This window comes from Cupriavidus pauculus, from assembly GCF_008693385.1.
GTDB lineage: Bacteria > Pseudomonadota > Gammaproteobacteria > Burkholderiales > Burkholderiaceae > Cupriavidus > Cupriavidus pauculus_D.
This window is the reverse complement of record NZ_CP044067.1, coordinates 1,357,535-1,412,209: the sequence shown is the minus strand read 5'-3', so window position 1 is coordinate 1,412,209 and position 54,675 is coordinate 1,357,535. Positions and strand designations below refer to the sequence as shown.

Genomic DNA, 54,675 nt, shown 5'->3' with positions numbered 1-54,675 from the left:
AAGGTCGAGCATGAGGTGGCCAAGGCGCTGATCGCCAAGATCGAGTCGGGAGAACCGGAGATGCTCGACGCCAACTACAAGGTGCTGACCGAGTACGTCGGACACCATGTGGAGGAAGAAGAGGGCGAGATGTTCACGGCGGTGATCAAGGCCAAGATCGATCTGCGCGATGTCGCGAAGCAACTCGAGGCGCGCAAGATGGAACTGCTTGGGGAGCTTGCCTGACCGACTCGGGCGATGCGTGCGTCAAGTACTACCTCGCGCCATAGCGAGGTAGTGCGGAATGCGCGCAAGAGCCCATTCCGCCGCGGCGTCGCGAATCTCGTTGCGCTTACCCTGAAACCGCTTCGTCTCGCTGAATGCCGCGGGCTCCTGGCCGCGCCCGGGCACGCGCACGATCCACGCAAAACACTGCGTTCCCATGGGCGTGCCGTCATCGGCGCCCTCGTCGGCGACGCCGGTGTTGGCCACCGCGATGCTGGCGTCGGAGATGTTCAGCACACCGCGCGCCATCGCGAGCGAGACGGCCTCGCTCGTCAGGCCATGCCGCTCGATCAACGCGGGCGCTACCCCGAGCACGTCGATCTTTGCCTCAGGCGCATACGTGACGATGGCCAGCCGCAGGCAACTGCCGCAACCCGGCACTTCCGCCAACTTTGATGCAATGAGTCCGGCCGTGCATGACTCCGCCGTGGCCAGCGTCATCCCGCGCCGCATCAAAAAATGCGCGACCTCATGTGCGTCATGCATGCTCGCCCTCCGGATGCGGCGTCGAAGCGTGTGCTCGTAGTGTTGGTTGCGCGGCGTGTCGCCCGCAATCGGCGACTGTCCTACATCGGTGCGGCGAAGCCGCTCGCCTGCGGACCAAAACCAGGTGGCCACAGCGAGTTCGGGCCATCGGTCAGCTGATCGCGCAGGAAGTTGACGCAGACGTTGATCTTCGCGGACTCCGACAGCTTGCCCGTGGTCACGGCCCAGATGTCGATGGGCCACCGGTAGGCCGGCAGCACATGCACCAGTTGTCCGGCCTGCAGGCTGGCCGCGCAATCCCATTCCGCGAGCCGGATGATGCCGTGGCCGTCGAGCGCCCAGCGGCGGATGATGTCGTTGTTGTTGGACGAGAGCGCGCCCGTGACCTTGACCGCCTCCAGGCCCTTGGGTCCAACCAGGCGCCATGTGCCGAACGGCTGATCGCGCTCGCGGAATACGAGGCATGCGTGCTGCGATAACTCGGCCAGCTGGCCCGGCGCGCCATGGCGGGCGATGTACTCGGGCGCCGCGCAGAGTATCCGATTGCATTGCGTGATCCGGTGCGCGACCAGATGCGGCTCGGGAACGCCACCGATGCGGATATCGACGTCATAGCCTTCGCTCAGCAGATCCACGGGGCGGTCGAGCACATCGAACGAGACCTCCAGCTTTGGGAATCGCTTGGCCAGTTCGGAGATGGCCGGGGCAACGTACTTGCGTCCGAGCCGGAAACTGGAGCTCACGCGTAACCGGCCCTGCGGCTCGCTCTCTTCCTCGGCAAGCGCGTCCTGCAACTCCTGCACGTTGCCAAGAATGCCGCGCGCCGCCTCGAACACCCGCTCCCCCTGCGCCGTGGGGCTGACGCGGCGCGACGTCCGGTGCAGCAACCGCACGCCGAGGTCGCGCTCCAGCAGCGAGATGCGCTTGCTGACGTACGAGGGCGACATGCCCAGCTCGCTCGCGGTGCGCGCAAAGCTGCCCAGGCGCATCACTTCCACGAACAGTTTCAGGTCGGTAAGGTCGGGGACATTGAACACGATTCGTGCATCATAAAGTGACAATCAGGGGATTCTATTCTGATCCGTCATCGATGAACATCTCGATACCGCCTCACCGAAGGCGGACCCATTCAAGTTGGGACGGAGACAATGAACCCATTCAATGCATTCATATGGCCGGCGTGGCGCTCGGCGCTAGGTAGCCTTCTGCTGGCCACGGCGATGCAGCCGGCACTCGCCGAGGACCCTTATCCTTCGCGGCCCATCACGTGGGTCGTGCCCTTTGCGGCGGGCGGGCCCACCGACGCGATCGCGCGCAACGTGGCCCAGCGCGTGTCCACGGTGCTCGGCAACACCATCGTCATCGAGAACGTGCCGGGCGCCGGCGGCACCGTGGGCGCGGCCAAGGTCGCGCGGGCGCGGCCCGATGGCTACACGCTGTTCGTGGGCCATACGGGCACGATGGCCGCGGCCCCCTATCTGTTCAAGACGCTGAAATATGACCCCGCGAAGGACTTCGTGCCGGTGTTCCGCTTCCCCGACACCCCCATGGTGCTGCTGGTCAAGAACGGGTCGCGCTTCAAAACCGCGACGGAACTCCTCGACGAGGCGCGAAAGAACCCCGGCAAGCTGACCTTTGGCACGGCGGGCGTCGGCTCGTCCTCCCACCTTGCGGCCGAGCATCTGGCGTCCACGGCGAAGGTGAAGTTCACCTTTATCCCATACAAGGGCACCGGTCCCGCGATGAGCGACCTGATGGGCGGGCAGATCGACGCGATGCTCGACCAGACCAACGTGAGTCTGCCGCAGACGCAGGGCGGCAGGCTCACCGCGCTGGCGCTGACCTCGCGCGCCCGCATGGACATGTTCCCCAACGTGCCGAACCTCACGGAGCGCGAGTTGCCCGGATTCCTCGCATTCACGTGGTACGGCATCTATGCGCCCACGGGCACGCCGCAGAACGTGGTGGACACGTTGAGCAAGGCCTATACGAAGGCGCTGGCCGATGCGGAGTTCACGGGCGCGCTCAGGAAGCAGGGCATCGATGTGCTGCCCGCGGAGCGCGTGGGCCCGGAAGCGCTGAAGGCATTTACGGCCAGCGAGGCCGTGAAGTGGGAAAAGGTCATCAAGGACGCGGGCATCCCGCCGCAATAACAGGAATATCCAGACATGAAGATCCGCCACATCGAAGCCATTCCGCTCGACATGGAACTGAGCGAAGTATTCAAGGGAGGCACCTATCAGGTCGCCACGCGCCCGACCATCGTCACGCGCGTGCATCTGGAGAACGGCATCGTCGGCGAAACCTATGGTGGCGACGAGTTCCACACGCAGGGCCAGATCGTCGATGTCATGCGCAACCACCTCGGACCGCTGCTGGCCGGCGAGGACGTGCGTGACTTCCAGCGGCTGTGGGAGAAGATGTTCCATATCGACCTGGACCTCGGCAACCGCGGGCTGCATCAGCTCGACATGCACCCGCGCGGCATCCTGCTGCAGGCCATCAGTTGCCTCGACAATGCGATGTGGGACGCGCGCGGCAAGCTCTATGGCACGCCCGTGTACAAGCTGCTCGGTGGCGTGCGCGACAAGGTGCCGGTGATCTCGATCGGCGGCTACTACCCGAAGGACGGCCGCGATCCGCTCGAGGCCATCGCGGAAGAAGTCGATATGGTGCGTGCCGCCGGTTGCATGGGCATCAAGATGAAGGTGGGCCGCGCGACGCTCGAAGAAGATTTTGCGCGGGTCCGCGCGGCCCGCGAGGCCGGCGGCAAGGACTTCATTATCACCGTGGACGCGAATCAGGGATGGGATCCGCTCGATGCCGTGAAATTCTGCGTGGCCATGGAACGCGCGGAGCTCGGCGTGCGATGGATGGAGGAGCCCTGCAAATGGTATGACCAGACCGACGGGCTGATGCTGCTGGCGATGAAGACGTCGATTCCCATCAACGTGGGGCAGGGCGAAATCAGCGGCCGCGCATGCCGGGACCTGATCACCAAGGGCGGCGTGTCGATCCTCAACCTCGATTGCACGCTGTGCGGCGGCGTCACCGAATGGCAGCGCGTGGCGGACATGGCCAGGCTGATGAACGTCGAAATGGCGCACCACGAAGAGCCGCAGGTTGCGGTACATCTGATTGCCGCCAACCCCCATGCGCTGTACGTGGAGATCTTTGCGAACCGCAAGCGCGATCCGCTGCTGTGGGAGCTTCCCGATGGCTTCCCGAACATCCGGAACGGCTATATGGATGTCCCGCAGGAACCCGGCCTCGGCATCAGGCTCCGGCCGGAGGTCATCGAACGCTATCGGATCGACAAATGATCGCGCCGACGGCTCAGAATGCCGCGCGAATGGTGCCGCCATCGACGCGGACGGTGGCGCCGCTGATGTAATCCGCGAACGGGCTCGAGAGGTAGGCCACGGCTCCGGCGATTTCTTCGGGGCGGCCGAGGCGGCCCACGTCGTTGGGGACGAGATCGCGCACGCAGCCGCGCTCGATGTCGTCCCAGTCCGTGCCCCACCCGTACTTCGGCGCAATGGTCTCCAGCAGTTCTCTGACCGATGGCACGAGAATCGCACCCGGCGCGACCACGTTCGATGTCACGCCCGTGTCCTTGAGGTCCCGTGCCAGCGACACGGCGAGGTTGTGGCGCGCGGCGAGAGACGCGTTGTAATCCGGTTGCATCGGAATGGGCTGCCCGGCCAGGCCGCCGCCGATCTGGATCACGCGACCCCATCCGCGCGCGCGCATCGCGGGCACCAGCCGCTGGATCATGCGCACGCCGGAGAGGACATTGACCTGATAGGTCTCGACCCATGTATCGGGCAGCGCGGTCGTCCAGTTCAGGTGGTGATAGTAGCCGGCGTTGTTGACGAGAATGTCGATCGTGCCGCGCTCGCTGGCCATGGCGGCCACGGCGTCGGCCCCATCGTCCGTGGCCAGGTCTCCCAGCGCCACTTCCGCGATGCCGCCCTTTGCCGCGATCTCCGCCGCGACGGCTTCCGTGCGTCCGGCATGGCGGCCATGCACGACGACCGTGGCGCCTTCGGCGGCCAGCAGCTTCGCGATGGCCTCGCCCAGCCCGGCGCTCGACCCCGTGACGAGCGCGCGTTTTCCCTTCAGATTCAGATCCATGAACGACTTCCTGCTTCAAAATTTCTACTAGTGTAGAATTTCGTGAGCTAAAAGTATACGGGTGTGTGATTATGCAAGAGCTTGGCAGGAAGGGTGCCGCGACGCGGCAAGCGATTCTCGACGCGGCGCGCGGGGTCTTCACCGAATCGGGCTATGACGCCGGCGTCCGCGAGATTGCCGAGCGCGCGGGCGTCACCGCGATGCTCGTCAACCGCTATTTCGGCTCGAAGGAGCAGCTGTTCGAGGAGGTCGTGGATACGGTGCTGTCGGCGCCCGGCATTCTGACGCGCGAGACGATGAACGACGCGCCCGATCTTGCCACGCTGTGCCGCGAGGTCGCCGGGGCGCTGCTGGCGCGTACATCGCCCGCGTCGACGCCGATGGATGGATTCCTGATCCTCCTGCGATCGTCGAACAACCCGCAGGCCACGGCCATCCTGCGCAAGAAGATCGATACGCACTTCGCGCGGCCACTGGCGGCGCTGCTGCCGGGCACGGACGCCGCGCAACGGGCCGCGGTCTTCCTTGCCGTTATCGCCGGCGTGCAGCTGATGCGGCAGGTGATCGACGTACCTTCGCTACGGCGCGCAACGCCGGAGCGTCTCGGCAGGCAACTGGAGGCGTTGCTCGTCGTCGCCCTCGAGACACCGGATGGATCGCGGGTCTCCGGTCGCGCCGGCGCCGGCAAATAACCCAATCGATCTATCGACATGTGGAAATCATCTTTGCGGGGCCATGAGTGCCATTGGAGAATGGCATCGCGCAGAGGCCGACCGCCGATGCGCGACCTCGCCGGGTTCACGGCGGCCACCTACAAGACCGATCATGTCCGTACTCGAACTTCGTCGCAGTCTTCGCCATATCCTCGTCGCGGCCTCGCTGTCGGGCCTGTCGCTCGCCGCGCTCGCGGACACCACCATCCTGAACGCGGCCTATGACGTCACGCGCGAGCTCTACAAGGACATCAATCCGGGCTTCGTCGCGCAATGGAAGAAGGATACCGGCGAAACCGTGACGGTCAATCAGTCGCACGGCGGCTCCAGCAAGCAGGCGCGCTCCGTGGCGGACGGTCTGGAAGCCGATGTCGTGACGATGAACCAGGAGACCGACATCGACCTGCTGGTCCAGCGCGGCATCGTCGCCAGCGACTGGAAGACGCGGTTGCCCAACAATGCGTCGCCGTACTACTCGACGATCGTGTTTCTTGTCCGCAAGGGCAATCCGAAGCAGATCCACGACTGGGACGACCTTGGCCGCGCCGGCGTGCAGGTCATCGTGCCGAACCCCAAGACCTCGGGCAACGGCCGCTACACCTATCTGGCCGCGTGGGGCGCGGCGATTCGCAAGGGCGGTACCGAAGCGCAGGCGCGCGAGGCCGTGACGAAGCTGTTCCGCAACGTACCGGTCCTCGATACCGGCGGCCGTGGCGCGACCACCACCTTTACCCAGCGCCAGATCGGCGACGTGCTGGCCACGTTCGAAAGCGAGGTTCACCAGATCCGCAAGGAACTCGGCGACAACTTCGAGGTGGTCTACCCAAGCCAGTCGATCATCGCGGAGGCACCGGTTGCCGTCGTGGACAAGGTGGTGGACAAGCGCGGCACGCGCAAGGTCGCCACGGCCTATCTACAATACCTGTGGTCGGAGCCCGGCCAGGAACAGATCGCGAAGCAGTTCAACCGCCCGCGCTCGGCCGCCGCGCTGAAGGCGCATGCCGACGTGTTCAAGCCCATCAAGCTGTTCTCGATCAACGAAGTGTTCGGTAGTTGGGCCCAGGCCCAGGCGCGCCACTTCAACGATGGCGGCGAGTTCGACAAGCTCTACCAGGCGCGCAAGTAAGCGCGGTACCTCATCCCTGCGCAGTCCTGCGAGCAGGACGGGTCGTGGTCAACAAGGAACCTTGAAATGAAAACCAGCGCACGCAACCAGTTCTCCGGTATCGTCGGCCAGGTCACCGCAGGCGCCGTCAACGACGAAGTCACGATCGAGACAGACGGCGGCGCGCAGATCGTCGCGACCGTCACGCATGACAGCGCCAGCCGTCTGGGTCTGAAGGCCGGCGCCAGGGCCGTCGCGCTGGTCAAGGCGACGTCGGTGATCGTCATGGTGGATGCCGACGCCAACAAGGTATCGGCGCGCAATGTCGTGGACGGCAAGGTGACCGCGCTGACCAAGGGCGCGGTCAACGCCGACGTAACCATCACCGGTTCCAACGGCCTGGCGGTGTCGGCCATCATCACCAACAACAGCGTGGATCGCCTCGGCCTGGCCGTCGGCTCGGCCGCGGCTGCCATGTTCAAGGCATCGAGCGTGATCGTCGGTATCGACGGCTGATATCGGGGCCCATAAAGGCGGGTGTCGCCTGATCGGCGGCGCATCATCCCAAAAGCTGGAGATGCTCCACAACGATGATGACGCCGATGCCGATCAGGATGACACCGCCGATGGCTTCGCTCCAGCGCCCCAGCGCGGGGCCGACGAGTCGTCCGATCATGACGCCGAGCGTGACCATGAGCGTGGTGGCGAGGCCGATGGCACCGGCGGCGAGCATGATGTTGACGTTCACGAAGGCAAGGCCCACACCGACCGCCATCGCATCGATACTGGTGGCGAAACCCGTGACCGCGAGATTCCAGAACGAGTGCGATTGCGGCTTGTCCTCATGCGCTTGGTCGCTCGAGAACTTTAAGATCATGCGCAGGCCGAGCACGGTGAGGAGCCCGAACGCAATCCAGTGGTCCCACGCGGTGATATAGCTCGACGCCGCCCGGCCAAGTGCCCAGCCCACCGCGGGCGTGATCGCTTCGATAACGCCGAAGATAAGGCCCGTCTTGATGGCTTCCGTCAGTCTGGGCCGATAGAGCGCGGCCCCTTTCCCGATGGCCGCGGCAAACGCGTCCGTGGCCATGGCGAATGCCAGCAGGATGATCGATACCAGTGTCATGGATAACAAACGGGGGCCGGCAACAGATGGACCAATGACTTTGTCGTTCAGTGCCAGCCCCGGCTGGTGAACGAAAAGTCAAAGGTCTCGCAGAACGGGCTTCCCTTGCAGAAGCCTGCCGCCGACGCCATGGCCAGATGACCAAGTGTGTTGACGCCGGCGCCTCCAGCATGTGGAGGCAAGCTACTCCCCTAAGACACGCCGATGCTAACACGATGCCGGGAGGCCTGCCACCTTCAGGGTTTATCGCCTGATCTCATCGCAGGGACCGGAAGCTCGCGCGGACCTCGGCCGTGAACGTCTGCGGTTGCTCCCATGCCGCGAAGTGCCCGCCCTTCGGCAGCCGGTTGAAGTGGATCAGTTTCGGATACGCACGCTCCGCCCAGTTGCGCGGCGCCGCGTAGATTTCATCGGGGAACACGCTCACCGCGACCGGAATGGCCACATGCTTCGGCGCGAAGAAGTTGAGCTTGTTCTCCCAGTACAGGCGCGCCGACGAGACGGCGGTGTTCGTCAGCCAATACAGCGTCACGTTGTCGAGCACGTCATCGCGCGTGAGGCCCTCTTGCTGGCCATCGAACACACGCGCGATCAGCGCCTGGCTCGCTGCGTCGTGGTCGAGCATCCATGCCGCGAGGCCCACCGGCGAATCGGCCAGCGCGTAGAGCGTCTGCGGGCGGTTCGCCATCTCCAGCGCATAGCCGAGGCCGTGCTTGTAGAACGTGTCGAGCTGCGCGTACGCATGCCGCTCGTCGTCACCGAGGCCAGCGGGGGCATCGCCGCCGGCCTTCAGCGCGCTGGCGATATCGTCCGGAATCGTGGCGGGCATGTTCGTATGAATGCCAAGCAACGCCGGCGGCGCGATCAGCGCCATCTGCTCGGTGACGGCATTTCCCCAGTCGCCACCTTGCGCAACGTAACGCGCGTAGCCGAGCCGCTGCATCAGCGTGATCCACGCGCGTGCAATGCGCGCGGGGTCCCAGCCCGTGGCGGTGGGCTTGCCCGAGAAGCCGTGGCCGGGCAGGGAGGGGATGACGACGTCGAACGCGTCCGCTGGCGAGCCGCCATACGCGGTCGGGTCCGTCAGCGGACCGATGATCTTCAACTGTTCGATGATCGAGCCAGGCCAGCCATGCGTGATGACGATGGGCAACGCATTCGGATGCTTGGAGCGAACGTGGATGAAATGAATATCGAGCCCGTCGATCTCGGTCACGAACTGCGGTACGGCATTGAGGCGCGCCTCGACCTTGCGCCAGTCGTAGCCCGAGGCCCAGTATTGCGCGAGCTTGCGCATGGTCGCGAGCTGCACGCCCTGCGAGGCATCGGCAACGGTTTCGCGCTCGGGCCACTGCGTCGCGCGAATACGGTGGCGCAGATCGGTCAGGCGTGCCTCCGGCACGTGCACGCGCAGCGGGCGAATGGCAGTGCTGCCCGCCTGACTGGAGATCTGCGTGATCGATGCATCGCCGCCGGCAAAGGCGAGTCCACTGAAGGACGCCGTTGCGACAGCGGCCGCCGCCGCGCCGATAAAGTGGCGCCGCGATGCGTGCAGCGGGGAAGTTTGGGGAAAGCGATCGGTTGACATGCCAGCTCCTGTTTCTTGTCTCGATCGCGGCATGAATGCCGCGGGTTGAGACCAGTATGGAAAAGCGGCAGCCAAAGCGGAACGGTTCCGGGCGTACAACTCTTGTGAGGGCTGGGAACAATGTCGCTAGATCAGCGACGCCAGCATCGGCAGATCGATGTTGCCGCCCGACAGCACGATGAGTGTGTCGCGACCGCCGGTTCGCAGGTGGCCCGCGAGCAACGCGGCCAGCGCCACGGCGCCGCCGGGCTCGATCAGGAGGCGTAGCTCTTCGAGGCCGAAGCGGATGGCGGCGGCCACTTCGTCGTCCGAGACGGCAAGGGCGGCGTCGAGACGGTGGCGGTTGATCGCAAACGGCAGCTCCGCGGGGCAGACGGCCTGCAGGGCATCGCAGATCGACGTCGCATCGGGCGTGTTGCGCACGCGCTGGCCGCCACGCAGGGAGCGCACGGTATCGTCGAAGTCTCGCGGTTCCACGGCGACCAGTTGCGTGTCCATGCGCCGTTCGCCCAGCGCAAGCGCGCAGCCCGCGAGCAGGCCGCCGCCGCCACATGGCGCCGCGAACGTGCCGAGGTTGGCCAGCGCATCGGCGGGCAGGTCGTCCAGTGCCTCGCGCGCCACGGTGCCCTGCGCCGCAATCACATCGGGATTGTCGCCGGGCGGCACCAGCGTGCCGCCGGTCGCCGCGAGCAGGCGCATGCCGATGGCCTCGCGGCTTTCGGTCCGGCGATCGTAATGGACCACGCGCGCGCCCTGTGCCTCGGCACGCGCCACCTTGTTGCGCGGCGCGTCCGCGGGCATGACGATGGTCGCGGGCATGCCAAGCTGCCGCGCGGCCCAGGCGATCGCCTGCCCGTGGTTGCCCGTGGAGTAGGCCACGACCCCGCGCCGGCGTTGTGCGGCGTCCATGGCCAGCAGCGCGTGGAAGGCGCCGCGCGCCTTGAACGAACCGGTGACCTGCAGGCATTCGGGTTTGAGCCAGACTCGGGCGCCGGCAATGCGGTCCAGCGCGGGCGAGCGCAGCAATGGCGTGCGGACGATGTGCGGCGCGATGACCGCCGCGGCACGTTGCACATCCGCGTAGGTCGGTACGCGCAGCGTGCCGAGCGTTTCGTGCTCGATATGGGAGGCGATGATGTCGTTGCGCATGAGTTTCAGTGGGCCATCAGTCTGGAAAGGAAGTCCCGTGCGCGAGCGGTCGCGGGTGCGGTGAAGAACGCCTCCGTAGAGACGTCCTCGATGACTTCGCCGTGGTCCATGAAGATCATGTGGCTGGCCGCGCGCCGCGCGAAGCCCATCTCGTGGGTGACTACGGCCATGGTCATGCCGTCCTGGGCCAGCTCGAGCATCACGGCAAGCACTTCCCCAATCATCTCGGGATCGAGCGCGGAGGTCGGCTCGTCGAACAGCATGACCGCGGGATCCATCGCAAGCGCCCGCGCGATCGCGATGCGCTGCTGCTGACCGCCGGACAACTGGCCGGGGTACGCATCGATCTTCGTCGGCAGGCCAACGCGGTCGAGCAACGCGCGCGCCCGGGTCTCGGCCTCGGCGCGATCCCTGCCGAGCACACGCACGGGGGCGAGGCACAGGTTGTCGAGCACGCTGAGGTGCGGATAAAGCTCGAAGTGCTGGAACACCATGCCCACGCGCGCGCGCAGCTTGTGCAGATCGGTGCGGGGGTCGCCCAGCAACTTTCCATCCACTTCGATGCTGCCGCCCTGAAAAGGCTCCAGCCCGTTGAAGCATTTGATGAGCGTGCTCTTGACGGAACCGGAGGGGCCGCAGATGACGGCGACTTCGCCACGGCGGATGGTCAGGCAGCAGCCCTTGAGCACCGGGTTATCGCCGTACGACTTGTGCAGCTGCCGTACGGCGATCATGGCGTCGCTGGTGGACGGCGGCGATTCGACGGGCGAGCGGGCGAAGGACGGGGTATGTGTTGCGGCAGTCATGCATGGCTCCATCGGCGTTCGGCGACATGCGCGAGCGCGGAAAATGACACGCAAAGCGTGAAGTAGACGAGCGCGGCGAACACGTACATCTCGACGAGGCGGTTCTCGCGCGTGGCGACGATGCCGGCCGATGTCATGAAGTCGCGCAATGAAATGACGTACACGAGCGAGGTGTCCTGGAACAGGATGACCGCCTGCGTGATCAGCACGGGCAGCATGTTGCGCAGCGCCTGCGGCAGTACGACGAAGCGCAGCGCCTGCGCGGGACGCAGGCCGGAGGCCGCGGCGGCTTGCCATTGGCCCGTCCGCACGCTCTGCAGGCCCGCGCGCAGGATCTCCGAGTAGTACGCGGCCTCGAACAGCGAAAACGCGATCAGCGCGGAAGGCATGGCGCCCACCGGGCGGCCGACGATCAGCGGCACAAGGAAGTAGAACCAGAAGATCACGAGGATCAGCGGTACGGCGCGAAAACCGTTCACGTACAGCGCGGCGGGACGCGCGAGCCAGGGCCGGCCGGAGAGCCGCGCGAGCGCGAGCAGCAATCCGAGGAACAGGCCGGCAACCATGGCGACAAGTGTCACCAGCACGCTGGTGCCGAGCCCGTCCAGCAGAAAGGGCCACGACCGCGCGATGATGGAGATATCGAAACCGTTCGTCATGATCAGGCGCTCCGCATGCCGGGGACGATCAGCCGCTTCTCGAGCGCCCGCATGCCGCCGGTCACGATCAGCGCCATGGCCAGGTACACCACCGTGGCCGCGGTGAACGCCTCGAAGCCGTTGAAGGTGAAACTCTCGATCTGCCGGCTCTGCGCGGTGAGTTCGTAGACCCCGATGGTCAGCGCCAGCGCGGAGTTCTTGAACACCGTGAGAAATTCCGACGTGAGCGGCGGCAGCACCGTGCGAATGGCCTGCGGCAGTACCACGTGCCGGTACGCTTGCGCGAGTGTCATGCCCGACGCCATCGCGGCCATGCGTTGCCCGCGCGGCGTCGCTCGAATGCCCGCGCGCACCTGCACCGCGACGCGTGCCGCCGTAAAGAGCCCGAGGGCCGCGATGGCCGTCCACAGTTCGGGGGCGGGAAGGTCGCGCTTGAGCCAGTGACCCGCGGCGGCGGGCAACAGCTCGGGCAGCACGAAGAACCATAGAAACAGCTGCAGCAGCAGCGGCACATTGCGAAAGGCCGCCACATAGGCCGGCATGATCAGGCGCACGCGTCCGGGCAGGGATCCCACCACGCCGAGCAGCGTGCCGAGCGCCAGCGCGATCGCCCACGCGGCAAGCGAGATGACCAGCGTCATGCGCAGTCCCGTCAGCAGCCATTCGAAGTAGGGTTCCGCGACCAGCACGGACCAGTTCCACGCGTAATTCATGGTCGGGCTCCGGCCGGGGTCATTCGGGCAGCGCGGCCAGCTTGAACGCGGCAACGAGGTCGGGCGACATCGGTACCTGCAGCGGCGTGAACCACGTGTCGTACGACGCTTTCAGTTCCCCGTCGCGCGCGGCTCGCGCGATCGTCGCGTTCACGAGGCTCAGGAACACCGTGCTGTTCTTCTGGATCATGAGGCCGTTCGGATCGAACGACAGCGGGCGGCCCACCACCTCGAAGTCCGTCGGGTTTGGCGCGCTCTTGCGCAGGCCGAAGAGCAGGATGTCGTCCGTGGAGAACGCGTCCGCGCGGCCCGTGGACAGCGCGAGAAAGCCTTCGGCGTTGTCGCGCACGGGGACCACGCGCACCTGGAGCTTCTTCGCTTCGATCAGCGACTTCACGAGCCGCTCGGGCGTCGTGTTGATGGGCAACGCCACCGCCTTGCCGTTGAGGTCCTCCACTTCGCGAATGCCCGCGTTCCTGCGAACGAGCAGACGCGTGGTCGAGATGAAGTGCGGCGCGCTGAAGTCGACCTGCGCCTGCCTGCCCAGCGTGTTGACCGTGGAGCCGCATTCGATATCGACGGTGCCATTGGCGACGAGCGGAATGCGGTTCTGCGGGTTCACGGCCACGAAGTCCACCTTGAGCGCCGGATTCTTCAGCCGCTGCTTCACGTCCGCGACCACCTTCATGCAGAGGTCGATCGCATACCCGACAGGCTTCTTGTCGTCGTTCAGATACGAAAACGGTATGGAGGTTTCGCGATAGCCGAGGGTGATGGCGCCCTTCGACTTGATGCGGTCGAGCACCGCGTCGGAAGTCTGCGCGCGGGCGGCTGGAATATGGACCGCCGCGATCAGGGCCAGCAGGGCAAGCGCGCCACCGGGCAGAAGGCGCGAGAACGGTCGAAGTGTCTTCATGGCAGGAACTCTCTGGGTCGGAACGCGTGAAGGGGAAATGGCAGGCGCGCTGGCGTGGGCTAGTCCGTCAGCGCGGAGACGAGCTCGGCGAGGCTGGACACCGTGAGGTCGGGGCGCGCTTCCGCGGCGCCTTCACCGGACAGGCCGAGCAGACGCTCCGGCCGGTTGATCCAGGCGCAGCGCAGGCCGAGCTTGTTGGCCGGTGTGATATCGGCGCGCAGGCTCTGGCCGACGTGCAGGATTCGCTCGCGCGGCACGCCAAGGCGGGCAAGTTCGCCAATGCCGGTATCGAAGTGCGGCCAGTCCGGCTTGTAGGCGCCGACGCGCTGGGCGGTCACGACCACATCGAACTGGAAATCGAGGACGCGGCACGAGGTATTGAGCGAGGCCACGTCGATATTGCTGAGCGCGCCGATGCGGGCCGACTGCTGGAGCCGCACGAGCCCTTCGTGGCTATCGGCGAAGGCGGGCCACGTATGGGGGCTCGCCGAGAACTGGCGGCGGCGGTCTTCGTTCACGGGCACGCCGAAGTCGGCGCAGATCTGGTCGAAGCATCGATTGAGCACCTCGGGATAGAGGTGCGCGGGGCGTTCCTTCTGGATGCGCGCGCGGGCGCCGTCGAATGCCATCACCAGCGTACCGGCATCGGCGGAGATGCCGTTCTCCGCGGCCCATTGGAGCAGGAACGCCGCGATGGAAGGCTCCCAGTCGATCAGGGTGCCGTAGACGTCGAAGGTGATGGCGTCGAAGTCGGAAAGACGAAGCGTGGTCATGCGTGTGGTCTCTGGGTTGGGAAGGTGTGAGTTAACGATAAGCGATTATCGATAATCGGTAAAGTGGTTCTTCTGGTGTAGAATTCGGTCCATCAGGAGATTTCGCATGCACCCTTCGTCACAACTGCTCGCGACGGCGTCCGAGATGCCGGACCGCTCGACGGCCGGCATCCTCGTGGATACGCTCCGCAACGAGATCATTCAGGGGAAGCTGCAGCCCGGGGATCGGCTCAAGCAGGACGCCATCGCGACCCGCTTCGGCGTGAGCCAGACGGTCGCGCGGGAGGCATTCAAGGATCTGATCGGCGAGTGTTTCCTCGTCGCCGAACCGCGCCGTGGCGTCAGCGTGGCGCTGATGTCCGCCGAGGAAGCGGAAGAGACCACGGCGCTGCGCATTCTCGTGGAGGGGCAGGCGCTGGCCTGGGCCATTCCGCTGATGACGGACAGCCACCTCGATACCGCACAGCAGTTGTCGAAGGAACTCGACCGCGCGAAGGATGTGGGACAGCTGATCCAGCTGAACGCGCAGTTCCACCGCACGCTATATGCGGCATGCGGCCGCGCCCGGACCATCGCGCTCGTGGAGACGCTGCGTCTCGGGTTCGAGCGCTACCTGCGATATACGTGGGAAGCGACGTCCCATGTCGAGCGATCGCAGCAGGAGCACCGCGAATTGCTGGCACTCTGCCGCGCGCGAGACGTGGAAGCCGCGTGCAATCTGCTTCGGGCCCATATCGCCGGCACCGGCAAGCTGCTCGTCGAGCGGCTGCAGGCCGGCAACTAGCGTTTCGGGCCGGCCGCTTATCGCCCGTTCACATACGGCGACAGCGCGTTGGCAATCAGCGTGTTGACGGGCGCGTCCACGCCGGCTTCCTTCGCCAGCGACACCACGCCGCCGCCCAGCCACGGCAGCTCGATGCGATTGCCCTTCTCGAGGTCGTGGAACATCGACGACGTCATCGTGTAGGGCAGGTTATCGACGAGCTTCATGCACTGGTCCGCATAGTCCTCGGGCAGCCGGACGCCGAGGGCACGGCCCACCTGCACACCCTCCGCAATCACCGACCGCAACACGCCGCGGCTGCCTTCGCTCTCGCGGATCGGTCCGATGGTCAGATGCGTAAGGCAGGTCATCGACGAGAGGCCGACCAGGAACACATACTTTTCCCAGAGCACGCGCTGGATATCGTGGGCGAGCAGGGCATCGACGCCCATCTCCGCGAAGCTCTTGACCAGTTGCGCGGAACGCTCGCGGTGCACGCCGTCGTACTCGCCCAACGTGACACGCTGGAGCGCGCCGGTCTGCCGGATCACGCCGGGGCGGCCGATGGTCGTGGCCACGTACCCCACGCCACCGATCACGGCGGCTTCGCCGAACACGCGACGCAGCACGTGGTCCTTGATCACGCCGTTCTGCAGCGAGAGCACCGCGGTATCGGGGCCGGCAATGGTCTGGAGCTCCTGCGCGATGGATTCGAGATCCCACAGCTTGACCGCGATGAGGATGATGTCCGGCCGATCGAGCGACCGGATGTCGTCGGTCACCTTGACCTTCTTCAGGGACTGCAGCTCGCCGTTGTCGCCCTCGATATGCAGGCCGCCTTCCTGCATGGCCCGCAAATGCGCGCCGCGCGCGACGAAGGTCACGTCATGGCCCGCCTGCTGGAGCTTGAAGCCATAAAACCCGCCGACGCCGCCCGAACCGATGACTGCAATCTTCATTTGTCGCCTCCAATTGGTTAACCAATAACATTTATTGGTCCAATTTTGGTACGACAAACGTCCCGTGTCAAATGGCGGCGAATATCGCTACGGACGGAGCAGGGCGGAGGTGATGTGTTCGAGGTGCTCGCGCGAGGCCGCGTAGGCGGCGGCCGCATCGCGGCTGCGAATGGCCGCGACGATCTTGTCATGCTCGCGGCGCGAGTCCACGCGGCGCTCCGCAGTCAGCAGGCGCTGGCGGATGCTCCCCCACTCGACGCCTTCGTCGGCCGCGATGAATGCTTCGTAGGCACGGATCAGCAGCGGATTGTGCGTGGCCATGGCGATCGCGCGATGGAAACCATGGTCGGCCAGTTCGTACGCCTCGAAGTCGTCGGCCACGTGGTAACGCTCGGCGCATGCCGTCAGATGGGCCAGATCCTGCGTGGTGCAGTTCATCGCGGCCACCGCGGCGAGGTTCGGTTCGACGGCCAGGCGGGCCTCGACGATCTGCTTCGGGCTGAGGTCGAGCACCTCGCCGTCCGTGCCCGGCAGCGCGCCGCCCGGCCGCCGTGGCTGATGCGCGAGGTAGGTGCCGCTGCCGACCTTGCGGACCACGCGGCCTTCCATCTCCATCGCGGCCAGCGCCTTGCGCACGACATTGCGCGAGACCCCGAGCGATTCGGCGAGGGCGCGTTCGGTCGGCAGCTTCGCGCCGTCTTCGGCATTGCCGCGCAGCAGATGGCTGCGGACTTTCTCGACTGCGGCGTCGGTTCTCATTTGGTTAACCAATTTGGCGAATCGAACGACATTGGACTAGGATTGGTTAGATTTTCGGATCGATTGGTTGACACTCTATCACTGCCCCCCGCCTGGAGAAACACCGTGAAGCCCGCCCTGCATATTTCCGCCATCCGGACCCGGTTCGTCAAAGTGCCGATGAAATTTCCGCTCGGCACGAGCGCGGCCCGGGTTACCGCCGCGCCCCTGCTGCTCGTCGATCTCGAGACGAAAGAGGGTGTCATCGGCCGGAGCTATCTGTTCTGCTATCGGGATAGTGGCGCGCGTGCCATCGCCGAGATCCTCGCGGAGGCCAACGGGCTGATTGCGGGCATGGAGGCCGCGCCCGCGAAGATCGCGGACTTTCTGGGGCGCCGCTATGCGTTGCTCGGCGTGACCGGCGTCGCGCGCATGGCGCTCGCGGCCATCGATATCGCGCTGTGGGACGCGCAGGCCGTGGCGGCGGAGATGCCGCTGGCCACGTTTCTCGGTGGCACCCTCGATCCGATCCCGGCCTACAACAGCGACGGCCTGGGCCTGATGCCCGCGAAGGACGCGGCCGAGGAAGCCGTGCGGCTGCTCGAACCCGGTTTCCACGCGGTGAAGCTGCGGCTGGGACACGCGGATGCGCGCGTGGACCGGGAGGTTGCGGCCGCCGTGCGCGGCGCGATGGGCAGCGATGCCGCGCTGATGGTCGATTACAACCAGGCGCTGACGGTGCCCGAGGCGATCCAGCGTGGCCGCGCCCTCGATGGCCTGAATGTCTACTGGCTCGAGGAGCAGATTCGTCATGGCGATCTGCAGGGCTACGCCGCCATTGCCGCGGCGCTCGATACGCCGGTCCAGCTTGGCGAGAACCTCGACGGTCCGGAGGCGGTATTCGACGTCGTGGCCACGCGCGCGGCCGATTACCTGATGCTCGACCCCGCGCGCATCGGCGGTGTCACGGGATGGATGCGAGGCGCTGCGATCGCCGCCGCGCGGGGCGTACCCGTGTCCTCGCATCTGTTTCCCGAGATCAGCATTCATCTGCTGGCGGCCACGCCGACCGCGCACTGGCTCGAATACACGAGCTGGGCGGACGCGATTCTCGAGGCGCCGCTGGAGATCGTCGATGGCAGGATCGCGCCGCCGAATCGGCCCGGGTTAGGCCTGCAATGGTCGGAATCGGGCATTGCGCGCTGCGGACTGGGCTAAAATCCATGCCCCGCACGCATTTCCGCATTCCCGGCCTCACGCATGGACCCGCATACCGAAGCACCCGACTCGGCTGAACCCGAGCAGATTCACGAGCCGCGCCTCTGGAAAGACAAGGGCTGGACCGCGCGCGTCATCAAGAATGAAGACGGCGAAGGCTGGGCTGTCGAGATGATTCGCGATGGCAGTGCCGAACCCGCACTGGTCGGTCCCTGGACCATGGGGCGCAACAAGGTCGATCCGAAGCCGCTCGATGCCACCGCGCATCAGACGCTGGTGAAGACGGCTTCCGAGGTCATTCGCCGCCACGAGCAGCAGCTGCACGCGCAACTGAACAAGCAGGTGTCGATCGAGCTCGGCGACGACGTGATCTCCGTCAGGCTCGCGATCACGCCCGACGAGTTCGAGCCGTTCGGCACGCTGACGGCGGTGAACCCGCTCGGCGACGTGCTCGCGACCGTCAATGTGCGGCCCGATTTCCGCCTCACGCGCGAAAGCGCGGGCCGCTGGGCCGCCGACGGCTTCGGCAAGATTCGCTAGACCGCAGCCATCATGCCGGCCGCCGTGCCAGCACCGCATCGCGCGGGCCGGCATCGACCACGCGGCCCGCTTCCACCACCACGATCGTATCGAAGCGCGCGAGCAGGCTGGGCCGATGCACCGACGCCACGATGCAGGCCGTCGGGAACGCAGCGAACATACGGTCGAACACACGGCCTTCGGCCTGTGGGTCGAGCGCGCTGGTCGGCTCGTCGAGCAGCAGCAGCGAACTGCCCTGCGCGGCGAGCGCCCCGCGCGACAGGGCGAGCCGCTGGCGCTGACCGCCCGACAGGTTGCTGCCGCGCTCGTTGAGCGTGCTGGCCAGCCCATCGGGCATGCGCTGCAAGACTTCATCGAACACGCCCGCATGCACGGCCGACTGCAGCGCCGCCGCGTCGGCCGGTACCCCGAACGTGAGGTTCTCCTCGACGCTGGCTTCGAAGACCTCCGCCTCCTGCGGGATCAGCGTGGCGAGCGTCCGCAATTCGCTCCAGTCGCGTGATTCGCCGTCGCGCAGCAGTTCGCCCTGCTGCGGCCGATAGAGTCCGGCGAGCGCCCGCAGCAACGTACTCTTGCCGCCGCCGCTCGGTCCGATCAGCGCCACGCGCGCGCCACGGGCGAGCTCCAGATCCACGCCATGGAGGCCGCCGCGTGCATCGTTCGCGTAGCGCCAGGTCGCGCCGCGCAGGGCCAGCGTCCGCCATGGCGCATCGGGGACCACCGCCGGCACGATGGCCTCGGGGTCGCCCGGCGCGTCCCAGATCGGTGCCGCGCTGCCGTAGTCGGTATGCATGCGCGCGAAGCTCTGGAAGTTGGTCGCCATCGCACCCACGACGGTGGCGGCCTGCTGGGCGTACTGGTAGATCATGAAGATCGTGCCGAGCAGCACGGCCTGCCCGGGCTGGCGCGATTGCAGCACGTACACCACGACCAGAATCCATGTGAGGCCCATGCCGAGCAGATCGACGGCAAACCACTTGCCTTCGTTGACCATGACCGCGCGGCGCAGCGGCGCCATGACGGCGGCCATGCGGTGATCGAGCAGCTTGCGCGAGGCCGCCTGCAGCCGCAGGCCGATGACCGTCCCCGCATTGCCGACGAAGTCGAGCAGCGCGGCCGCGTAGCGGCGCTCGGCATCGTTCTCCGCGCGGGCCAGATGCATGAGCGTGCGGTCGAAGCGCAGGATGATCAGTGCAACGATCACATAACCGGTCACCGCGATGATGCCGCTGGTCCGCGAGAGCAGGGCCAGCGCGACGATGGGGCCGACGAAGTTGAATGCGCTCTGCAGATACCCGAACTGGTTCTGCGCGAAGTCCGAGAGCGCGCGGCTCGACTGCACCACGCGATGCTGGAGCTCGCCCGAGTGATGGCCGTCGCGCCACGCGAGCGGCGCGGAAGCGATGCGCGCGTAAAGCTGGTCGGCCAGACGCTCGCGCACGCGCACGCCGACGTTGCGCTCGAGCACACGGCCCGGACCATGCAGCAGCCACGAGAGCAGATAGATACCGATGAGGTAGACGATCCACCGGCCGGCGGTTTCCATCTGGCCCTGCTGGAGCGCGTTGATCGCCTGCGCGGCGAGCCACGGCATGGTCAGCCGCAGCAATTGCGCGGCGGAGAGCAGCGCCGCCGCGCCGAGCATATGCGCGCGCACGCCCTCCGCATGCAGCCAGAGCGCGCGATAGAGATCGCGCGCGGCGCTGCCGAGGCCGATGGCGCGTGGACGGGACGTTGGGGTTTGAAGCTCCGTCATCAAGTCATCGCTCCTTATGTCTTCAGATCCGCAAGCAGTTGCTCCGCCAGAAAATCGCAGGGCGGGCGCGACGATTGGGCGCTGCGCGCGAGGATGACCTCGAGCGGCGGCAGTTCGGGCAGGCCGTCGGCCTCGCCGAGCACGGTCATTTGCTCCGGCACGCTGCAACGCGCGAGCGGTGCGACGGCCAGGCCCGCATGGACCATGCTGATGAGCCCCAGCAGGCTCGGACTTTCGTATGACATGCGATAGCGGATGCCCGCGCGCTGCAACGCATGGATGGCCGTGGCGCGCGCCGCGCTGCCCTGAGGAAAGACCGCGATGGGGAGCGGGCGTTCCTTCCAGACAGCCGTGCCGCCGCGTCCCGCGACCCAGTCGACGGGCTCGTACCGCAGGAACTCGCCGCTGACACCGCGCGATTTCGTGATGCACGCCAGGTCCAGCGTGTTGTCCCTGAGCAGCGGCACGAGCGCATGGCTCGGCATGCCGATAACGCGAATCTCCACGCGCGGATGGGCCGCCGCGAACTTGCGCAGCGCCGAGGGTAGCAGCGACGACGCGTAGTCGTCGGGCACGCCGATCGTGACGCGGCCGCGAATCTCGGGACGCATGATGGCCGACCAGGCTTCCTCGCGCATCGCGAGCAACTGCCGGCCATAGTCGGCAAGCGTGCGGCCGTCATCGGTCAGCGCGACGTTGCGCGTGTCGCGGACGAACAGCGGCTTGCCCAGCACATCTTCGATCGCCTTGATCTGCATGCTGACCGCCGAGGGCGAGCGATGGAGCGCCTCCGCCGCGCGGGCGAACGAGCCCGCGTCGGCCACGGCGACGATCATCTCCAGCACGTCGAGATCGAGCTTGCGCATGAGGGGGCGTCCGGGTGTTCTATTCGTCAGGAAAGCTGAGTAATCGATTCAGTATATTCCGTTTTACTTATCGATTGCGCAAACCAATACTGAAGCCCTCGAACGTGCGATATCAAGGGGCGGCCATGCGGGCAATGTACGACTTTCTGGCGGTGGGCGGCCTGCTGGCCATCACCCCCGGACCGAACATGGTGTACGTGATGGCGCGCTCGGTATCGCAGGGCACGCGCGCGGGGCTGATCTCGCTCGGCGGCGTCATGCTCGGCTACTTCACCTACATGCTGGGCGCGGCGTTCGGCATCAGCGCGCTGTTTCTGGCGATTCCGGGCGCCGCCCGCGCGCTGGCGCTGTTCGGCACCGGCTATCTGCTCTACATGGCATGGAAGATCCTGCGGCCCGGCGGCCGCTCGCCGCTCGAGACGATGCAACCCGATGCGCCGCCGCATCGCACGGGCACGCGCAAGTTGCTGGCGATGGGCGCGATGACGAGCCTGCTCAATCCCAAGCTCGCGCTCGTGTTTCTCTCCGTGCTGCCGCAGTTCATCGACGACAAGGCCGGAGACATCCTTACGCAGTCGCTGGCGCTCGGCGCCGCGCTGACCATCGCGTTTGCGTCGGTCAATGCGTGCGTGGCGGTGGCATCGGGCCGTGTGGCGACCGCGATGGCCGACCATCCGCGCATGCTGGCGGCGCAGCGATGGATCGTCGGCGCGCTGCTCGTGGCGCTTGCGGTCAAACTCGGCATGCAGGCGTGGTAGCCTCTCTCCTTTGACAAGACGTCGTCCGCAGACGACGCATGCTACAAGGAGACTCCATTGAAGCCATCGCGCACGCATGCCGCCGCGCTGCTGTTCGCCATCGCTGGCCTTGCCGGCAGTGCTCACGCCGCCTATCCCGATCGCCCCATCAAGCTGATCGTGCCATTCCCGCCGGGCCAGGCTACCGATATCTTTGCCCGCGCGCTGGCGGAGAAACTCGGCAAGCAATTGGGCCAGTCCGTCATCGTGGAGAACCGCGCGGGCGCGGGCGGCAATATCGGCATGGAAGTCGCGGCCAAGTCGGCGCCCGATGGCTATACGCTCGTGATGGCCGGCAGCGCGATGGCCATCAACCAGACGCTCTACAAGAAGGTCAACTACGACCCGCTTCACGACTTCGTACCGGTTACCGGCGTCTTCTCCGTGCCGCTGGTGTTCCTGGCTACGCCGCAGTCGGGGTTCAAGTCGCTGCATGATCTGATCGCGAAGGCAAAGTCCGCGCCGGGCAAGTACAGCTATGCGAGCGCCGGCATTGGCGGCACGCAGCATCTGTCCGCGGAAATGCTGAAGGCGCAGGCGGGCGTGTTCATCGTGCATATCCCGTACAAGGGCAGCGGCCCCGCGCAGGCGGACTTCCTCGGCAACCAGATTCCGCTGATGGTGGACTCCGTTACCGCCGCGATGCCGCTGATCAATACCGGCAAGGCCGTGCCGCTGGCGGTGACCACGGCCAGGCGCGTGCCGCAGCTGCAGGCCGTGCCGACGGTGCGGGAAGAGGGCGTGCCCGGCTTCGAAGCGCTGGGCTGGGCCGTGATGATGGCGCCGGCCGGGACGCCGCAGGCCACGGTGAGCCTGCTGAACGCGGAGACCGTCAAGGCGCTGCAATCGCCGGAACTGCACAAGTTCATCACCGATCGCGGATCGGAGCCGATGCCGATGACGCCCGCGGAGACGGGCAAGTTCGTCGATAGCGAGATCCGCAAATGGGCGACCGTGGTGAAGCGGTCGGGCGCCACGGCCGATTGACGCCGGGTGTCGATACCTCAGCGGTGCGCCGGCTTGCGTGGCCGGCGCGCGCGCGGGGGATTCGATGTGGGATTCGATCCGGGGGCGGTGGCATCGAACTTTGCCGCCAGCCCTTGCTGCCTGAACGCTTCGATGACAAAATCGACGAACGCTCTGGTCTTGCCCGGCAACAGCCGGCGTGACGCGTAATAGAGCGAAATCATTCCCGCATCCGCATGCCACTCGGGCAACAGCCGGATCAGCCTTCCCGCCCTCAAATCCTCCAGCACGTCCGGCACGGCCAGCATCGCCACGCCTAGTCCAAGCCGCACCGCTTCCCGCATCGACGCCGGATCGCTCATCACGATGTCCTCGCCGAGCATCGCGGGCGCTTCGTTGCCCTGCCGGTCGGTCATGGTCCAGCGCCGGATGCGGCCCGTGGTCACGCTGCGCATCACGATCGCGCGATGGTTCGCGAGGTCTTCCGGGCGCGACGGCGCCGCCCCCTTGCGCACGCATTCGGGCGATGCCACCGCGACGACATGCACGGGCGCGAGCGCGCGCGCGACGATGCCTGGCGAGAGGTCGAACCCCCCACCGATGGCCAGGTCGTAGCCCTCGTGCACGAGGTCCACCTGCCGGTTCTCGAAATGGAACTCGGGCCGGACGCGTGGATGTTGGGCAAGAAACGCGGGCAGCAGCGGCAGGATGAAGTCCTTGCCGAGCGAAGGGCTGAGGCTGACCTTGAGCACGCCCGCCGGCTCGGCCGCGCCCGACGCGGTCTCCTCGATCGCGGACTGCAGCGCATCGAGGCTCGTGCCGATCGAGCCAAGAAACCGTTCTCCCGCCTCCGTCAGCGTGACGCGTCGCGTCGAGCGCTGCAGCAGCCGGACCCCGAGATTGCGTTCGAGCATGGCCACGTTGCGGCTGACCGCGGCCGGCGTCAGGCCGAGCCGGCGCGCGGCTTCCGAAAAGCTGCTCAGCTCCGCGCTCTTCACGAAGCTTTCCAGATTGGCGAGGGTCTCCATGGCACCTTCAATGATTGCTTGAAAACGGATCAATTGTAGACCGCCTAATCAAAACGGAATCGCCGCTCTACAGTTTCGTCATTCCACAACGTTCCACAACACACGCCAAGGAGATGACCATGGCACAGGTGATTCGGATCCATGAACACGGCACCCCGAAGGTGCTGCACGCCGAAGAAGCCGATATCGGCGCGCCGGGCCGCGGCGAAGTGCGCATCGCGCAGGAAGCCATCGGCGTGAACTTCGTCGACACGATGGTGCGCGATGGCAGCTATCCGCTCCCGCTGCCGGCGATTCCCGGTTTCGAGGCCGCGGGCACGGTGACCGCGGTCGGCCCGGATGCCGGCGGGTTTGCGCCCGGCGATCGCGTGGCGTACTTCTTTGCCGCGGGCGCTTACGCCAGCGAGCGCCTGATCGACGCCGCCAAGCTCGTCAAGCTACCCGACGACATCTGCACGTTCAACGCGGCCACGTTTCTGGCGAAGGGCCTGACCGCATGGATGGGCCTGAAGGCGCTGCACTCGCTGCAGCCCGGCGAGACCGTGCTGGTGCTCGGTGCATCGGGCAGCGTGGGCAGCATTCTCTCGCGCTGGGCCAAGGCGATGGGCGCCACCGTGATCGGCGTGGCCGGCTCGCGCGACAAGCTGGCCAGGGTTCGCGCCGGCGCGCACCACGGCCTGCATGCGGGCGACCCCGCGTTGGCCGAGCGGATTCGCGCGATTGCGCCCAACGGTGTCGATGTGGTCTTCGATCTGGTGGGCAGTGCCACGTCCGCGATTGCCGTGGAAGCGGTGCGCGACGGCGGCGACATCGTTGCCATCGGCGGCGCGTCCGGCGAGCAGCGCTACGACGCCGCGCGACTGCAGGCGCGCGCGGTGCACGTGTTGCGCGGTGGCACCCCGCAGTTCGTCAACGCCAGCACGATCGGCGCGGCGACCGCGGACCTGTTCGGCGCGATACGGGCGGGACTTTTCCGGGACATCGACGTCGTGCATTTCGAGCTTGCCGAAGCCGCACTCGCCCATCAGGCGATCGCCGCGCGTTCGCTGCATGCCATTCCGATTCTCGTGCCGTCCACAGTGAAACGGTGCACCCACTAGCCTCCGATATGGAAACGCCATCCACACAACGACCGGCCGCGTCGCGGGCCGCCTCATGGGCCGCCTCATGGGCCGCCTCATGGGCCGCGGTCGCATCGATCGCGGTCGGTGCCTTCGCGCTCGTGACCACGGAATTCCTGCCGGTAGGCTTGCTGCCGCAGATCGCGGGCGATGTCGGCATTACCGAAGGGCAGGCCGGCCTGATGGTCAGCGTGCCCGGCCTGCTCGCGGCCATCGCGGCGCCGTCCACGATCGCGCTGGCGGCCGGCTTCGATCGCCGCCACGTGCTCTGGCTCATGCTCGGGCTGCTCGTGATCTCTAATGTGCTCGTGGCCACCGCCGTCAACTATCCGATGCTGCTGGCTGGCCGCGTGCTGCTGGGCATCGGCGTGGGCGGCTTCTGGACCGTGGGCGGTTCGCTGGGGCCGCGCCTGCGCGGCGACGGCGAAGGGCCGCGCGCCACCGCCTTGATCTTCTCGGGCGTATCGCTCGGCACGGTGGCAGGCGTGCCGGCGGGCGCATTGCTCGGCAACCTGATGGGATGGCGCAGCGCGTTTGCGGCATCGGCCGCGATCGCCGCGCTCGTCGTGGTGGCGCTCGTCACGCTGCTGCCGCGCATTCCGCCGCAGGCGGGGTCGGGACTCAAGGCCATTCCGCTCGTGCTGCGCCGGCGCGCCGCGCGCATCGGCCTGCTGGCGACGATCCTGATCTTTCTCGGGCAATTCGCGGCCTATACCTATATCGCGCCGTTTCTGAATCAGGTGTCGCATATCGAGGCCGGCGGCCTGAGCGCGGTGCTGCTCGGTTATGGCGTGGCGGGCTTCTTCGGCAACCTGTTCGGGGGCTGGGCGGCCACGCGCGATCGCCATCTCGCGCTGCTGGGCACCGTGGCGCTGCTGGGCACGGCCATCCTGCTGCTGCTCGAGTTCGGGGCGAACATGTGGGCCGCCAGCGGCGCGGTGGTCGCGTGGGGCTTCGCATTCGGCATGCTGCCGATCGCGATGCAGGTGTTCCTGTTCAGCAGCGCGCCCGACCATCTGGAGAGTATTGCCGCGCTGTTCGTCTCGATGGCGCAGGTGGCGATCGGCGCGGGCGCGCTGGTCGGCGGCCTCGTGGCGGACCGCCTCGGCATCCCGGGCGCGTTGTGGCTCGGTACCGCTGCCGCGCTGGCCACCGGACTGCTGCTGCTCGGCGCGCGCGGCAATGCGGGGGCGACTACCAGCCGTAGAAACGCGGCCACGTCCGCACCGAGCCATCCGCACTGACGGCCTGGTACTCGGGATGCTGCGCGCCGGTCGCGCATGCATGGTTCGGCAGGATGCGCAGCTTCGTGCCGATCGGGAAGGTCTCGGCGATGGCAAGGTCGGGCTCGCCGTTGCGCGAGACGATACCGTGCTCCTGATTGGCCCCGCTGATCACATAGCCGTCGATGACCTCGCCCTGCTCGGTGCAGACCTGGCCATAACCGAAGTCGTGCTTCTGGCGCTGTGTGCCGCGGTCGCGGCTCATGGCCATCCAGCCCGCATCGACGATGGCCCAGCCCTTGTCCGTCTGATGACCGATCACGGTCGTCAGCACGGACAGCGCGATGTCGGAGGTCTCGCACACGCCTACGTTGTGCATGACGAGGTCGAAGAACACGTACACGCCGGCCCGTACTTCGGTGACACCGGCCAGTTGTTCGGCGGTCAGCGCAGTCGGCGTGGAACCGATGCTGACCACGTCGCAGGGCAGGCCCGCCGCGCGCAGCCGCTCGGCCGCCAGCACGGTGCCCGCGCGTTCCTGTTCGGCGATCCTGACGAGGGCGTCGTGCGTGTCGTAGTCGTAGCTGGAGCCCGCGTGGGCCATCACGCCGCCGAGGCGCATGCCGCCGGACACGAGCGCGCGACCCACGTCGAGCAGCGTGCCGCTCTCGGGCGGAATGCCGGAACGGTGGCCATCCACATCCACCTCGATCCACACGTCGAAGACCTCGCCATGCGCGTTGCCAAAGGCCGCGATGGCTTCCGCGGTCTGCACGCTATCGGCCACGATCTTGAGGTCGCAGCCCTTGCGGCGCAGCGCCAGCGCTTGCGCGAGCTTGGTCGGCGCCATGCCGACGGCGTAGACGATATCGCGGACGCCCGCATCGAAGAATTGCTCCGCCTCCTTGAGCGTGGAAACGGTGATGCCCCGCGCGCCGGCCGCGATCTGCGCTTCCGCCACTTCGCGGCACTTCGTCGTCTTGACGTGCGGGCGGAACCCGACGCCCAGGGCGTCCATGCGCGACTGCATGCGCGCGATATTACGCTGCATGCGGTCGAGGTCGATCAGGGCGGCGGGGGTGTTCAGCGTGTCGAAGCGCATGATGTCGGCCGAGGCGGCGTTATCGATGAAAGATGCCGCCACTATAGGACCCCGCGGTCCCGCCGTGGTTAATGCGGCATGAATGCTTCGTTTAAGCGGATTTAACGCTCCGCCATGGCGGCGGCGATAGTGCCGCGCGCAGCGCTTCGAGGAAAGCGCGCTGCCGCAGCGACACGCCCGTGCGCGAAGGCAATAGGGCCATGACCGGTGCAGGCGGCAGGCTCCAGCCCGGCAGCAGCCGCACGAGCCTGCCCGAAGCGATCAGGGGCGCCACGTCCCATTCGGAGCGCTCGACGATGCCAAGCCCGGCCAATGCCCAGTCGGAAATGATCGTGCCGTCGTTGGACGACAGCACGCCCGGCACGCGGATCGTCACCGCCTTGCGTGCGTCGGCGTGCCGCCCGTTGCCGGGCAGAAAGCGCCAGCGCGTCACGTCTTCCTCGTTCTCGCGCAGGCAAAGGCAGGCATAGCGCGTGAGGTCGGACGGGTGTTCGAGGCCGGTGACGCGGCGTGCATAGGCCGCGCTCGCGCATAGGATGCGTTCGTTCGGCGCAATCGGATGCGCGACCCACGAGGAAGACTTGAGCTTGCCGATGGTGACCACGAGATCGGCACCGGAGGCATCGGAGAGCGGGCTTTCCGACAGATGCAGCGAGATCTCGAGTTCGCGGTGCTGGCGATGAAAGTCGCGCACGATCGGCGCCACGTGTTTGCGCCCGAAGCCGAATGGCGCCACGATGCGTAGCTTGCCGCGGATGCCGCCATCGTCGCCCGAGATGCGCGCCGGCAGCGCTTCCATGCGGTCGAGCAGCTCGATGGCCTCCTGATGCAGGCGATGACCTTCATCGGTCAGCGAAATGCCGCGCGATTGCCGCACCGCCAGGCGTACGCCGAGCCGCGCCTCGATCCGCTGCAGGCGGACGGTGACCGCGGGCGGCGTCAGATCGAGTAGCTGCGCGGCGGCTGCAAGCGAGGGGGACGCGCCGACGGCGCGAATCAGGCGCAGATCGTCAAGGCTGATCATGGGCGAGGGATTAAACGGCGTTGAATGCTGGAGATTCTGCCATTAAACCCGAGGGCCAGCGCGCTGACGCCGGCGCCGAGCAGGCATACCGCCTGCCACCCGGCGTGGGCATAGACCACTGTGGACCCGATCGCGCCGAGGCCGCTTCCCACGGCGTAATACAGCATATAGAGCCCGATCAGCCGCCCCGACGCCTGTGACCGGCTGCGCAGGATCATGCTCTGGTTGGTCACGTGCAGCGCCTGCGCCCCGGCGTCGAGCAACACGATGCCAAGCAGGAGGGCGGACAGCGCGATGGGCATCGACGACGCCTGCAGGCACGACAGGGGCCACCATGCCAGCAACAGCACGACCAGCGCGATGCCCGTCGTGCGGCGTTCATGGCCGCCATCGACCCAGCGTCCGGCGCGCGATGCGGCCAGCGCGCCGACGATGCCGACCAGCCCGAAGGCGCCGACGACCGTATGCGGAAACGAGAAGGGCGGCGCGCTCAGCGGCAGCACCAGCGCGCTCCAGAAGATGTTCAACGCCGCGAACATCAGCAGCGCGAGCATGCCGCGCTGCCGCAGGACGCGCTCCTCGCGCAGCAGCGTGAGCATGGACCCCAGCAGGCGAACATAGCCGACATCGACCCGTGGCGCGGACAGCCGCGGCAGCGATCGCCAGAGCGGAACCGCCAGCGCCAGCATCAGCCCGGCGGATGCGAGGTAGACGCCGCGCCAGCCCGCGATGTCGCCGATCGCTCCCGAGAACACGCGGGCTCCAAGCAGGCCGATGAACACGCCGCCTTGCGCGGCACCGACGATGCGGCCCTGTTCATGCGCGAGGTCGCCGCTGGCCGTACTCGCGGCGTAGGCAATCAGCCCCTGCGTCATGGCCGTGCCGAGCAGCCCGACGGCCATCATGCCGGCGTAGAGCAAGGGCGTGGAACGTGCGGCGGCGACCGCGACGAGCGCCACGATCAGCGCCGCCAGCTGGCCCATCATCAGTCTGCGTCGGTCGAGGCGGTCGCCCAGCGGCACCAGCAGCACCAGCGCAAGCGCGCAACCGACCTGCGTCATCGTGACCACGCTGCCCACGGCGGCCTCCGCCAGGCCGAAATCGCGCGCGATGGCATCGAGCAGCGGCTGGGCGTAATACACGTTGGCCACGCTGAGCCCGCTGGCAGTGGCAAACAACATCAACAGGGCGCGCGGCATCGACAGGCTGGTCATGGTTCATGTGGTTGCAAAATGAAACTGGTTGAATGCTATGCGGACTAGTTTTAAAATGCAACCACATTCACTGCCGAGCGCCGCCATGACCAGAATCCGTTCCCCCGGCGAAGAGCCGTGCCCTGTCGCGCGTTCGCTCAACGTCGTTGGCGACCGCTGGTCGATGCTGATCGTGCGCGACGCGTTCGACGGCGTGCGGCGCTTCGGCGATTTCCAGCGCGGGCTCGGCATGGCGCGCAATATCCTGACGGACCGGCTGCAGAAGCTGGTCGAGGCCGGGGTCATGGAGACGCAGCCCGCGTCGGACGGCTCTTCCTATCTCGAATACGTGCTGACGCCCGCGGGCGAACGGCTGTTTCCGGTCGTCGTTGCCCTGCGTCAGTGGGGGGAGCGCCATCTGTTCTCGCGCGGCGAGCCGCATTCGGTGCTGATCGACAAGCGCACGGGCAAGCCCGTGCCGCCCATGCAGCCGCTGGCGAAAGACGGGTCCGTCATCGCCGCCGCGGGCACGGAGGTCCGGAAGGTCGGCTGACCGCCTTTCACGAACCCGAAGCCCAGTCTTCGGAATCAAGAATTCCCTTGTCTCCCGGCGTGGCCTATCGTGAACCCGCCATAAAACAATACGGCGTTGCCAGCGAAACGGTGGAACGATGCCGGACAGGAGACAGGTATGACCACATCGATGACCCCGGGTCGTCTGGCCGCCGCATGGGCGCTTGCATCGTTGCTCCCGCTCGGCATCGCCAGCAACGCGCAAGCCGCCTACCCCGACCACCCGATTCGCCTGATCGTCCCGGCCGCTGCCGGCGGCACCACGGACATCGCCGCGCGGCTCGTCGGCAAGCGCATGAGCGAGATCCTCGGGCAGCCGGTGGTCGTCGATAACCGCGCGGGCGGAGCGGGCATCATCGGATCGCAGGCACTGCTGCAGGCGCCGGCCGACGGCTACACGCTGATGATGGGCAATATCGGCCCGAACGCGATCAACTACGCGCTTTACAAGCAGTTGCCCTACAAGCCGCAGGACTTCGCGCCCATCACGCTCGTCGTTTCGGTGCCGAACATCCTCGTGGTCAACCCCAAGGTGCCCGCGCACAACGTGGCGGAGCTGGTCTCCTATGCGAAGACGCAGCCGGGACAGCTGTCGTTCGGCTCGTCGGGCACGGGCCAGTCCGTGCATCTGTCCGGGGAGCTGTTCAAGAAGCGCGCGGGCCTCGACATCATTCACGTGCCGTACAAGGGCGCCGCGCCGGCGGTGGCCGACCTCGTGGCCGGACAGGTGACGATGATGGTCGACAACCTGCCCAGCTCGCTGCCGCAGATACAGGCCGGCAAGCTGCGCGCGCTCGCGGTGACCAGCGCGGCACGCGTGCCCGAGCTACCCGACGTGCCAACGATGAAAGAGGCCGGCTACGAGGACTTTCAGGTAACGGCATGGTTCGGGCTGGTGGCGCGCGCGGGCACGCCGCCCGCCGTGATCGACCAGCTCTACAAGGCGGCGTCCACGGCATTGGCCGAGCCGCAGATCAAGACGCGGCTCGCCGAACTCGGCGGCCAGGCGGGCGGTGACACGCCGCAGCATTTCGGGCAGTTCATCGACCAGGAGCGCCAGCGCTGGGCGCGCGTGGTCAAGGACACCGGCATTCCGCAGCAGTAGCCATGCAGCATCCCTGAAGGAGCATTCATGATCGACAAGATCGCGCCGTCGCTCGAAGCCGCGGTGGCAGGCATCGGCGATGGCGCCACGGTGCTGGTCGGCGGGTTCGGCGGCTCGGGCGTTCCCGATGCGCTGCTCGACGCGCTGCTGGCGCAGGGGGCGAGGGACCTCGTCATCGTCAACAACAACGCGGGCAACGGCGATACGGGCATTGCCGCGCTGATCCGCGCGGGGCGCGTGCGCAAGGTCATCTGCTCGCATCCGCGCTCGACGAATGCCGAAGCGTTCATCGACGCCTATCGCGCGGGCAAGGTGACGCTCGAATGCGTGCCGCAGGGCACGCTCGTGGAACGCCTCCGCGCCGCGGGCGCCGGGCTCGGTCCATTCTTTACGCCCACGGCGTATGGCACCGCGCTGGCCGAAGGCAAGGAGAGCCGCGTGATCGATGGCGTGGGATACGTGCTCGAGCAACCGCTGCGTGGGGACTTCGCGCTGGTCAAGGCGCATCGGGCCGATCGCTGGGGCAATCTCACCTACCGTTACGCCGGGCGTAACTTCGGGCCCGTGATGTGCACGGCGGCGCGCCACACGATCGCGCAGGTGGACGAGGTGGTGGCGCTCGGCGAGATGCCACCGGAGTCGGTGATGACGCCCGGCATCTTCGTGCAGGCCGTGGCGCTGGCTGGAGGAACTTCCCATGCATGATATGCCCCGGCTGAGCCGCGCCGAGATGGCGCGCATCATCGCGCACGATATTCCCGGCGGCAGCATCGTCAACCTCGGCATCGGCATGCCGACGCTGGTCTCGGACCATCTGCCGCCCGATCGCGAGATCGTGCTGCACAGCGAGAACGGCATTCTCGGCATGGGGCCCGTCGTTCGGGAGGGCGAGACCGATCCGGACCTGATCAATGCCAGCAAGGCCCACATCGGGCTCGTACCCGGCGCCTCCATCTCGGACCACGTGATCTCGTTCACGATGATGCGCGGCGGCCATGTCGATATCACGGTGCTCGGCGGGTTCCAGGTCTCCGCGACCGGCGATCTTGCCAACTGGTCCACGGGCGAGCCCGACTCGATTCCCGCCGTCGGCGGTGCGATGGACCTCGTGGTCGGCGCGGCAAGGCTGTTCGTGATGATGGAACACGTCACGCGCGACGGCCAGCCGAAGATCGTCGAGCGGTGCAGCTATCCGCTGACGGGGCTGGGCGTCGTCGACCGCATCTATACGGACCTCGCGATCATCGACGTGGTGCCCGGGCAGGGGCTGCGCGTGACGGGACTGCTCGACGGCGTGCCGTTCGAGACGGTACAGGCGCTAACGGCCGCACCACTGACGCTGGCACCGGATTGCCGCGTGCTGCGCGCCGCGTAATAGCCATAGGAGACGACGATGACGACGCTGACGAGAAGCAGACGGCTGATGCTGCGTGCCATGCTGGCGATGCTGGCGGCGGGCGCCGCGCCGCAGATCGCCTTGGCTGCGGACGCATGGCCGACGAAGCCGATTCAACTGCTGATTCCCTATCCCCCCGGCGGCAGCGCGGACCTGCTGGCGCGTCCGCTTGGTGCAAAGCTGCAGGAAAAGCTCGGCCAGCCGATCGTGCTCGACTACCGTCCCGGTGCCGGCGGCACTATTGCCTCGCAGGCGCTGGCACGCAGCAAGCCGGACGGCTACACGCTGATCATGGTGCTGGCCGCGCACGCGATCAATCCGAGCCTCTATCCGAAGCTGCCCTACGACACGCGCAAGGATTTCGCACCGGTGTCGCTGGTCGCCAACCTGCCGCTGATCCTGGCCGGCAGCGCATCGCTGAAGGCGCGCACCGTGCCCGAACTGATTGCCGCCGCGAAGGCCGCACCGGGCAAGATCACGTTCGGTTCCGCGGGCAATGGCAACACGGGTCATCTTGCCGGGGAATTGTTCGACGCGATGGCCGGCGTGAAGATGACGCACGTGCCGTACAAGGGCAGCGCGCAGGTGGTCAACGCGATGCTGGCCGGCGATATCCAGCTGACCTTCGACAGCATCTCCACATCGATGCCCCAGATCCGCGCGGGCCGCATGACGGCGCTGGCCGTCACCAGCAGCAAGCGCGCCGCGATGGCGCCCGACGTGCCCACGCTGGCAGAGGCCGGTGTGCCCGGCTTCGACATCAACGGCTGGTACGCCATCCTCGCGCCGGCCGGCACCCCGCGCGCGACCGTGGACAAGCTCAGCACCGAGATCGCGAGCGTGCTGACGCAGCCCGAACTACGCGCGCAGATCGCGGCTAGCGGCTACGAACCCGTGGGCTCGACGCCGGACGCGCTCGGCGCGCATATCGAGGCGGAACTCGCACGCTGGCACAAGGTGGTGCAGGAGGCGGGGGTGAAGCTCGAATAGCGTCACGGCGCGCGCTGTCGTTGTGCCAGAAACCACTGGCTGAGCGCGGCCGCGCCATCGTGCAATGGCGCGGCGCGCGGATGGACGAGGTAATAGCCGTTCGGCAGCGGCAGGCCCTTGCCGAACGGCTCCACCAGCAACCCGCCCGATACTTCGTTCTCCACGAGGATCGGACTCGTCAGCACGACCCCTTGACCGCGTACCGCGGCGTCGATGGCCATCAGCGACTGGTCGAACTGAATACCGGCGACGGACTGGATGCGGCGTGCGCTCAGTCCGCTATAGCGCGCGAGCCAGGCGGCCCAGTGCGGGTGCAGCGTGTTGTGCAGCAGGGTTGCCGATTGCAGATCGTCGGGCCCCTTGAGCTTCCACTTTCGCGCGTACGCGGGAGTGCAGTAGGCACGCGCTTCATCGGCATGGAGCAGCTGGACGGCCAGCCGAGAATCGTCGCCGCCGAAATGGCGCACGGCGAGATCGATGCCTTCGTGCTCGAAGTCCACCAGCGTGGTGGACGTGCTGAGACTTAGCGCGATGCCAGGGTGATGCTGCAGAAAGTCCGCCATCCGTGGCGCGAACCATTTGGCGGCGAAACTCGGTGGCATGGACAGTCGCACGGCGTTGTGCCGGCGTTCCCGCATGCGCCGGCTGGCGTGCACGATTTCCGATAGCGCTGGCTGTATCTGCGCCATATACGTCATGGCTTCGGGCGTGGGCACGATCTGCCTTGTCTGCCGCAGGAACAATGCCACGCCGAGCCAGTCCTCCAGCTTGCGCACCTGCTGGCCCACCGCGCCCGGCGTTACCCCGAGCTCTTCCGCCGCCGTAGAAAAACTCGCATGTCGCATTGCGGATTCGAATGCAATGACGGCTTTCAAAGGAGGCATGGCGCTCATGATGCAGTTTTTCTATCGCATGGGGCAGATCAAATCGTTTGTACTCCATCTTCCCGCTGCAGACAATGGGCAAGAACCTATCCGCTTGCCCATGCCATGTACCTTCCTCAACTTGCCTTCGCGGCACTCGGCCTGATCTGGGGCACCAACTTCCTGTTCATGAAGTGGGCCAGTGCGAGCCTGTCTCCCGCACAGATCGTGTTCCTGCGTGTGCTTTGCGGCTTTCTGCCGCTGCTGCTGTCCGCGCTGGCGAAAGGCGCGCTGCGCTGGCGGGATCTGCGCCATGCGCACCACTTCGTCGTGATGTCGCTGCTGGCCACGGTCATCTATTACTACGCGTTCGCCAAGGGCACGGGCCTGCTGGCTTCGGGCGCGGCCGGCATGCTCAGCGGCGCGATTCCGCTGGTGTCAGCGGTCTGCGCGTGGCTGCTGCTCCGGGACGAGCGGCCCACGCCCCGCATGGGGATAGGGCTCGTGTGCGGCTTCGCTGGCGTACTGCTGATTGCCCAGCCATGGCGGGTGAGCGGCGATGGCGTCAGCCTTGCTGGCGTCGGCAGCATGCTGCTCGGATGCCTGAGCGTCGGTTGTTCGTTCGTCTATGCCCGCCGGTATCTGTCTGGCACCGGCATGTCGCCGCTCGCGCTTTCCACATGGCAGATCGGCATTGCGCTGGTCATCGTGGCCGCGTTGACCGATTTCCGCGGCATGGGGCGCATCGCGGAAGACCCGCGCGCGCTTGCCGGGATCGTCCTGGGGCTGGGCATATGCGGCACGGGCATCGCCTATCTGCTCTACTACTACATCGTGGGCCGGCTGGGCGCGCTGACCGCCGCCGGCGTAACCTATATCCCACCCGTGGTGGCACTGTCGATGGGCACGTGGATCGCGGGCGAGACGCTGCGGCCGTTCGATATCGTTGCCGCCGCGTGCATCCTCGGGGGCGTTTATCTGCTTCAGGCGCAAATTCCTGTGAAACGTCGACAGTTGGCGGAGGCAAATCGGCGATAGCGTCTATGCTTGCTTCATTGATACGTGTCGTATCGTCGATGTCGTTTGCCGGCACCCGGGTGTCGGCGAGGAGCAGCCGTCATGAAGCGCCTGATATCTGTCACGTTGCTGGCTAGCGCGCTGGCACCGGTTGCCGCCCTGGCCGCCGAACCCGCGTACCAGGGGGCGCCGCGCGGGCTCACGCGCGAGGAAGTGCGCGCCGATCTCGAGGCGTGGGAGAAGGCAGGGCTCCGCAACCGCTACAGGGGCGACGGCGCGCCGGCGTTCTTCGATCCCTCGTTGCAGAAGCAGCTGGCCGAATACCAGCGGCTGCGCGCGACGACGGTGCCCGCGGCGGCACCGCCCTCGTCGGGCGGCGGCTGAGTGCGGCGACCGGGCATTCGTGTGACGTTCTAGCGGACCGTCCTTCCCCACGATTGGGAATCTCCGCACCAACTTGCGACTGCAGGGGTCCGGGTTGGTGCGGAAATCGTTCGGTAGCCCCCCCTACCATCGCCGAACGCCGTGCCGGTCTTGAGCGGCGCGGAGGGCCGATGCTACGATTCGCGATTGTTGTCCCCCACGACGCCCCCCAAAGTTCCGGATGCTGCGCTTCCGGCCTGATGGAACGACCTGCCCGATGAAACGCATTGGCCGACGCAACCTGCCGGCAATCTCGAACCTGATCGCGTTTGCCACCACCGCCCGCCTGGGCAGCATCACGCTCGCGGCGCGCGAGATGTCCCTGACGCAGAGCGCGGTCAGCAAGCAGGTTTCGGAACTCGAATCCTTCGTCGGCCTCAAGCTTGTCGAGCGGACGCCGAACGGCGTCGTCACGACCGTCGCGGGCAAGGAATACCTGCGGCGCGTCACGCGCATCATCGACGACCTCGACGATGCCACGGCGGACCTGATGGCGATGCGCGGCGAGGCCGGCAGCCTCAACCTGTCGGTCGTCCCGTCGTTCGCGTCGTTCTGGCTGTTGCCGCGGCTGTCCGATTTCGCGAAGAGCTATCCCGAAATCACGCTGAATATCACGACGCGGACGGGCATTCCCGATCTCAACGAGGAAGGCCTCGACGTAGCCATCGTCACGAACGCGAATCCGCCCGCGCGGTATGGCAGCGATCTCGTGATGGGGCTCGAGTCGTATCCGGTCTGCGCGCCGTCGCTGCTGAATGGCAAGGGCATGCCGTCACTGGCCGAGATCGCGGAACTGCCGCTGCTGCACCAGTCGCTCTTTCCCGAGGCCTGGAGCGAGTTCTTCCGCGCGCAGGGCGACGAGGCGACCCTCGGCAAGTGCCAGAGCAAGGGGTCTCATCTCGGCGGCCCGCGCTACTCCATTCTCTCGCTGGGCTTCCAGGCCGCGGTCAGCGGCCTCGGCTGCGCGCTGCTGCCCGACTACCTCACCGAGCAGGCGATCGAGCAGGGGCAGCTGGTCAAGTTGTCGGACGCGTGCTTCCGGCCGCAGCAGCGCTACTATCTGCTCTATTCGCCAGACCGCACCGAAGCGCCCGGCATCGCCGCGTTCCGCCGCTGGCTCCTCGACGCGGCCGCATTCCAGGGGCTCTGAATTTCTGGAATGACCGTCTGAAAAAGGATCAATTGTTGGTCCTTCTTCACGCCCCTACAGTTGTCATCACAGCGTGACGTCGCATTGTTTCGCGCGACGTTCCGCAACGCTGTGGTGGCCATCTCTCGCAGGTGGTCCCGCATGGGAAATCAACCTGTTGGGACGATCATGGGTTATCGAATTGGTGTGGATATTGGTGGCTCGTTCACCGATTTTGCGGTACTGAACGAGGAAACGCTTCAGGTGCAGGCGCTGAAGGTGTTCTCCCGTCCGGACGAGCCGGGCGCGGAAGTGATCACCGGCGTCAAGACGCTGACCGAGCGTTATGGCATCGATCCCGCGGAAGTCACCTACTTCACGCACGGCACGACGGTCGGCGTGAACGCCGTTATCCAGCGCAAGGGCCTCAAGCTCGCGCTGTTCACGACGGAAGGCTTCTGCGACGTGCTGGAACTGGGCCGCCTGAAGCTGCCGAGCATGTTCAATCTGCTGTCGAAGCGCCCCGCGCCGCTGGTGCCGCGCGAGATGGTGTTCGGCATCAAGGAACGCCTGTTCCGCGATGGCGCCGTCGATGAGCCGCTGGACCTCGACAGCGTGGCGGAAGCGCTTGCGCTGGCGAAGAAGGCCGGTGCCGAAGGCGTGGTCGTCTCGTTCCTGCACTCGTATCGCAATGCCGCGCACGAGCAGGCCGCGTGCGACCTGATCAAGAGCCTCGCGCCGGAAATGCCCGTGTTCAGCTCGGCAAAGATCTGGCCGATCGTGCGCGAGTTCGAGCGCACCACCACTGCCATCATCAACGGCTACGTGCAGCCGCGCGTCGAGCACTACCTGTCGTCGTTCCAGAAGGCCCTGAAGCAGGCCGGCGTGCAGCCCGAGCCGCGCGTGACCAAGTCCAACGGCGGCGTGATGACGGCCGAGCAGGCCAAGCGCGAATGCGTGCAGATGATCCTGTCGGGCACGGCGTCCGGCGTGATCGGCGCCGCGTTCGTGGCGAAGGAATGCGACGTGCCCGAGTGCATGAGCCTCGATATCGGCGGCACCAGCGCGGACGTGGCGCTGATCGTGAACGGCCAGCCGCAGTACGGCATCGGCGAGTACATCGGCGAGCACCAGATCTTTATCCCGTCGGTGTCCGTGACGTCGATCGGCGACGGCGGCGGCTCCATCGCCTGGGTGGACTCGCTCGGCGTGCTCAAGGTGGGTCCGGATAGCGCGGGCTCGAGCCCCGGCCCGGCGTGCTTCGGCCGCGGCGGCGAGCGCCCGACCATCACCGACGCGTTCGCGGTCTGCGGCATCGTGGGCCAGGGCGAGATTGGCTTCAACGCGGTGAAGGTGGACATCGAGCGCGCGCGCACGGCCGTGGGCACGCTGGCAACGGTGCTGAACCAGACCGTGGAGGAAACGGCGGAAGCCATCATCAATATCGCGGTGTCGGGCATGTTCGCGAAGGTCAGCGGCCTGGTGACGCGCTTCGGCGTGGATCCGCGTTCGATGGCCATGCTGCCGTTCGGCGGCGCGGGCCCGATGATGGGTGCGCTGCTGGCGCGCGAACTCGAGATGACCGAGATCATCGTGCCGCTGGTGCCGGGCGTGCTGAGCGCGATGGGCGGCCTGATCGCCGACCTCAAGAACGACTTCATCAAGACGGTCTACGAGGATCTGGAGCCGGAGACCGTGAAGATCCTGCAGGACGAGTATCGCCGCTTGCGGCGCACCGCGGTGAACTGGCTGCGCGAGGAACAGGACTACCGTGGCGAGGAGCAGTACGTCTACACGGCCGACATGCGCTATCGCGGGCAGTCGTACGAGATCGAGGCGACGATCGACGAAAAGGCGATCGAGACGGGCGATTACGAAGCCATCCGCCAGGCATTCCACGACGCGCACGAGAAGCTCTACGGCCACAGCGATCCCGAGGCATCGATCCAGATCGTGAGCCTGCGTCTGGTGGTCAGCGGCAAGACGCCCCAGCCGAACATGCCCCGCATCGACGAAGGCACCGGCAGCCCCGATCCGGTCAAGACCGTCGAGGTGTGGTCGGACGGCGCGCGTCGCAAGACCCCCGTGTACCGCCGCGCGCAACTGCTCGCGAACCAGACGTTCGCGGGGCCGGCCATCGTCACGCAAGACGACACGACCACCTTCGTACCGCAGCGCATGCAAGTCCGCGTGGACGCATTCGGCAACCTGCGCATCACGTCCAACCCGGCTCAACAGGATTAAACGATGAAACTCACTCGAGCAACGCTTCAGATTCTCGCCGACTACTGCGCGGCGGCGACCGAGGTGATGGCGTACACGGTGATGCGCACCGCGCACTCCTCGTTCGTCAAGGAAACGGAAGACTTCACGACGCAACTGGTGACCCCTGGCGGCGAGACGTTCGCATCGCCCAAGGGCCTTGGCGCGACGTGGTACACGGGCATCAACTACTCGGGCGTGCTGCCGCTGGTGAAGGACTACCGCGAAGGGGACATCTGCCTGACCAACGACCCGTATAGCGGTTTCGTTGCCACGCATACGCCGGACATCCATATGTGGAAGCCGGTGTTCCACGAAGGGGAACTGGTCTGCTTCGTGGCCGGCCACGTGCACAACACCGACGTGGGCGGCGCGGTGCCCGCATCGCTGTCGCGCTCGTTGAACGAAGTGCATCAGGAAGGCATCCGCATTCCGCCGACCAAGCTCGTCGAAGGCGGCAAGTTCAACGACGACGTGCTGAACATCCTGCTGCTGAACGTGCGCACGCCCGATCAGAACTGGGGCGACCTGAAGGCGCATATCGCCGCGATGAACTCGGGCGAGCGTCGTATCCACGAGATCATTCGCCGCTTTGGCGTGGACGTGTTCAAGGCCGCGCAGGGCGAACTGCTCGACTACGCCGAAAGCCAGGCGCGTGAAGTCGTGCGCGGCATTCCCGATGGCGAGTACTTCTTCGCGGACTATGCCGACGAGGACTCCGTCAACGGCTACCCGTGCCGGATCGCGGTGACCCTCACGGTCAAGGGCGATGCGCTGACGATGGACTTCACGGGCAGCGATCCTCAACTGGCCTCGTCGCTGAACATGCCCACCGGCGGTCACCCGCAGCACGCGCTGGTCACGCCCGCGTTGATCTACACGCTGGCCACGCTGAACGAGCACCTCGTGCTCAACGCCGGTACGTCGCGTGTGGTGAACTCGATCCTGCCGCGCGGGACCGTGATGAACGCGGAAGCGCCCGCCGCCTGCGGCATGCGCAGCCTGACCGTGGCCGTGTCGCAGCTGGCCGTGCTGGGCGCGTTCCAGCAGGCGCTGCCCGAGCGCCTGGCGGCCGCACCGGCCGGCAGCGCATCGCTGATGAACGTGAAGACCAACGATCGCCGCGGCCGCCTGATCATGGCGTCCATCGGCCCGATCAGCGGCGGCGGTGGCGGCTCGGTGTCGGACGACGGCGCCGAAGGCAGCGGCGGCAACCGTTCGTTCCTGAAGAACACGCCTGTGGAGATGATCGAGACCGAGGTGCCGATCAAGGTCATGAAGTACGGCCTGGTGCGGGACTCCGGCGGCGCGGGCCGCTATCGTGGCGGCCTCGGCATGGTCATGGAGTTCAAGGTGTTCTCGCCGAACTCCGTGGTGACCGCGCGTAACCGCAACCGCACGCGCTTCAGCACGTGGGGCGTGCTCGGCGGCAACGCGGGTGGCAATTCGCAGTTCCTGCGCAATCCGGGCCAGCCGAACGAGGTCGACCTCGTGAACTCGGATGTGGTGAGCTGCATGCCCGGCGATGTGCTGCGCATCATCGGCCCGGGCGGCGGCGGCTACGGCGACCCGTTCGAGCGCTGCGTGCATTCCGTGGCACGCGACGTGGCTGCGGGCTTCGTGAGCCGCGAGGCGGCGCGATCGGTCTACGGGGTGTCGCTGACCGACGACCTGTCGGTGAACGAAACCGAGACGCGTGTGCTGCGCGCCGCCCGCCCGCTCTGGAAGGACGGTGCCCACTTCAGCTATGGCGAGAAACGCGATGCGTTCGAAGCGGTCTGGACGCGCAGCCGCTACGATGCATTGACGAAGATCCTTGCGCAGGTGCCCATCACGTGGCGCCACTACGTCAAGAATTCGATCTTCGCCACAATCGGCGAAGAGATCGGCGATGCCGGTCCCGCCAAGGTCAATGCGGCCTATACCGAACTGGCGGAGCGCCATTCGGATCTGCCGACGCTAACGTTCTAGGGGAGCTTGTTGTGAGTAATCAGCGTCGCAGTTTCTTGCGTGCGATGGCCGCATTCGGCGTCGGTGCCGGTGGGTCGGCAGTCCTGCCGCGGATGGCCTGGGCCGAAAAGGCCGTCGAGTATCCGACCGGCCCGGTCAATGTGGTCATCCCGTTCACGGCGGGCGGCAGCACCGACTATATGGGCCGCATGATCATGACGGATGTCGGCACGCGCTTCGGGGGCAAGTTCATTCCCGAGAACAAGCCGGGCGCGAGCGGCAGTATCGGCACGTCCGGCGTGCTGCGCGCGCAGCCGGATGGGCATTCGCTGCTGTACACCACGGCCGCGTTCCTGACGAACCTGTTGCTGTACAAGAACCTGCCGTACGACCCGATCGCGGATTTCACGCCGATCGCGCGTACCGTCGGTTTGCCGCTGGTGCTGATCGTCGGCAAGCAGACGGGCGTCACGAGCGTTCCGGGCCTTATCGACTACCTGAAGCGCAACCAGCAGGCGGCGTCTTACGGCAGCTACGGCATCGGCACGTCGTCGCACGTGTCGGCCTCCATCTTCCTCAAGAAGGTCGGGCTGTCGTCGATCGTGCACGTTCCGTACAAGGACAACCGCATTACGAGCGATCTCGTCGAGGGCCGTCTGACGTTCATGCTGGAAGCGTGGTCGGTGGCGGCACCGATGGTGCAGGCAGGACGTGCCGTGGCGCTCGCCGTCACGAGCGACCAGCCGCTGCCGTTCTCGCCGCAGTTGCCGACGATCCAGAGCGCCATTCGCGAGAAGTACAACCTCGTGTCGTGGCACGCGGTGTTCGCCCGGAAGAAGACGCCGGAAGACATCCTCGACCTGCTCAACAAGGAGATCAACGTCTCGCTGGCCAAGGAACGCATTCAGAAGGCCACGAACGACATGGGCTTCCTGAAGTACCCGCCGCTGACGCGTCCCGCGCTGACGTCGTTCCTGGCGGACGAGCTGCCTCGCTGGAAGGCGCTGATGACGGAAGCCGGCGTGCAGATGATTTGAGCAGGAACGTTCGATTGATGTGAGGGCTTTCCGCATGGCGCCGACCCGTGTGCCATGCGGCTTTTTGCGTCGACGGCGCTCAGGCGTCGTGCCGTTCCGCGGTTACCGGCGCCCGCTTGGCGTGCGCCACGCGCTGCGCGCGATAGATGCCCGAATGGCCGGAGAACAGATAGCTCACCACGCAGGCGATGCCCGCGAACGTGCCGACCTCGGGACCGAACAGCTCCATCGCCATGATGGTGGACGCGATCGGCGTGTTGGCCGCGCCGGCGAAGACGGCGACGAAGCCGAGGCCCGCGAGCAGCGGAAACGGCAGCGGCAGCAGACACGCCAGCGCGTTGCCGAGCGTCGCGCCGATATAGAACAGCGGCGTCACCTCGCCGCCCTTGAAGCCCGATGCCAGCGTGACGATCGTGAAGGCGGCCTTGCCGGCGAAGTCGTAGGCGGGCAGCGGCTGATGGAAGGCATCGACGATGGTCGGAATACCTAGCCCGAGATATTTGCCGCTATCCGGCAGCAGCATCGCGGCCGCCACCACGACGCAGCCGCCGAGGAATGGCCGCAGCGGGGCGTAGGCGATGGCCTGATTGAGGCGGCGCGACAGGCTGTGGGTCAGTCCGGCGAACGCCATGCCCGCCAGACCGAACACGACGCCGGCCACCACGACGGCACCCAGCGCGGCCGGCGCGACAGGAGGAACGGCGGCAATCGCGTAGTGCGTATGGTGAACGCCCATCAGCGGCGGCACCAGATCGCCGACCACCGCCGCGACGAAGCAGGGCAGGATGGCGTCGTAACGCAGACGGCCGATCGCCAGCACTTCCAGCCCGAACACGGCGCCCGCGAGCGGCGTGCCGAATACCGACGCGAAGCCCGCGCTGATGCCGCCCATGAGCAGGATGCGCCGGTCGTCGTGCGATAGCCGGAACCACCGCGTGAGGTAGTCGGCAAAGCTGCCACCCATCTGCACTGCCGTCCCTTCGCGCCCCGCGGACCCGCCGAACAGGTGCGTGATGACGGTGCCGAGCAGGATCAGCGGCGCCATGCGCCGGGGCACCACGCGCCTGGGATCGTGGATCTCGTCGATCAGCAGATTGTTGCCGCCTTCGACCGATTGGCCGAAGTGCCGGTACAGCAGGCCGACGGCGAGTCCGGCAACGGGCAGCAGCCAGAGCAGGGCGGGGTGGGCGACGCGCGTGGCCGTGGCCCAGTCCAGCGCCAGCAACAGCGCGGACGAGCCGGCGCCGGCCAGCAGGCCGGCGAGCGAGGCGAGAGACAGCCATTTGCCGAGGTAGCCGAGCATGGATACCGACTCGCTGAGGGCGGCACTGAGGGCAGCACTGAGGGCAGCACTGCGGATGAAGCGATTGTGCATGGTATGACCAGATCTGAAGGACTCAAACCTGGGCAGCAGGACGCTGCGGGGGATCGATCGCGTACGGGATGGACGAGCGCCCGCAACTTCCTGTGCCCAGGAACTTGCAGGCATCATCAGCACGAAGGCTCGGGGACTATCGGAAAAGTCCCGAAGCAAACGGCGGTTGAGGGAGGAATGCCATCTCCGCGATGGCGCGATTATGCATGAATTTTTTATGCCTGACTTTTTTATGCCTGACCTCCTGGCGAACGCGGTCGATAGTCGATCATGCTGGAAAACACCGCGATGCCGACGGCCATGGCCACGAAGAACAGCAGCGCGAGGAAGTACGAGCCCGACCACTGGACGATGACCCCGATCAGGATCGGCACCACCACGCCGGCCATGTTGCCGCAGAAGTTCATGGTGCCGCCGAGCACGCCGGCGCGCGCCGGGCCGCCGATGACGGCCGGCAGGCTCCAGTACATGCCGCAGAATCGAATAAAGAACAGTGCCACGCACAGCAGGGCGACCACTACCGCCGAGTCGGCGATATAGGCGGCCGCGAGAATGCAGGCGGCGGCCACCAGCGACGAGCCGCTGAACATCGTGCGCATGACGAGGTTCGGCGAGGCGCCCGATGCCTTCCACTTGTCGCCGATATAGCCGCCGATCAGTTCGCCGACGAAACCCGACATGAAGATCAGGAACGTGGCGCCGCCCATCGCGGCGATATTGAAGCCGTGCGCCTTGTGCAGGTAGCTCGGCATCCATGTCAGCAGGCCGTAGAACACGGCAAGGATGCAGCTGTAGCCGGCGAACATCGCGAGCACCGAGCGGTCGCGGATGAGTTCGCGCATCGGAATCTTCTCTGCCGCGGCGTGGTTGTCCGTGGCGTTGCCGCGCGCGATATGCTCGAGCTCGGCCGCATTGACGTCCGGATGCTCCGACGGATGGTTGCGGATATAGCGCCAGGCCAGCAGGCCGGCGAGCATCGTACCGATGCCGGCGATGACGAACGCGATGCGCCACGAACCCAGCCACGAGATCAGGCCCGCGATGATGATGGCGCCGAACGCGCTGCCCAGCGGGGCGCCGCCATCGACGAGCACCGCGCCGCGGCCGCGCTCGTGCGGCGTGAGCCACGAGCCGATCAGCTTGGCGCCGGACGGCATGATCGGCGACTCCGACACGCCCAGGCCCATGCGCGTCAGCAGCAGGATGATCCAGTTGTGCGAGGCCGCGGCAAGGGCCTGGAAGGCGCCCCAGGCGATGGTCGCGGTGGCGATGATGCCGCGCGTATGGTAGCGGTCCAGCATCATGCCGGCGGGAATCTGCATGAGCGCGTAGGACCAGAAGAACGCGCTGAGCATCAGGCCCTCGATGGCGGGCGTGAGGTTGAACTCGGGAGCGATCAGCGGCAGCGCGACGGACAGCGACGCGCGGTCGATGTAGTTGATCGCGGTCAGCAGCAGCATGATCAGGAAAATGCGCCAGCGCACGTTGGTGGGCCGCATGGCGGCGGCGTGGGTTGCGGCGTGGGGTGCGGCCGCATTCGAGAGTGCGGTCGAAGAGGCGGTGGGATGCGTCGATGGCATGGCTGTCTCGTCCTTGTGATTGTTCCCGGCAATGTATGAGCAGCCATCGCACAAGGCTAATGACGGGATGTGATCACGCGATAACCAACGGATATGCGGAGGGCGTTCGGTGGCGTTTGGTTATCGGGGCATCACGCCTTTTCATTAGGCAGCGCCGGGGCAGGTTTGTAACGTTGAAGCCGGAGACACCTCAGGACGACAACATCATGCATGCCTTCCCCTATTACTTTCCGACCACGCTCAAGTTCGGCAACGGCCTCGCGGCGCAGGCCGGCGCGTTGATCCGGCCGTTCGTCCCCGCCAGCGCCAAGCTGCTGGTCGTCACCGACGAAGGCCTGATGCGCAGCGGCGTGCTCGATGGCTTCTTCGCCTCGCTGCGCGCGGCCGAGATCGCCTATGAGACATTCGACGGCGTGGCGCCGAACCCCGATACCGGCGTGCTCGAGCGCGCGGTGGCGTTCCTCAGGCAGCATGGCTGCACGGCGGTGGCCGGCGTCGGCGGCGGCAGCAGCATCGATACGGCCAAGGGCGTGGCCGCGATGGCGACCAGCGCGGGTTCGATTCTCGACTACGAGGGATACGACCGCATTCGCGAGGCACCGCTGCCGATCATCGCGATGCCGACCACATCGGGCACGGGCAGCGAATGCACGGCATCCACCGTGTTCACGAATCGCGAGACGCTGTTCAAGACCGTGATCATCAGCCCGAAGCTGTTCCCGCAGCTGGCGATTCTCGATCCCGAACTCACGCTGAAACTGCCGCCCGCGATTACAGCGGCCACCGGCATGGACGCGCTCACGCATGCGATCGAGTCGTACGTGTCGAAGCAGGCCAACCCCATCAGCCAGGCGCTGGCGCTGCACGCCATCCGCATGATCGGCCGCAGCCTGCGCAAGGCGTACTACGTGGGCGCGGACCTGCAGGCGCGCGAAGACATGCTGCTCGGCTCGTTCCTGGCCGGCGTGGCGTTCTCGCAGTCAAAGCTCGGCAATGTGCACGCCATCTCCCACACGATGGGCGGCGTGTTCGATATCGCCCATGGCATCGCCAATGCCGCGCTGCTGCCCTACGTGGTGGCATTCAACGTGCCCGCATGTCCCGAACGCTTCCGCGATATCGCGCAGGCCCTCGGCGCGGACGTCACGGGCCTCGACGATCTGACGGCCGCGCAGCGCGTGGTGGAGGAGGTCCGGACGCTCAATCGCGCGCTGAACATCCCTTCGAATATCCGCGAGCTCGGCGTGGATCTCGCCCATCTGCCGCAGATGGTCAAGGACTCGATGCGCAGCGGCAATGTGCTCGTGAATCCGCGACTGACGAATGCGGGCGATATCGAACGCATCATCGTTGCGGCACATCGCGGGAATATCGAAGAACTCGTTTAACTACGCTTCAGGAAGCACCATGTATTACGAAATGCGAACGTACACGGTCCAGATCGGCAAGATGAAGGACTATCTGAAACACTTCGAGAAGGAGGGCCTGCCCGTCATCTCGCGCTACGCGAAGCTCGTCGGCTGGTGGTACACCGAGATCGGCGAGCTGAACCAGGTCGTGCACATCTGGGCGTACGAAAGCCTCGACGACCGCATCGCGCGCCGCAATGCGCTGTACGAGGACAAGGACTGGCTCGAGAAATTCGTGCCCGTGGCGTTTCCGATGCTGGTCAACATGGAGTCGAAGCTGCTGCGTCCCGCCGACTTCTCGCCAATCAAATAACGTCGGTCAGGCGGCGTCGTCGTCGGGAAGGGGCGCCGTCCGGTGCGCCCGCAACGCATCGATGAGCAGGCGCGCGCCCGGCGACAGTTGCGCGCCGGTGCGCGTGATCACGCCATACGGATCTTCCAGCGCGCGCATCGGGACGGGCAGCCGCACGAGCATGCCGAAGCGTTCGCCGAACTCGGCCACCGCGCGCGGCATCACCGCGACGAGGTCCGGCGTTTCCTGCAGCATCGTCAGCATTGCGAACGCGGAGGCAGTTTCGAGCGGATAGCGGGGCAGGTCGATGCCCGCGTCGCCGAGTTCGCGCTCGAGCGTATTGCGCATCGGCGTGTTTACCGGATATGCCATCCACGGCAGGCCGGCCAGATCGGCCAGCTCCAGCGCCGCGGCGCCGGCCAGCCGGTGCGATGGCGCGGCGACGACGGCCAGCGGTTCCATTTCCAGCGCCATGCACTCGTACGCGCCCGGACGACGGCTTACGCCGCATCGACAAAGGGCGAGGTCGATGCGACCTTCGTCGAGGAGTGCAAGCAGCGTGGCGCTGGTGTTCTCGATGATCTCGACCGACAGATGCGGCTGTTCCGCGCGCAAGGCGGCGATCGCGCGGGTCAGCAGCGGAATGGCGCCCATGATCACGCCCACCGCGAGGTGCCCGCCATGACCGTGGGCAATCGCGGTGATCTCCGCATGCAGGTGCTCGAGGTCGCTGTAGATCAGCCGCGCATAGCGTGTCACGCACTGGCCGAGTTCGTTGGCCACGAGCCCCTTGGGCTGCCGCTCGAACAACGCCATGCCGAGGATGTCCTCGATCTCGCGGAGCGCCTTGGTGGCGCCCGGCTGCGAAATGGCGATCTCGTCGGCGGCCTTGTGCAGCGAACCGTGATTGTCGAGCGCGATCAGCAGCCGCAACTGCTTGAGGCGCAGGCGCGACGCGATGGTGGCGAGGGAGGGCAGGGGCGTGGAACGCATGCGGGGCGCGCAAAAGCCCACACTATACCAACGACGTTGCTGGCGGGACATAACCGGCAAGCATCGGCCGATCAGGTCTTTTCATTAGCCGCGCGGCGCGACGCCCCATAGAGTGCTCCGACATCGATGAAGGAGACACGCATGACCATCCGGCATTTCCAGCAATTCATCAACGGCGGGCAGGTCGCCGCCAGCGGCGTCGTGCTTTATAGCGTGGACGCCACCACGGGCGAGCGTCTGCCCTACACGTTCCGCGAGGCCACGGCGGGCGAAGTGGCCGCGGCGGCCAGCGCGGCCGCGGCGGCCTACCCGGCCTTTCGCGCACTGTCGCCGGAGCGCCGCGCGCGCTTTCTCGACGCCATTGCCGATGGTCTCGACGCGCTCGATGCCGGCTTTATCGAACTGGTCTGCCGCGAGTCCGCGCTGCCGCCGGCGCGCATCGCCGGCGAGCGCGCGCGCACGAGCGGTCAGTTGCGGCTGTTCGCCACCGTGCTGCGGCGCGGCGACTACCTGGGCGCGCGCATCGACCTCGCGCAGCCGCAACGCAAGCCGCTGCCGCGCGCGGACCTGCGCCAGTACCGCATTGGCGTCGGCCCCGTGGCCGTGTTCGGCGCGAGCAACTTCCCGCTGGCCTTCTCGACGGCGGGCGGCGATACCGCGTCGGCACTCGCGGCCGGTTGCCCGGTCGTGTTCAAGGCTCACCCGAGCCATATGGCAACGGCCGCGATGGTGGCGGAGGTCATCGTCGCCGCGGCGGACCGCACGGAGATGCCCGCCGGCGTGTTCAACATGATCTATGGAGACCGCGTGGGCGAGCCGCTGGTCAAGCATCCGGAGATTCGTGCGGTCGGCTTCACGGGGTCGTTGCGCGGCGGCCGCGCGCTCTGCGACATGGCGGCGGCGCGCCCGCATCCGATTCCGGTGTTTGCCGAGATGAGCAGCGTCAACCCGGTATTGCTGATGCCCCATGCGCTCGAACGGCGCGGCGCGACGATTGCCACGCAGCTCGCGGCGTCGGTCGCGCTGGGCGCCGGGCAGTTCTGCACGAACCCCGGGCTCGTGCTCGCGGTGCGTTCCCCGGCGCTCGGCGCGTTTGTCGAGCATCTGCAGGCGGCCATCACCGGTATTGCCCCGCAGGTCATGCTCAATACCGCGGGGCTTGCGCACTACCAGCAGGGGGTTGGACGCTTTGCCGATACGCCGGGCATGATGCTGCTCGCGCAAGGCGTGGCCGAGACCGGCCGCGCGCCGGCCCAACTGTGGCGTGCCGACAGCGCGCTGCTGTTTCAGGCGGATGGGCGATTGCAGCAGGAAGTGTTCGGTCCCTGCACGGTGCTCGTCGAGTTCGACGATGCCGAACAGCTGCACAAGGCCGTGCAGGCGCTAGAGGGCCAGCTCACGGCCACGGTGATCGCGGAGCGCGAGGACCTTGCCGGTGCCGGCGCGCTCGTTGCCGTGCTGGAAGAGAAAGCGGGCCGCCTGCTGATCAACGCCTACCCGACCGGCGTCGAGGTATGCGATGCGATGGTGCACGGCGGCCCGTATCCGGCCACGTCGGATGCGCGCGGCACGTCGGTAGGCACGCTGGCGATCGATCGTTTTCTGCGGCCCGTGTGCTATCAGGATTTCGACGACGCGCTGTTGCCCGAGGCATTGCGCGATGGCAATCCGCTAGCGATCGAGCGTCTGGTCAACGGCGTTCGCACGCGCGACGCCGTCGTCCGTCCACAATAGGCGCCGTGCCTAGACGGCGGCGTTGCGAACGATCACGTCGTCCCGCTCCGCGCCGGTGGTAACCATCGTCACCGGCACGCCGACTTCGGCCTCGATCGCCTCGATCAGCGCCACTGCCTCCGCAGGCAGCGCATCCATCGTGCGCGCGCCCTGCGTCGGCCGCGACCAGCCGGCAAACTCGCGCAGCACGGGCCGTACCCCAGCCAGCGCGGCATCGCTCGCGGGAATGTAGTCGATGCGCTGGCCATCGCGTTCGTAGCCGACGCAGAGGCTGATGGAAGCAAAGCCGTCGAGCACGTCGAGCTTGGTCAGCGCCAGGCGGTCGATGCCGCCCACCTTGACGGCCTGCCGCAGCTGCACCGCATCGAGCCAGCCGCAACGGCGCGGACGCCCCGTGTTCACGCCATACTCGCGGCCGCGATCGCGCAGCATCCCGCCGAGTTCGCCGTCGAGCTCCGACACGAACGGACCTTCGCCCACGCGCGTTGCATAGACCTTGCTCACGCCGAGCACATGCCCGATGCGCGACGGCGCGATACCGGTGCCGCTGGCCGCGCCCGCGGCCACCGTGCTCGACGACGTCACGTACGGATAGCTCCCCCAGTCGATATCGAGCATCACGGCCTGCGAACCTTCGAATACGACCGACTGGCCATCGCGGTGGGCAACGTCAAGTTGCTCCCACACGCGGCCGACGAACGGCAGGACCTTCGGCGCCATGGCGAGCAGGGCATCCAGCAGCGGCGCCTTCTCGAACGTCTCCAGACCCAGGCCGCGGAACCATGCATTGTGGTGCGCCAGCAGCAGGTCGAGCCGTGCCGACAGGTATTCGGGATTGGCGAGGTCGCAGACCCGCAGCGCGCGGCGGCCCACCTTGTCTTCGTAGGCCGGGCCGATGCCGCGCAGCGTGGTCCCGAGCGGGCACTCCTGCAGGCGCGTCCGCAATTGTTCCTGCGCGGCATCGATGGCCCGGTGAATGGGCAGCACGAGCGTCGCGGTCTCGGCGATCTGCAGCAGATCGGGCGTGATGCGCACGCCAAGCGCCTCCATGCGCGCGATCTCGGCGAGCAGCGCTTCGGGATCGAGCGCCACGCCATTGCCGATGACGCCGCGCTTGCCGCGCACCACGCCGCTCGGCAGCAGCGCGAGCTTGTAGGTCTTGCCGTCGATCACGAGCGTATGGCCCGCATTATGGCCGCCGTTGTAACGGGCGACGATATCCGCGCGCTCCGCGAGCCAGTCCACGATCCGGCCCTTTCCTTCATCGCCCCACTGTGCGCCCACTACCACGACGTTCGACATCCGATCAGCTCCTGTTGTGATGAAAAGAGACAGGTCCGACGCCATGCCGTGTCCTGCGGACGAAATGTAGCCGCCATCCACGCCGATGAAAATCGATATAAACTCAGCGTTCTTGTCAGGAAAACTCACATAGACGATGCCGCGCCGATTGCCGCCACTGAACGCCGTCCGCGTCTTCGAGGCCGCCGCGCGCCTCGAGAGCTTCAGCGCCGCCGCGGACGAGCTGTCCGTGACCCATGGCGCGGTCAGCCGGCAGGTGGCGCAACTGGAGTCGTGGCTCGGGCATGGGCTGTTCGACCGGGTAGGCCGGCGCGTGGTCCTGACGCCGCTTGGGCGCCGGTATCTGTCCGAGGTATCGGCCGCGCTGGACCGGCTCGCGCTCGCCACCGCGGAGCAACTGAAGGCCACGCGCCAGCAGGTCATCCGCGTCAACGCGCCCACCACGTTCGCCCTGCGCTGGCTGTTGCCGCAGCTATCGAATTTCCAGCTGACCCATCCGTCGATCGAGGTCCGTCTGACGACCTCGGACGAGCCCATCGAGCGTGTGCGCGAGCCGTTCGACGTGGCCATTCGCGGCGGCGAGCAGCAGCCCGCGGGGTATGTCGTCACCGAATTCCTGACGGAGGTGCGGCTGCCCGTGTGTTCGCCGAAGGTGCTCCAGGCGCATCCGATTCGCGACGTGTCGGACCTCGCGCATCACACGCTGCTGCATACCGCGACCTATCCGGAGCTCTGGGCGCAATGGCTTACGGCATGCGGCAGCCCGCAACTGGCCGGCGGCCAGTCGCTGCAGCTCGACCATTTCTATCTGACGCTGCAGGCCGCGATCGACGGGCTGGGGATCGCCATGGGCCCCACGGCGCTCGTGGCGCTCGATGTCAGGGAAGGGCGCCTCGTCTTTCCGTTCGAGGGGCCCGCGCTACCCGCATGGCGATACGGCTGCTATGTGCACAACGCGCGCCGCGAGGAACCCGCGATCGTGGCGTTCACCACGTGGCTGCTGGAAGTCGGGGCGAAATTCTCGGCAGCCTAGGCTGCCGGCACCCTCATGGGCGCCAGACGCGCTCGTATCCGAGGTCGATCACGCCATGCGCCGGCTCGCGCGTGGAGCCGCGCACGACCAGATCGCCGGGCACGACTTCGCTGAGCCCGGAGCCGGTGCCCGTGCCCTGTAATTGCGCTTCGATCATGGCCACCGCACGTGACGACATTGCGCGCACCGGCTGGCGGTACGTCGTCAGCGAGATCTGCGGCCAGCCCGCCATCTGGATATCGTCGAACCCGACGATGGAAATGTCGCGGCCAATGGTGAGCCCGAACTCCGTGCGCGCTACACCCAGCGCGGCGATGGCCATATGGTCGCTGGCGCAGAAGATCGCATCGGGCGGATTGGCGCCGCCGAGCATCTGCCGTGCGATGCCCTCGGCCTCTTCGAACGCGTAATTCGCCACCCCGCGCGCCACGGGCTTGCCGGCGGCGCCGAGCGTGCCGAGAAACGCGGCCTCGCGCGCCTTGCCCGTGGACGAGGTCTCCAGTCCGGCGATAAACGCAAAGCGCTCGTGTTCGCAGGCGAGCAGAAAGCGAGCAATTGCTTCCGCGCCGCCGTGGTTGTCGCCGACCACGCTCGAGACCGTGCTGCGTTCGGTGGTGCGGTTGAGCTGCACCACCGGCAGGCCGATCTTCTGGCATTCGTCGGCGAGCCCTGACGAGAGCGACGACGAGACGAGGATCAACGCATCGACGCGGTAGTTGAGCATCTCGTCGAGCACGGGATCGGGCGTGCCGCGCGCGGGGGCGTTGAAGAGCAGGATGCGATAGCCGGCGGTGGCGAGGTCGGCGGACAGGGCTTCGAGCATCGCCGCGTAGAACGGGTTCTGCAGGCCGGGAATCACCACGCCGATGATCGTCGACCGGCGCTTGATCAGCGAGCGCGCGATCAGGTTGGGGCGGTAGCCGAGCTGTTCGGCCGCCGCCTGCACGCGTTGCCGGGTCTCCTCGGAGATGCTGGCCCCGGGTGTGAAGCAGCGCGAGACGGCCGACTGCGAAACGCCCGCGAGCGCCGCCACATCGTGCGCAGTGGGCGCACGGCGCGGTGCCGCCATGACGCTGGCGGGTGGGGTTGCGCCCGGCTGCTTTTCCCGACTCGAAGCCATGTCACCCTGATGTGCGAAGTAGACCGGCCAGCATTGTCGCAGATTACCGCGCGCAACCCGTCACAACGGCGGTGCGGCCCCGTGCGCCTGCGCCATGGCCACGATCACCTTGCGCGGACCGCTGAACGGCTCGCGCGCGTGCGCGGTCAGCATGTTGTCCAGCATCACCACGTCGCCCTGCTGCCAGGGGAATACGATCTTGTGCGCGTCCAGCACGCCGCGCACGGCATCGAGCTCGGCGTCGGCGATGGGCGTGCCGTCGCCATAGAACACGTCGCGCGGCAGATTGTCGGCCCCGACCGCATCGACCAGTACCTCGCGCATCTCCTCCGTCAGCGCCGAGGCGTGGAACAGGTGCGCCTGGTTGAACCAGACCGGGTCGCCCGTGACGGGATGCGTCGCGACGCCCTGTACCAACTGTCGTGTGCGCAGTTCGCCATCGTCCTTCCATTCGCACGCGATCCGATGGCGCGCGCAGTACGCTTCCACTTCGGACCGTTCCCCGGTGTTGAACACCTGCTGCCAGGGCACGTCGAGCCCGTTGCCGTAGTTGCGCACATACATGAGCCCGCGCGAGGCAAAGCGTTCGCGCGTGCCGGCGTCCACGGCGCGATAGATCGCCCGGCTGTCGGCAATCGGCGTTTCGCCGCCGACCGGTGCCGCGGTCTCGCAATAGAACCAGATCTTCATGGGCCAGTCGCGCGTGTACGCCTGCTCGTTATGCAGGGGAATGGACTGGTGCGCGGGGTACTCGGTGGACGTGTAGACGCCGCCCGTGACCTGGCTCCGCGGCGTGGAGCCGAACTCGTAAGTCAGCAGCGGATGGCCAAAGCCCGCCGCGAACGCGCGGAAGCCTTCGGCACCGCCGACGTCGAAGCCGCGCAGCAGGACGCCGCCCACGGTAAGCAGCGTGGCTTCGATATCGGCCCGCAGGCGCGGCAGTGCCTCGAGCAACGATTCGCCCGCCCGCGTGGCGCTGACGATGCGCGGCAGTTCGCCCTGCAGGATGGCGGGCGTCGGTTGCGAAAGATCGGTCATGCGAACCTCTTGTCGTTGGGTGTGATGGTCTGGCGCGAATGCGCGGGGGAGACCGTTGGCGACAGTGCGATGGCCGCCCGATAGTGCCGGAGCTCCGCGCAATCGTTCGGGAGCGCGAGCGACCACACGCGCGTGGTGCCGCCGTCGTCGGCATGCCAGGCGCGGGATGCGCCCGGGACGAAGGTCGTCGCCTGCCAGCGCGGATCGGCGATGCCCATGGCGGTGGCCTTGGCATAGGCCTCCCTTACGGTCCATAGCGTGTAGAAGCGGTCCATGCGCGCGGCGTCGTCGGCCAGCGCGGCCAGGCTTGCCGTTTCGCGCGCGG

General features: G+C 66.7%; 55 protein-coding genes and 2 riboswitches (2 of these 57 only partly in view). Of the genes, 28 read left to right on the top strand and 27 right to left on the bottom strand.

Annotated features, from left to right (window positions below):
- Positions 1-225, top strand: partial view of a hemerythrin domain-containing protein gene (locus FOB72_RS24615; protein ID WP_150375271.1) — the final stretch only. 240 nt of this gene lie to the left of the window's left edge; the window shows 225 of its 465 coding nt (coding positions 241-465); its start codon lies off the left edge, out of view; the stop codon is at positions 223-225.
- A 21-nt stretch (positions 226-246) separates the two neighbouring features.
- Here FOB72_RS24615 and FOB72_RS24610 read toward each other — a convergent pair whose 3' ends face one another.
- Both FOB72_RS24610 and FOB72_RS24605 read right to left on the bottom strand, forming a co-directional pair.
- Entirely contained in the window at positions 247-750 is a 504-nt protein-coding gene (locus FOB72_RS24610) for a CinA family protein (protein ID WP_150375270.1), read from the bottom strand.
- Positions 751-830: 80 nt separating this feature from the next.
- Positions 831-1,787: a LysR family transcriptional regulator gene (locus tag FOB72_RS24605; protein ID WP_191002401.1), complete on the bottom strand. Its 957-nt coding sequence runs from the start codon at positions 1,785-1,787 to the stop codon at positions 831-833.
- Between the two features lie 111 nt (positions 1,788-1,898).
- Between FOB72_RS24605 and FOB72_RS24600 the strand changes: the two genes are divergently transcribed.
- Entirely contained in the window at positions 1,899-2,903 is a 1,005-nt protein-coding gene (locus FOB72_RS24600; protein ID WP_150375268.1) for a Bug family tripartite tricarboxylate transporter substrate binding protein, read from the top strand.
- A 15-nt stretch (positions 2,904-2,918) separates the two neighbouring features.
- On the top strand, positions 2,919-4,073 hold the full coding sequence (locus tag FOB72_RS24595) for a mandelate racemase/muconate lactonizing enzyme family protein (protein WP_150375267.1): 1,155 nt from the start codon (positions 2,919-2,921) through the stop codon (positions 4,071-4,073).
- A gap of 13 nt (positions 4,074-4,086) precedes the next feature.
- On the opposite strand, the gene FOB72_RS24590 is transcribed toward FOB72_RS24595, so the two are convergent.
- Positions 4,087-4,887, bottom strand: a complete 801-nt coding sequence (locus FOB72_RS24590) for an SDR family NAD(P)-dependent oxidoreductase (RefSeq protein WP_150375266.1) — start codon at positions 4,885-4,887, stop codon at positions 4,087-4,089.
- 71 nt (positions 4,888-4,958) lie between these two features.
- On the opposite strand from FOB72_RS24590, the gene FOB72_RS24585 reads away from it, so the two are divergent.
- From FOB72_RS24585 to FOB72_RS24575, 3 genes are all read left to right on the top strand, one after another.
- The gene (locus tag FOB72_RS24585) at positions 4,959-5,579 is read left to right on the top strand and encodes a TetR/AcrR family transcriptional regulator (RefSeq protein ID WP_150375265.1); all 621 of its coding nucleotides are present in this window, start codon (positions 4,959-4,961) and stop codon (positions 5,577-5,579) included.
- Between the two features lie 133 nt (positions 5,580-5,712).
- Positions 5,713-6,726: a sulfate ABC transporter substrate-binding protein gene (locus FOB72_RS24580; protein ID WP_150375264.1), complete on the top strand. Its 1,014-nt coding sequence runs from the start codon at positions 5,713-5,715 to the stop codon at positions 6,724-6,726.
- 66 nt (positions 6,727-6,792) lie between these two features.
- Positions 6,793-7,221 (top strand): molybdopterin-binding protein, encoded by a 429-nt coding sequence (locus FOB72_RS24575; RefSeq protein WP_150375263.1) that lies wholly within the window; start codon positions 6,793-6,795, stop codon positions 7,219-7,221.
- Positions 7,222-7,264: 43 nt separating this feature from the next.
- Here the strand turns inward: FOB72_RS24575 and FOB72_RS24570 are convergent, their stop codons facing one another.
- The 8 genes from FOB72_RS24570 to FOB72_RS24535 all read right to left on the bottom strand — a co-directional run bounded on the left by FOB72_RS24570 (position 7,265) and on the right by FOB72_RS24535 (position 14,435).
- Positions 7,265-7,831, bottom strand: coding sequence for a manganese efflux pump MntP family protein (locus FOB72_RS24570; protein WP_150375262.1), 567 nt, complete (start codon positions 7,829-7,831; stop codon positions 7,265-7,267).
- Between the two features lie 93 nt (positions 7,832-7,924).
- Positions 7,925-8,035: riboswitch (yybP-ykoY riboswitch) on the bottom strand.
- A gap of 52 nt (positions 8,036-8,087) precedes the next feature.
- Complete coding sequence (locus FOB72_RS24565; protein WP_150375261.1) at positions 8,088-9,419, bottom strand: epoxide hydrolase family protein; 1,332 nt, start codon at positions 9,417-9,419, stop codon at positions 8,088-8,090.
- 126 nt (positions 9,420-9,545) lie between these two features.
- Positions 9,546-10,568 (bottom strand): threonine/serine dehydratase, encoded by a 1,023-nt coding sequence (locus FOB72_RS24560; protein WP_150375260.1) that lies wholly within the window; start codon positions 10,566-10,568, stop codon positions 9,546-9,548.
- A gap of 5 nt (positions 10,569-10,573) precedes the next feature.
- Positions 10,574-11,302: an amino acid ABC transporter ATP-binding protein gene (locus FOB72_RS24555; protein WP_150377382.1), complete on the bottom strand. Its 729-nt coding sequence runs from the start codon at positions 11,300-11,302 to the stop codon at positions 10,574-10,576.
- A gap of 68 nt (positions 11,303-11,370) precedes the next feature.
- Complete coding sequence (locus FOB72_RS24550; protein WP_150375259.1) at positions 11,371-12,033, bottom strand: amino acid ABC transporter permease; 663 nt, start codon at positions 12,031-12,033, stop codon at positions 11,371-11,373.
- Between the two features lie 2 nt (positions 12,034-12,035).
- Complete coding sequence (locus FOB72_RS24545) at positions 12,036-12,746, bottom strand: amino acid ABC transporter permease (RefSeq protein WP_150375258.1); 711 nt, start codon at positions 12,744-12,746, stop codon at positions 12,036-12,038.
- A gap of 19 nt (positions 12,747-12,765) precedes the next feature.
- Positions 12,766-13,662, bottom strand: a complete 897-nt coding sequence (locus FOB72_RS24540) for an amino acid ABC transporter substrate-binding protein (protein ID WP_150375257.1) — start codon at positions 13,660-13,662, stop codon at positions 12,766-12,768.
- Between the two features lie 59 nt (positions 13,663-13,721).
- Positions 13,722-14,435: an HAD-IA family hydrolase gene (locus FOB72_RS24535; protein ID WP_150375256.1), complete on the bottom strand. Its 714-nt coding sequence runs from the start codon at positions 14,433-14,435 to the stop codon at positions 13,722-13,724.
- Positions 14,436-14,541: 106 nt separating this feature from the next.
- Between FOB72_RS24535 and FOB72_RS24530 the strand changes: the two genes are divergently transcribed.
- Positions 14,542-15,219 carry a GntR family transcriptional regulator gene (locus tag FOB72_RS24530; RefSeq protein WP_223851790.1) on the top strand — a complete coding sequence of 226 codons (678 nt, stop codon included), beginning with the start codon at positions 14,542-14,544 and terminating at the stop codon, positions 15,217-15,219.
- A 17-nt stretch (positions 15,220-15,236) separates the two neighbouring features.
- Here the strand turns inward: FOB72_RS24530 and FOB72_RS24525 are convergent, their stop codons facing one another.
- Complete coding sequence (locus FOB72_RS24525) at positions 15,237-16,157, bottom strand: ketopantoate reductase family protein (protein ID WP_150375255.1); 921 nt, start codon at positions 16,155-16,157, stop codon at positions 15,237-15,239.
- An 87-nt stretch (positions 16,158-16,244) separates the two neighbouring features.
- A complete protein-coding gene (locus tag FOB72_RS24520; RefSeq protein ID WP_150375254.1) occupies positions 16,245-16,916 on the bottom strand; it encodes a FadR/GntR family transcriptional regulator in 672 nt (223 codons plus the stop codon).
- A gap of 105 nt (positions 16,917-17,021) precedes the next feature.
- Between FOB72_RS24520 and FOB72_RS24515 the strand changes: the two genes are divergently transcribed.
- Both FOB72_RS24515 and FOB72_RS24510 read left to right on the top strand, forming a co-directional pair.
- Positions 17,022-18,113 (top strand): enolase C-terminal domain-like protein, encoded by a 1,092-nt coding sequence (locus FOB72_RS24515; RefSeq protein ID WP_223851789.1) that lies wholly within the window; start codon positions 17,022-17,024, stop codon positions 18,111-18,113.
- A 42-nt stretch (positions 18,114-18,155) separates the two neighbouring features.
- A complete protein-coding gene (locus tag FOB72_RS24510; RefSeq protein ID WP_150375252.1) occupies positions 18,156-18,653 on the top strand; it encodes a hypothetical protein in 498 nt (165 codons plus the stop codon).
- A gap of 10 nt (positions 18,654-18,663) precedes the next feature.
- On the opposite strand, the gene FOB72_RS24505 is transcribed toward FOB72_RS24510, so the two are convergent.
- Positions 18,664-20,409, bottom strand: coding sequence for an ABC transporter ATP-binding protein (locus tag FOB72_RS24505; protein ID WP_191002400.1), 1,746 nt, complete (start codon positions 20,407-20,409; stop codon positions 18,664-18,666).
- Between the two features lie 14 nt (positions 20,410-20,423).
- A complete protein-coding gene (locus FOB72_RS24500; protein ID WP_150375251.1) occupies positions 20,424-21,275 on the bottom strand; it encodes a LysR substrate-binding domain-containing protein in 852 nt (283 codons plus the stop codon).
- A 125-nt stretch (positions 21,276-21,400) separates the two neighbouring features.
- Here FOB72_RS24500 and FOB72_RS24495 point away from each other — a divergent pair, with 125 nt between their 5' ends.
- Positions 21,401-22,033, top strand: a complete 633-nt coding sequence (locus tag FOB72_RS24495) for a LysE family translocator (RefSeq protein ID WP_191002399.1) — start codon at positions 21,401-21,403, stop codon at positions 22,031-22,033.
- A 57-nt stretch (positions 22,034-22,090) separates the two neighbouring features.
- On the top strand, positions 22,091-23,059 hold the full coding sequence (locus FOB72_RS24490) for a Bug family tripartite tricarboxylate transporter substrate binding protein (RefSeq protein ID WP_150375250.1): 969 nt from the start codon (positions 22,091-22,093) through the stop codon (positions 23,057-23,059).
- A gap of 17 nt (positions 23,060-23,076) precedes the next feature.
- Here FOB72_RS24490 and FOB72_RS24485 read toward each other — a convergent pair whose 3' ends face one another.
- Positions 23,077-24,066: a LysR family transcriptional regulator gene (locus FOB72_RS24485; RefSeq protein WP_150375249.1), complete on the bottom strand. Its 990-nt coding sequence runs from the start codon at positions 24,064-24,066 to the stop codon at positions 23,077-23,079.
- Between the two features lie 119 nt (positions 24,067-24,185).
- Between FOB72_RS24485 and FOB72_RS24480 the strand changes: the two genes are divergently transcribed.
- Positions 24,186-25,166: a zinc-binding dehydrogenase gene (locus FOB72_RS24480; protein ID WP_150375248.1), complete on the top strand. Its 981-nt coding sequence runs from the start codon at positions 24,186-24,188 to the stop codon at positions 25,164-25,166.
- A gap of 8 nt (positions 25,167-25,174) precedes the next feature.
- Positions 25,175-26,431 carry an MFS transporter gene (locus FOB72_RS24475; protein WP_150375247.1) on the top strand — a complete coding sequence of 419 codons (1,257 nt, stop codon included), beginning with the start codon at positions 25,175-25,177 and terminating at the stop codon, positions 26,429-26,431.
- Here the strand turns inward: FOB72_RS24475 and FOB72_RS24470 are convergent.
- From FOB72_RS24470 to FOB72_RS24460, 3 genes are all read right to left on the bottom strand, one after another.
- Positions 26,382-27,512 (bottom strand): DSD1 family PLP-dependent enzyme, encoded by a 1,131-nt coding sequence (locus tag FOB72_RS24470; RefSeq protein ID WP_150377378.1) that lies wholly within the window; start codon positions 27,510-27,512, stop codon positions 26,382-26,384. The genes FOB72_RS24475 and FOB72_RS24470 overlap by 50 nt on opposite strands.
- Positions 27,513-27,603: 91 nt before the next feature.
- Entirely contained in the window at positions 27,604-28,536 is a 933-nt protein-coding gene (locus FOB72_RS24465; protein ID WP_150375246.1) for a LysR substrate-binding domain-containing protein, read from the bottom strand.
- On the bottom strand, positions 28,533-29,750 hold the full coding sequence (locus FOB72_RS24460) for an MFS transporter (RefSeq protein WP_223851788.1): 1,218 nt from the start codon (positions 29,748-29,750) through the stop codon (positions 28,533-28,535). Before FOB72_RS24460 ends, FOB72_RS24465 begins: the two co-directional genes overlap by 4 nt.
- Positions 29,751-29,835: 85 nt before the next feature.
- On the opposite strand from FOB72_RS24460, the gene FOB72_RS24455 reads away from it, so the two are divergent.
- The 5 genes from FOB72_RS24455 to FOB72_RS24435 all read left to right on the top strand — a co-directional run bounded on the left by FOB72_RS24455 (position 29,836) and on the right by FOB72_RS24435 (position 33,793).
- On the top strand, positions 29,836-30,282 hold the full coding sequence (locus tag FOB72_RS24455; RefSeq protein WP_150375245.1) for a winged helix-turn-helix transcriptional regulator: 447 nt from the start codon (positions 29,836-29,838) through the stop codon (positions 30,280-30,282).
- 138 nt (positions 30,283-30,420) lie between these two features.
- Entirely contained in the window at positions 30,421-31,407 is a 987-nt protein-coding gene (locus FOB72_RS24450; protein WP_150375244.1) for a Bug family tripartite tricarboxylate transporter substrate binding protein, read from the top strand.
- 27 nt (positions 31,408-31,434) lie between these two features.
- Positions 31,435-32,112 carry a 3-oxoacid CoA-transferase subunit A gene (locus FOB72_RS24445; RefSeq protein ID WP_150375243.1) on the top strand — a complete coding sequence of 226 codons (678 nt, stop codon included), beginning with the start codon at positions 31,435-31,437 and terminating at the stop codon, positions 32,110-32,112.
- Positions 32,105-32,782, top strand: coding sequence for a 3-oxoacid CoA-transferase subunit B (locus tag FOB72_RS24440; protein ID WP_317889564.1), 678 nt, complete (start codon positions 32,105-32,107; stop codon positions 32,780-32,782). The genes FOB72_RS24445 and FOB72_RS24440 overlap by 8 nt, the downstream gene beginning before the upstream one ends.
- Positions 32,783-32,800: 18 nt before the next feature.
- A complete protein-coding gene (locus FOB72_RS24435) occupies positions 32,801-33,793 on the top strand; it encodes a tripartite tricarboxylate transporter substrate binding protein (protein ID WP_150375242.1) in 993 nt (330 codons plus the stop codon).
- A gap of 2 nt (positions 33,794-33,795) precedes the next feature.
- Here the strand turns inward: FOB72_RS24435 and FOB72_RS24430 are convergent, their stop codons facing one another.
- Positions 33,796-34,686: a LysR substrate-binding domain-containing protein gene (locus FOB72_RS24430; RefSeq protein WP_150375241.1), complete on the bottom strand. Its 891-nt coding sequence runs from the start codon at positions 34,684-34,686 to the stop codon at positions 33,796-33,798.
- Between the two features lie 96 nt (positions 34,687-34,782).
- Here FOB72_RS24430 and FOB72_RS24425 point away from each other — a divergent pair, with 96 nt between their 5' ends.
- The 6 genes from FOB72_RS24425 to FOB72_RS24400 all read left to right on the top strand — a co-directional run bounded on the left by FOB72_RS24425 (position 34,783) and on the right by FOB72_RS24400 (position 42,474).
- Positions 34,783-35,694: a DMT family transporter gene (locus tag FOB72_RS24425; RefSeq protein WP_150375240.1), complete on the top strand. Its 912-nt coding sequence runs from the start codon at positions 34,783-34,785 to the stop codon at positions 35,692-35,694.
- Between the two features lie 81 nt (positions 35,695-35,775).
- On the top strand, positions 35,776-36,057 hold the full coding sequence (locus tag FOB72_RS24420; RefSeq protein ID WP_150375239.1) for a DUF4148 domain-containing protein: 282 nt from the start codon (positions 35,776-35,778) through the stop codon (positions 36,055-36,057).
- A 256-nt stretch (positions 36,058-36,313) separates the two neighbouring features.
- Positions 36,314-37,246, top strand: coding sequence for a LysR substrate-binding domain-containing protein (locus FOB72_RS24415; RefSeq protein WP_191002398.1), 933 nt, complete (start codon positions 36,314-36,316; stop codon positions 37,244-37,246).
- A gap of 168 nt (positions 37,247-37,414) precedes the next feature.
- Entirely contained in the window at positions 37,415-39,469 is a 2,055-nt protein-coding gene (locus FOB72_RS24410) for a hydantoinase/oxoprolinase family protein (protein ID WP_150375237.1), read from the top strand.
- Positions 39,470-39,472: 3 nt separating this feature from the next.
- Positions 39,473-41,458, top strand: a complete 1,986-nt coding sequence (locus FOB72_RS24405) for a hydantoinase B/oxoprolinase family protein (RefSeq protein WP_150375236.1) — start codon at positions 39,473-39,475, stop codon at positions 41,456-41,458.
- An 11-nt stretch (positions 41,459-41,469) separates the two neighbouring features.
- Complete coding sequence (locus tag FOB72_RS24400) at positions 41,470-42,474, top strand: Bug family tripartite tricarboxylate transporter substrate binding protein (protein WP_150375235.1); 1,005 nt, start codon at positions 41,470-41,472, stop codon at positions 42,472-42,474.
- Between the two features lie 79 nt (positions 42,475-42,553).
- Here FOB72_RS24400 and FOB72_RS24395 read toward each other — a convergent pair whose 3' ends face one another.
- The gene (locus FOB72_RS24395) at positions 42,554-43,777 is read right to left on the bottom strand and encodes a voltage-gated chloride channel family protein (RefSeq protein WP_150377375.1); all 1,224 of its coding nucleotides are present in this window, start codon (positions 43,775-43,777) and stop codon (positions 42,554-42,556) included.
- A gap of 172 nt (positions 43,778-43,949) precedes the next feature.
- A riboswitch (Fluoride riboswitch) is annotated at positions 43,950-44,046 on the bottom strand.
- 33 nt (positions 44,047-44,079) lie between these two features.
- Positions 44,080-45,429, bottom strand: coding sequence for an MFS transporter (locus FOB72_RS24390; protein ID WP_150375234.1), 1,350 nt, complete (start codon positions 45,427-45,429; stop codon positions 44,080-44,082).
- A 206-nt stretch (positions 45,430-45,635) separates the two neighbouring features.
- Here FOB72_RS24390 and FOB72_RS24385 point away from each other — a divergent pair, with 206 nt between their 5' ends.
- Both FOB72_RS24385 and FOB72_RS24380 read left to right on the top strand, forming a co-directional pair.
- On the top strand, positions 45,636-46,817 hold the full coding sequence (locus tag FOB72_RS24385; protein WP_150375233.1) for an iron-containing alcohol dehydrogenase: 1,182 nt from the start codon (positions 45,636-45,638) through the stop codon (positions 46,815-46,817).
- A gap of 19 nt (positions 46,818-46,836) precedes the next feature.
- Entirely contained in the window at positions 46,837-47,151 is a 315-nt protein-coding gene (locus tag FOB72_RS24380; protein WP_150375232.1) for an NIPSNAP family protein, read from the top strand.
- Between the two features lie 6 nt (positions 47,152-47,157).
- Here FOB72_RS24380 and FOB72_RS24375 read toward each other — a convergent pair whose 3' ends face one another.
- Positions 47,158-48,123: a LysR family transcriptional regulator gene (locus tag FOB72_RS24375; RefSeq protein ID WP_150375231.1), complete on the bottom strand. Its 966-nt coding sequence runs from the start codon at positions 48,121-48,123 to the stop codon at positions 47,158-47,160.
- A gap of 141 nt (positions 48,124-48,264) precedes the next feature.
- Here FOB72_RS24375 and FOB72_RS24370 point away from each other — a divergent pair, with 141 nt between their 5' ends.
- On the top strand, positions 48,265-49,857 hold the full coding sequence (locus FOB72_RS24370) for an aldehyde dehydrogenase (NADP(+)) (RefSeq protein ID WP_150375230.1): 1,593 nt from the start codon (positions 48,265-48,267) through the stop codon (positions 49,855-49,857).
- Between the two features lie 9 nt (positions 49,858-49,866).
- Here the strand turns inward: FOB72_RS24370 and FOB72_RS24365 are convergent, their stop codons facing one another.
- Positions 49,867-51,159: an adenylosuccinate synthase gene (locus tag FOB72_RS24365; protein WP_150375229.1), complete on the bottom strand. Its 1,293-nt coding sequence runs from the start codon at positions 51,157-51,159 to the stop codon at positions 49,867-49,869.
- A 136-nt stretch (positions 51,160-51,295) separates the two neighbouring features.
- Between FOB72_RS24365 and gcvA the strand changes: the two genes are divergently transcribed.
- On the top strand, positions 51,296-52,192 hold the full coding sequence (gcvA, locus tag FOB72_RS24360) for a transcriptional regulator GcvA (RefSeq protein WP_150375228.1): 897 nt from the start codon (positions 51,296-51,298) through the stop codon (positions 52,190-52,192).
- A gap of 13 nt (positions 52,193-52,205) precedes the next feature.
- Here gcvA and FOB72_RS24355 read toward each other — a convergent pair whose 3' ends face one another.
- The 3 genes in view from FOB72_RS24355 to FOB72_RS24345 are tightly spaced (at most 60 nt apart) and all read right to left on the bottom strand, a layout consistent with a single transcriptional unit that may run on beyond the window.
- Positions 52,206-53,312: a LacI family DNA-binding transcriptional regulator gene (locus tag FOB72_RS24355; protein ID WP_223851786.1), complete on the bottom strand. Its 1,107-nt coding sequence runs from the start codon at positions 53,310-53,312 to the stop codon at positions 52,206-52,208.
- 60 nt (positions 53,313-53,372) lie between these two features.
- A complete protein-coding gene (locus FOB72_RS24350; protein WP_150375227.1) occupies positions 53,373-54,350 on the bottom strand; it encodes a TauD/TfdA family dioxygenase in 978 nt (325 codons plus the stop codon).
- Positions 54,347-54,675, bottom strand: partial view of a 4'-phosphopantetheinyl transferase family protein gene (locus tag FOB72_RS24345; protein ID WP_150375226.1) — the 3' portion only. The gene runs 424 nt beyond the window's last position; 329 of the gene's 753 nt are visible here — the last part of the coding sequence; its start codon lies off the right edge, out of view; its stop codon occupies positions 54,347-54,349. Before FOB72_RS24345 ends, FOB72_RS24350 begins: the two co-directional genes overlap by 4 nt.

Excerpts from the sequence above, each read along its gene's own strand:
- FOB72_RS24610 (WP_150375270.1), bottom strand. The coding sequence starts at position 750 with ATGCATGACGCACATGAGGTCGCGCATTTTTTGATGCGGCGCGGGATG.
- FOB72_RS24600 (WP_150375268.1), top strand. The coding sequence starts at position 1,899 with ATGAACCCATTCAATGCATTCATATGGCCGGCGTGGCGCTCGGCGCTA.
- FOB72_RS24595 (WP_150375267.1), top strand. The coding sequence starts at position 2,919 with ATGAAGATCCGCCACATCGAAGCCATTCCGCTCGACATGGAACTGAGC.
- FOB72_RS24590 (WP_150375266.1), bottom strand. The coding sequence starts at position 4,887 with ATGGATCTGAATCTGAAGGGAAAACGCGCGCTCGTCACGGGGTCGAGC.
- FOB72_RS24585 (WP_150375265.1), top strand. The coding sequence starts at position 4,959 with ATGCAAGAGCTTGGCAGGAAGGGTGCCGCGACGCGGCAAGCGATTCTC.
- FOB72_RS24580 (WP_150375264.1), top strand. The coding sequence starts at position 5,713 with ATGTCCGTACTCGAACTTCGTCGCAGTCTTCGCCATATCCTCGTCGCG.
- FOB72_RS24575 (WP_150375263.1), top strand. The coding sequence starts at position 6,793 with ATGAAAACCAGCGCACGCAACCAGTTCTCCGGTATCGTCGGCCAGGTC.
- FOB72_RS24570 (WP_150375262.1), bottom strand. The coding sequence starts at position 7,831 with ATGACACTGGTATCGATCATCCTGCTGGCATTCGCCATGGCCACGGAC.
- FOB72_RS24565 (WP_150375261.1), bottom strand. The coding sequence starts at position 9,419 with ATGTCAACCGATCGCTTTCCCCAAACTTCCCCGCTGCACGCATCGCGG.
- FOB72_RS24560 (WP_150375260.1), bottom strand. The coding sequence starts at position 10,568 with ATGCGCAACGACATCATCGCCTCCCATATCGAGCACGAAACGCTCGGC.
- FOB72_RS24555 (WP_150377382.1), bottom strand. The coding sequence starts at position 11,302 with ATGATCGCCGTACGGCAGCTGCACAAGTCGTACGGCGATAACCCGGTG.
- FOB72_RS24550 (WP_150375259.1), bottom strand. The coding sequence starts at position 12,033 with ATGACGAACGGTTTCGATATCTCCATCATCGCGCGGTCGTGGCCCTTT.
- FOB72_RS24545 (WP_150375258.1), bottom strand. The coding sequence starts at position 12,746 with ATGAATTACGCGTGGAACTGGTCCGTGCTGGTCGCGGAACCCTACTTC.
- FOB72_RS24540 (WP_150375257.1), bottom strand. The coding sequence starts at position 13,662 with ATGAAGACACTTCGACCGTTCTCGCGCCTTCTGCCCGGTGGCGCGCTT.
- FOB72_RS24535 (WP_150375256.1), bottom strand. The coding sequence starts at position 14,435 with ATGACCACGCTTCGTCTTTCCGACTTCGACGCCATCACCTTCGACGTC.
- FOB72_RS24530 (WP_223851790.1), top strand. The coding sequence starts at position 14,542 with ATGCACCCTTCGTCACAACTGCTCGCGACGGCGTCCGAGATGCCGGAC.
- FOB72_RS24525 (WP_150375255.1), bottom strand. The coding sequence starts at position 16,157 with ATGAAGATTGCAGTCATCGGTTCGGGCGGCGTCGGCGGGTTTTATGGC.
- FOB72_RS24520 (WP_150375254.1), bottom strand. The coding sequence starts at position 16,916 with ATGAGAACCGACGCCGCAGTCGAGAAAGTCCGCAGCCATCTGCTGCGC.
- FOB72_RS24510 (WP_150375252.1), top strand. The coding sequence starts at position 18,156 with ATGGACCCGCATACCGAAGCACCCGACTCGGCTGAACCCGAGCAGATT.
- FOB72_RS24505 (WP_191002400.1), bottom strand. The coding sequence starts at position 20,409 with ATGACGGAGCTTCAAACCCCAACGTCCCGTCCACGCGCCATCGGCCTC.
- FOB72_RS24500 (WP_150375251.1), bottom strand. The coding sequence starts at position 21,275 with ATGCGCAAGCTCGATCTCGACGTGCTGGAGATGATCGTCGCCGTGGCC.
- FOB72_RS24495 (WP_191002399.1), top strand. The coding sequence starts at position 21,401 with ATGCGGGCAATGTACGACTTTCTGGCGGTGGGCGGCCTGCTGGCCATC.
- FOB72_RS24485 (WP_150375249.1), bottom strand. The coding sequence starts at position 24,066 with ATGGAGACCCTCGCCAATCTGGAAAGCTTCGTGAAGAGCGCGGAGCTG.
- FOB72_RS24480 (WP_150375248.1), top strand. The coding sequence starts at position 24,186 with ATGGCACAGGTGATTCGGATCCATGAACACGGCACCCCGAAGGTGCTG.
- FOB72_RS24475 (WP_150375247.1), top strand. The coding sequence starts at position 25,175 with ATGGAAACGCCATCCACACAACGACCGGCCGCGTCGCGGGCCGCCTCA.
- FOB72_RS24470 (WP_150377378.1), bottom strand. The coding sequence starts at position 27,512 with ATGCGCTTCGACACGCTGAACACCCCCGCCGCCCTGATCGACCTCGAC.
- FOB72_RS24465 (WP_150375246.1), bottom strand. The coding sequence starts at position 28,536 with ATGATCAGCCTTGACGATCTGCGCCTGATTCGCGCCGTCGGCGCGTCC.
- FOB72_RS24460 (WP_223851788.1), bottom strand. The coding sequence starts at position 29,750 with ATGACCAGCCTGTCGATGCCGCGCGCCCTGTTGATGTTGTTTGCCACT.
- FOB72_RS24455 (WP_150375245.1), top strand. The coding sequence starts at position 29,836 with ATGACCAGAATCCGTTCCCCCGGCGAAGAGCCGTGCCCTGTCGCGCGT.
- FOB72_RS24450 (WP_150375244.1), top strand. The coding sequence starts at position 30,421 with ATGACCACATCGATGACCCCGGGTCGTCTGGCCGCCGCATGGGCGCTT.
- FOB72_RS24445 (WP_150375243.1), top strand. The coding sequence starts at position 31,435 with ATGATCGACAAGATCGCGCCGTCGCTCGAAGCCGCGGTGGCAGGCATC.
- FOB72_RS24440 (WP_317889564.1), top strand. The coding sequence starts at position 32,105 with ATGCATGATATGCCCCGGCTGAGCCGCGCCGAGATGGCGCGCATCATC.
- FOB72_RS24435 (WP_150375242.1), top strand. The coding sequence starts at position 32,801 with ATGACGACGCTGACGAGAAGCAGACGGCTGATGCTGCGTGCCATGCTG.
- FOB72_RS24430 (WP_150375241.1), bottom strand. The coding sequence starts at position 34,686 with ATGAGCGCCATGCCTCCTTTGAAAGCCGTCATTGCATTCGAATCCGCA.
- FOB72_RS24425 (WP_150375240.1), top strand. The coding sequence starts at position 34,783 with ATGTACCTTCCTCAACTTGCCTTCGCGGCACTCGGCCTGATCTGGGGC.
- FOB72_RS24420 (WP_150375239.1), top strand. The coding sequence starts at position 35,776 with ATGAAGCGCCTGATATCTGTCACGTTGCTGGCTAGCGCGCTGGCACCG.
- FOB72_RS24415 (WP_191002398.1), top strand. The coding sequence starts at position 36,314 with ATGAAACGCATTGGCCGACGCAACCTGCCGGCAATCTCGAACCTGATC.
- FOB72_RS24410 (WP_150375237.1), top strand. The coding sequence starts at position 37,415 with ATGGGTTATCGAATTGGTGTGGATATTGGTGGCTCGTTCACCGATTTT.
- FOB72_RS24405 (WP_150375236.1), top strand. The coding sequence starts at position 39,473 with ATGAAACTCACTCGAGCAACGCTTCAGATTCTCGCCGACTACTGCGCG.
- FOB72_RS24395 (WP_150377375.1), bottom strand. The coding sequence starts at position 43,777 with ATGCTCGGCTACCTCGGCAAATGGCTGTCTCTCGCCTCGCTCGCCGGC.
- FOB72_RS24390 (WP_150375234.1), bottom strand. The coding sequence starts at position 45,429 with ATGCCATCGACGCATCCCACCGCCTCTTCGACCGCACTCTCGAATGCG.
- FOB72_RS24385 (WP_150375233.1), top strand. The coding sequence starts at position 45,636 with ATGCATGCCTTCCCCTATTACTTTCCGACCACGCTCAAGTTCGGCAAC.
- FOB72_RS24380 (WP_150375232.1), top strand. The coding sequence starts at position 46,837 with ATGTATTACGAAATGCGAACGTACACGGTCCAGATCGGCAAGATGAAG.
- FOB72_RS24375 (WP_150375231.1), bottom strand. The coding sequence starts at position 48,123 with ATGCGTTCCACGCCCCTGCCCTCCCTCGCCACCATCGCGTCGCGCCTG.
- FOB72_RS24370 (WP_150375230.1), top strand. The coding sequence starts at position 48,265 with ATGACCATCCGGCATTTCCAGCAATTCATCAACGGCGGGCAGGTCGCC.
- FOB72_RS24365 (WP_150375229.1), bottom strand. The coding sequence starts at position 51,159 with ATGTCGAACGTCGTGGTAGTGGGCGCACAGTGGGGCGATGAAGGAAAG.
- gcvA (WP_150375228.1), top strand. The coding sequence starts at position 51,296 with ATGCCGCGCCGATTGCCGCCACTGAACGCCGTCCGCGTCTTCGAGGCC.
- FOB72_RS24355 (WP_223851786.1), bottom strand. The coding sequence starts at position 53,312 with ATGGCTTCGAGTCGGGAAAAGCAGCCGGGCGCAACCCCACCCGCCAGC.
- FOB72_RS24350 (WP_150375227.1), bottom strand. The coding sequence starts at position 54,350 with ATGACCGATCTTTCGCAACCGACGCCCGCCATCCTGCAGGGCGAACTG.